Source organism: Roseofilum reptotaenium CS-1145 (assembly GCF_028330985.1).
Classification (GTDB): domain Bacteria; phylum Cyanobacteriota; class Cyanobacteriia; order Cyanobacteriales; family Desertifilaceae; genus Roseofilum; species Roseofilum reptotaenium.
The window spans coordinates 1-57,671 of the sequence record NZ_JAQMUE010000086.1 but is presented as its reverse complement, the minus strand read 5'-3'; the positions used below and the strand labels follow the sequence as shown (position 1 = coordinate 57,671).

At 46.4% G+C, this 57,671-nt stretch carries 46 protein-coding genes (1 of these 46 running past the window's edge); 26 read left to right on the top strand and 20 right to left on the bottom strand.

Going from position 1 to position 57,671, the window contains the following annotated elements; translation table 11 throughout:
• Positions 1-198, bottom strand: the 5' portion of a protein-coding gene (locus PN466_RS19340; RefSeq protein WP_271942616.1) for a peptidoglycan-binding protein. Its footprint begins 378 nt before the window's first position; the window shows 198 of its 576 coding nt (coding positions 1-198); the start codon lies at positions 196-198; its stop codon lies beyond the left edge, outside the window.
• A gap of 133 nt (positions 199-331) precedes the next feature.
• Positions 332-1,765 carry a circularly permuted type 2 ATP-grasp protein gene (locus PN466_RS19335; RefSeq protein ID WP_271942612.1) on the bottom strand — a complete coding sequence of 478 codons (1,434 nt, stop codon included), beginning with the start codon at positions 1,763-1,765 and terminating at the stop codon, positions 332-334.
• Positions 1,766-1,963: 198 nt separating this feature from the next.
• On the opposite strand from PN466_RS19335, the gene PN466_RS19330 reads away from it, so the two are divergent.
• The 3 genes from PN466_RS19330 (at position 1,964) to PN466_RS19320 (ending at position 5,531) form a co-directional block, all read left to right on the top strand.
• Complete coding sequence (locus tag PN466_RS19330; protein WP_271942609.1) at positions 1,964-2,839, top strand: ABC transporter permease; 876 nt, start codon at positions 1,964-1,966, stop codon at positions 2,837-2,839.
• Positions 2,840-2,917: 78 nt separating this feature from the next.
• A complete protein-coding gene (locus PN466_RS19325; protein WP_271942606.1) occupies positions 2,918-4,330 on the top strand; it encodes an ABC transporter ATP-binding protein in 1,413 nt (470 codons plus the stop codon).
• Between the two features lie 136 nt (positions 4,331-4,466).
• Entirely contained in the window at positions 4,467-5,531 is a 1,065-nt protein-coding gene (locus tag PN466_RS19320) for an acyltransferase family protein (protein WP_390890038.1), read from the top strand.
• Here the strand turns inward: PN466_RS19320 and PN466_RS19315 are convergent.
• On the bottom strand, positions 5,525-5,704 hold the full coding sequence (locus PN466_RS19315) for a hypothetical protein (RefSeq protein WP_271942645.1): 180 nt from the start codon (positions 5,702-5,704) through the stop codon (positions 5,525-5,527). The two genes, PN466_RS19320 and PN466_RS19315, sit on opposite strands and share 7 nt — an antisense overlap.
• 36 nt (positions 5,705-5,740) lie before the next feature.
• Positions 5,741-7,090 (bottom strand): NB-ARC domain-containing protein, encoded by a 1,350-nt coding sequence (locus PN466_RS19310; protein WP_271942601.1) that lies wholly within the window; start codon positions 7,088-7,090, stop codon positions 5,741-5,743.
• Between the two features lie 263 nt (positions 7,091-7,353).
• Between PN466_RS19310 and PN466_RS19305 the strand changes: the two genes are divergently transcribed.
• From PN466_RS19305 to PN466_RS19285, 5 genes are all read left to right on the top strand, one after another.
• Entirely contained in the window at positions 7,354-7,671 is a 318-nt protein-coding gene (locus PN466_RS19305; protein WP_271942599.1) for a hypothetical protein, read from the top strand.
• A gap of 89 nt (positions 7,672-7,760) precedes the next feature.
• Positions 7,761-9,128: a YcjF family protein gene (locus tag PN466_RS19300; protein WP_271942596.1), complete on the top strand. Its 1,368-nt coding sequence runs from the start codon at positions 7,761-7,763 to the stop codon at positions 9,126-9,128.
• A gap of 134 nt (positions 9,129-9,262) precedes the next feature.
• Entirely contained in the window at positions 9,263-9,586 is a 324-nt protein-coding gene (locus PN466_RS26045; RefSeq protein ID WP_271942593.1) for a hypothetical protein, read from the top strand.
• A gap of 127 nt (positions 9,587-9,713) precedes the next feature.
• Entirely contained in the window at positions 9,714-12,212 is a 2,499-nt protein-coding gene (locus PN466_RS19290; protein ID WP_271942590.1) for a methyltransferase domain-containing protein, read from the top strand.
• 66 nt (positions 12,213-12,278) lie between these two features.
• The gene (locus PN466_RS19285) at positions 12,279-13,394 is read left to right on the top strand and encodes a tetratricopeptide repeat protein (RefSeq protein WP_271942588.1); all 1,116 of its coding nucleotides are present in this window, start codon (positions 12,279-12,281) and stop codon (positions 13,392-13,394) included.
• Positions 13,395-13,507: 113 nt separating this feature from the next.
• Here the strand turns inward: PN466_RS19285 and PN466_RS19280 are convergent, their stop codons facing one another.
• The 3 genes from PN466_RS19280 to infC all read right to left on the bottom strand — a co-directional run bounded on the left by PN466_RS19280 (position 13,508) and on the right by infC (position 17,644).
• A complete protein-coding gene (locus PN466_RS19280) occupies positions 13,508-13,975 on the bottom strand; it encodes a Crp/Fnr family transcriptional regulator (RefSeq protein ID WP_271942585.1) in 468 nt (155 codons plus the stop codon).
• An 18-nt stretch (positions 13,976-13,993) separates the two neighbouring features.
• Complete coding sequence (locus PN466_RS19275; RefSeq protein ID WP_271942582.1) at positions 13,994-17,002, bottom strand: HEAT repeat domain-containing protein; 3,009 nt, start codon at positions 17,000-17,002, stop codon at positions 13,994-13,996.
• Between the two features lie 75 nt (positions 17,003-17,077).
• The gene (gene infC / locus PN466_RS19270) at positions 17,078-17,644 is read right to left on the bottom strand and encodes a translation initiation factor IF-3 (RefSeq protein ID WP_271942642.1); all 567 of its coding nucleotides are present in this window, start codon (positions 17,642-17,644) and stop codon (positions 17,078-17,080) included.
• 393 nt (positions 17,645-18,037) lie between these two features.
• Between infC and ilvN the strand changes: the two genes are divergently transcribed.
• The 3 genes from ilvN to PN466_RS19255 all read left to right on the top strand — a co-directional run bounded on the left by ilvN (position 18,038) and on the right by PN466_RS19255 (position 19,459).
• Positions 18,038-18,559, top strand: coding sequence for an acetolactate synthase small subunit (ilvN, locus tag PN466_RS19265; protein ID WP_271942579.1), 522 nt, complete (start codon positions 18,038-18,040; stop codon positions 18,557-18,559).
• Positions 18,560-18,650: 91 nt separating this feature from the next.
• Positions 18,651-18,956 (top strand): carbon dioxide-concentrating mechanism protein CcmK, encoded by a 306-nt coding sequence (locus tag PN466_RS19260; RefSeq protein WP_271942577.1) that lies wholly within the window; start codon positions 18,651-18,653, stop codon positions 18,954-18,956.
• A gap of 146 nt (positions 18,957-19,102) precedes the next feature.
• Positions 19,103-19,459 carry a carbon dioxide-concentrating mechanism protein CcmK gene (locus PN466_RS19255; protein WP_271942574.1) on the top strand — a complete coding sequence of 119 codons (357 nt, stop codon included), beginning with the start codon at positions 19,103-19,105 and terminating at the stop codon, positions 19,457-19,459.
• 186 nt (positions 19,460-19,645) lie between these two features.
• On the opposite strand, the gene PN466_RS19250 is transcribed toward PN466_RS19255, so the two are convergent.
• Complete coding sequence (locus PN466_RS19250; protein WP_271942572.1) at positions 19,646-21,040, bottom strand: TldD/PmbA family protein; 1,395 nt, start codon at positions 21,038-21,040, stop codon at positions 19,646-19,648.
• Positions 21,041-21,577: 537 nt separating this feature from the next.
• On the opposite strand from PN466_RS19250, the gene PN466_RS19245 reads away from it, so the two are divergent.
• The 8 genes from PN466_RS19245 (at position 21,578) to PN466_RS19210 (ending at position 30,856) form a co-directional block, all read left to right on the top strand.
• A complete protein-coding gene (locus PN466_RS19245) occupies positions 21,578-21,862 on the top strand; it encodes a hypothetical protein (protein WP_271942569.1) in 285 nt (94 codons plus the stop codon).
• A 63-nt stretch (positions 21,863-21,925) separates the two neighbouring features.
• Complete coding sequence (locus PN466_RS19240; protein WP_271942567.1) at positions 21,926-22,315, top strand: hypothetical protein; 390 nt, start codon at positions 21,926-21,928, stop codon at positions 22,313-22,315.
• Entirely contained in the window at positions 22,316-25,405 is a 3,090-nt protein-coding gene (locus PN466_RS19235; protein WP_313898663.1) for a HEAT repeat domain-containing protein, read from the top strand.
• Positions 25,406-25,534: 129 nt separating this feature from the next.
• On the top strand, positions 25,535-26,056 hold the full coding sequence (locus PN466_RS19230) for a photosystem I assembly protein Ycf3 (RefSeq protein ID WP_271942564.1): 522 nt from the start codon (positions 25,535-25,537) through the stop codon (positions 26,054-26,056).
• A 33-nt stretch (positions 26,057-26,089) separates the two neighbouring features.
• Complete coding sequence (gene gatC, locus PN466_RS19225; protein WP_271942561.1) at positions 26,090-26,377, top strand: Asp-tRNA(Asn)/Glu-tRNA(Gln) amidotransferase subunit GatC; 288 nt, start codon at positions 26,090-26,092, stop codon at positions 26,375-26,377.
• A 170-nt stretch (positions 26,378-26,547) separates the two neighbouring features.
• Positions 26,548-28,515, top strand: coding sequence for a bifunctional aldolase/short-chain dehydrogenase (locus tag PN466_RS19220; protein ID WP_271942558.1), 1,968 nt, complete (start codon positions 26,548-26,550; stop codon positions 28,513-28,515).
• A 339-nt stretch (positions 28,516-28,854) separates the two neighbouring features.
• On the top strand, positions 28,855-29,697 hold the full coding sequence (locus tag PN466_RS19215; RefSeq protein WP_271942554.1) for a lysophospholipid acyltransferase family protein: 843 nt from the start codon (positions 28,855-28,857) through the stop codon (positions 29,695-29,697).
• A gap of 142 nt (positions 29,698-29,839) precedes the next feature.
• Positions 29,840-30,856 carry a ribose-phosphate pyrophosphokinase gene (locus PN466_RS19210; protein WP_278003152.1) on the top strand — a complete coding sequence of 339 codons (1,017 nt, stop codon included), beginning with the start codon at positions 29,840-29,842 and terminating at the stop codon, positions 30,854-30,856.
• 161 nt (positions 30,857-31,017) lie between these two features.
• Here PN466_RS19210 and PN466_RS19205 read toward each other — a convergent pair whose 3' ends face one another.
• Positions 31,018-31,449: an NUDIX hydrolase gene (locus PN466_RS19205; RefSeq protein ID WP_271942552.1), complete on the bottom strand. Its 432-nt coding sequence runs from the start codon at positions 31,447-31,449 to the stop codon at positions 31,018-31,020.
• Positions 31,450-31,471: 22 nt separating this feature from the next.
• Positions 31,472-31,915: a DUF3531 family protein gene (locus PN466_RS19200; RefSeq protein ID WP_271942549.1), complete on the bottom strand. Its 444-nt coding sequence runs from the start codon at positions 31,913-31,915 to the stop codon at positions 31,472-31,474.
• 360 nt (positions 31,916-32,275) lie between these two features.
• Here PN466_RS19200 and PN466_RS19195 point away from each other — a divergent pair, with 360 nt between their 5' ends.
• Both PN466_RS19195 and PN466_RS19190 read left to right on the top strand, forming a co-directional pair.
• Complete coding sequence (locus PN466_RS19195; RefSeq protein ID WP_278003155.1) at positions 32,276-34,249, top strand: heavy metal translocating P-type ATPase; 1,974 nt, start codon at positions 32,276-32,278, stop codon at positions 34,247-34,249.
• 158 nt (positions 34,250-34,407) lie between these two features.
• Positions 34,408-40,215: a Calx-beta domain-containing protein gene (locus PN466_RS19190; RefSeq protein ID WP_271942545.1), complete on the top strand. Its 5,808-nt coding sequence runs from the start codon at positions 34,408-34,410 to the stop codon at positions 40,213-40,215.
• Positions 40,216-40,297: 82 nt separating this feature from the next.
• On the opposite strand, the gene PN466_RS19185 is transcribed toward PN466_RS19190, so the two are convergent.
• The 7 genes from PN466_RS19185 to PN466_RS19155 all read right to left on the bottom strand — a co-directional run bounded on the left by PN466_RS19185 (position 40,298) and on the right by PN466_RS19155 (position 49,969).
• The gene (locus PN466_RS19185) at positions 40,298-41,047 is read right to left on the bottom strand and encodes an ABC transporter permease (RefSeq protein ID WP_271942633.1); all 750 of its coding nucleotides are present in this window, start codon (positions 41,045-41,047) and stop codon (positions 40,298-40,300) included.
• 152 nt (positions 41,048-41,199) lie between these two features.
• The gene (locus PN466_RS19180; protein WP_271942542.1) at positions 41,200-42,531 is read right to left on the bottom strand and encodes a calcium-binding protein; all 1,332 of its coding nucleotides are present in this window, start codon (positions 42,529-42,531) and stop codon (positions 41,200-41,202) included.
• 128 nt (positions 42,532-42,659) lie between these two features.
• Complete coding sequence (locus PN466_RS19175) at positions 42,660-44,159, bottom strand: hypothetical protein (protein WP_271942539.1); 1,500 nt, start codon at positions 44,157-44,159, stop codon at positions 42,660-42,662.
• Positions 44,160-44,189: 30 nt separating this feature from the next.
• Positions 44,190-44,537 carry a hypothetical protein gene (locus tag PN466_RS19170; RefSeq protein WP_271942537.1) on the bottom strand — a complete coding sequence of 116 codons (348 nt, stop codon included), beginning with the start codon at positions 44,535-44,537 and terminating at the stop codon, positions 44,190-44,192.
• A gap of 167 nt (positions 44,538-44,704) precedes the next feature.
• Positions 44,705-48,025: a CHAT domain-containing protein gene (locus PN466_RS19165; RefSeq protein ID WP_271942534.1), complete on the bottom strand. Its 3,321-nt coding sequence runs from the start codon at positions 48,023-48,025 to the stop codon at positions 44,705-44,707.
• A gap of 8 nt (positions 48,026-48,033) precedes the next feature.
• Positions 48,034-48,600, bottom strand: coding sequence for an REP-associated tyrosine transposase (locus PN466_RS19160; RefSeq protein WP_271942531.1), 567 nt, complete (start codon positions 48,598-48,600; stop codon positions 48,034-48,036).
• Positions 48,601-48,709: 109 nt separating this feature from the next.
• Positions 48,710-49,969 carry a tetratricopeptide repeat protein gene (locus tag PN466_RS19155; protein WP_271942528.1) on the bottom strand — a complete coding sequence of 420 codons (1,260 nt, stop codon included), beginning with the start codon at positions 49,967-49,969 and terminating at the stop codon, positions 48,710-48,712.
• 264 nt (positions 49,970-50,233) lie between these two features.
• Between PN466_RS19155 and PN466_RS19150 the strand changes: the two genes are divergently transcribed.
• Together PN466_RS19150 and PN466_RS26480 are read left to right on the top strand one after the other, a co-directional pair.
• On the top strand, positions 50,234-50,485 hold the full coding sequence (locus PN466_RS19150; protein ID WP_271942526.1) for a nucleotidyltransferase family protein: 252 nt from the start codon (positions 50,234-50,236) through the stop codon (positions 50,483-50,485).
• A gap of 159 nt (positions 50,486-50,644) precedes the next feature.
• Complete coding sequence (locus PN466_RS26480) at positions 50,645-50,779, top strand: HepT-like ribonuclease domain-containing protein (RefSeq protein ID WP_390890039.1); 135 nt, start codon at positions 50,645-50,647, stop codon at positions 50,777-50,779.
• 34 nt (positions 50,780-50,813) lie between these two features.
• Here the strand turns inward: PN466_RS26480 and PN466_RS19145 are convergent, their stop codons facing one another.
• Positions 50,814-51,644 (bottom strand): carbohydrate ABC transporter permease, encoded by an 831-nt coding sequence (locus tag PN466_RS19145; RefSeq protein ID WP_271942524.1) that lies wholly within the window; start codon positions 51,642-51,644, stop codon positions 50,814-50,816.
• A gap of 33 nt (positions 51,645-51,677) precedes the next feature.
• On the opposite strand from PN466_RS19145, the gene trmB reads away from it, so the two are divergent.
• Together trmB and uvrC are read left to right on the top strand one after the other, a co-directional pair.
• Entirely contained in the window at positions 51,678-52,307 is a 630-nt protein-coding gene (gene trmB, locus PN466_RS19140) for a tRNA (guanosine(46)-N7)-methyltransferase TrmB (protein ID WP_271942521.1), read from the top strand.
• A gap of 47 nt (positions 52,308-52,354) precedes the next feature.
• Positions 52,355-54,229 carry an excinuclease ABC subunit UvrC gene (gene uvrC / locus PN466_RS19135; protein ID WP_271942518.1) on the top strand — a complete coding sequence of 625 codons (1,875 nt, stop codon included), beginning with the start codon at positions 52,355-52,357 and terminating at the stop codon, positions 54,227-54,229.
• A gap of 85 nt (positions 54,230-54,314) precedes the next feature.
• Here uvrC and PN466_RS19130 read toward each other — a convergent pair whose 3' ends face one another.
• Both PN466_RS19130 and PN466_RS19125 read right to left on the bottom strand, forming a co-directional pair.
• The gene (locus tag PN466_RS19130; RefSeq protein WP_271942516.1) at positions 54,315-55,613 is read right to left on the bottom strand and encodes a homoserine dehydrogenase; all 1,299 of its coding nucleotides are present in this window, start codon (positions 55,611-55,613) and stop codon (positions 54,315-54,317) included.
• A 44-nt stretch (positions 55,614-55,657) separates the two neighbouring features.
• A complete protein-coding gene (locus PN466_RS19125) occupies positions 55,658-56,170 on the bottom strand; it encodes a hypothetical protein (protein WP_271942513.1) in 513 nt (170 codons plus the stop codon).
• A 117-nt stretch (positions 56,171-56,287) separates the two neighbouring features.
• On the opposite strand from PN466_RS19125, the gene PN466_RS19120 reads away from it, so the two are divergent.
• On the top strand, positions 56,288-57,286 hold the full coding sequence (locus PN466_RS19120; protein WP_271942510.1) for an aspartate carbamoyltransferase catalytic subunit: 999 nt from the start codon (positions 56,288-56,290) through the stop codon (positions 57,284-57,286).
• The last annotated feature ends 385 nt before the right edge of the window (positions 57,287-57,671 follow it).

Here is a 57,671-nt window from a genome sequence, read left to right as displayed (position 1 = left end):
ACCTCTAGACCCATAACTTAGGTAGGCCATCGCGTTTTCTGCGACACTGATAATCGAGAGCGCTACACTTAGAGCTAAAACTCCTACAGCACTTTTTGCCAGAGATACATTAATTCCTTCAAAAGACCGTAATTGGGGAGCTGGGTTAGTATCTTCGTAGGCCAGTGAAGCATGAGTAAATGCAAGTGATTCAATCATAGGTTTTTTGCCATGAAAAACTCGTTACTGGAAGGATAAAGGATAACCCTGAGTTTGAGCAACTCATTTTTATCAATAATTCACGAAACTTAATGTATCGTTATTTTCATAACATCCCCCCTAGCCTAGCCCTCTAATCTCGTAAAACCCAGGTATCTTTACTGCCACCACCTTGAGAAGAATTGACCACTAGAGACCCCCGCTTGAGGGCCACTCTAGTTAAACCTCCAGGCATTACGGAAATATCTTTACCATAGAGAATATAGGGGCGCAAATCTACATGGCAGCCTTCGATACTCCCCTCTAATAGGGTAGGAACCCTAGATAAACAGAGGGTGGGTTGGGCAATATATTTACGGGGATTGGCCTTAATCCGTTGAGCAAACTCTTCCCGTTGGGCTGAAGTTGAATTCGGGCCGATCAACATGCCATAGCCGCCTGACTCATCGGCGGCTTTAACCACTAATTGTGGCAAATGGTTGAGCACATAGTCTTGTTGCTTTGGCTCCCAACATAGATAGGTGGGGACATTGGCTAAAATTGGCTCTTCGTCCAAATAATAGCGAATCATTTGGGGAACATAGGCATAAATTACCTTATCATCTGCGACTCCAGTTCCCAGGGCGTTGGCTAAAGCGACTCGTCCAGACTGATAAACTTCCATTAAACCGGGAACGCCTAACAAGGAATCGGGATTAAAGACCGTCGGATCGATAAAGCTATCATCAATGCGACGATAGACCACATCTACCCGTTGCAATCCCTTCGTGGTTCGCATTTGTAAGTAGCCATCAACAACGACTAAATCTCGGCCTTCGACTAACTCAACTCCCATTTGCTGGGCTAAAAATGAATGTTCAAAATAGGCTGAGTTATATATTCCTGGAGTTAAGAGGACTACGGTGGGGTTGGGAAGATGGCCAGGAGCTAGATGGAGTAAGGTATCGAGCAAACGGCTAGGATATCGATCGACCGGTTCAATATCCATCAAGGTAAAGATTTGAGGAAAGGTACTTTTCATCACTCGGCGATTTTCCAAGACATAGGAAACGCCAGAGGGACAACGCAAATTGTCTTCTAAAACGTACCATTGTCCTTCTTTGTCGCGCACCAAGTCGGTTCCAGTAATATGACACCAAACATCTTGGGGAGGTTTGAGACCCATACAGGGTTTGAGAAAACCGGTCGCTGAGTGAATTAATTCTTCGGGAATGACTTTATCCTTAACGATCTTTTGCTGGTCATAAATATCAGCAATAAATAAATTGAGGGCTTGAATTCGTTGTTTGAGTCCTTGCTCTAGGGTTTTCCACTCCTGAGATAAGACGACACGGGGAATGAGATCGAAGGGCAAAATCCGTTCAGTTCCTTCTTCTGCACCATAGACATTAAAGGTGACTCCCAGCTTAAACAGTCCAATCTGGGCCGCTTGTTGGCGTTGATGAAGGTGTTCGCGAGAAAGATGATTGAAATGGTCTATAAGGGGTTGACATTCGGGGCGGGGATTGCCATCGGGCCCGAAGAGTTCATCGTAGAAGTCCCCTGAATCGTAGGAATCAAAGTTCACACTAATGGGTAAAATGCGAGTGGGTTGAATACTTTTATGATATAGAGATGGAGTAGACTGGATTACTGTAACTCAGACTACAATTTTACAAAACTTTGAGTCAATCTACAGTTGCACTTGATCGGGGAGAATGTCAAAATTTGAGGGCCCTACTCTGTAGAGTCTGGGGTTGTGCAGTGGTGAGAGAGGATGTGAATTTTGTTGAAGGCCAATAAGGGAGGAATGGGAGTAGAAGCGATCGCGCGAGCGATAAGTCGCATTATCGCCAAATTTCTGGGAAACCGTCAATGGTTGCTACAAGCGAACTTACTTAAAAGTTTAGTTCACCGGGATTTAGCGGCTCGTTATCAGGGTTCAGTACTGGGGAATTTGTGGCCGTTGCTCAATCAGCTCTCGCAGTTGCTGATTTACACCTATGTGTTTTCAATTGTGCTGAAGGTGAAGCTCAATCTCCAGGGCATGGCGGCCAATAATCTCACGTTTGGGTTATGGTTATTTGCGGGACTGCTTCCCTGGACTGCGTTTATGACCGGTTTGCTTCAGTCCTCAAATGCGGTGATTGGTCAACCGAATTTAGTGAAAAAGGTGGTTTTTCCCCTAGGGCTATTGCCTCTTGTGCCTGTTCTGAGCGCCTTCATTGAAAGTTCTATGGGGTTAATTGCCCTGATTGTATTGAGCGGGTTGATTACGCAGACGCTACATCCGACGCTGTTATTGTTGCCTTTAGCATGGTTACCCCAATTGTTGCTTACGGCAGGTTTGGGCTATTTAGTCTCGGCATTAACCGTGTTTTTGCGCGATATTCCCCAAAGTTTAGCGGTGATTACCAATTTGTGGTTTTACATGACTCCAATTGTCTATCCGGTTACCATTATTCCCGAACCTTGGCGACAGTGGGTGTTTTGGCTCAATCCTTTGGCAGCGATTTCGGAAACCTACCGCGATTTGATTTTAGTGGGCCACATGCAACATTGGGGAGAATGGATGAGTGCTTTGGGCATTTCTCTGGTACTGTTGTCAGGGGGTTTGTGGGTCTATCGACGACTGCGCCCCGCGTTTGCCGATGTGATCTAGGGAAGGGATACCCATCTATTCCTGGGAGAGTGTCGGGTTGGTTGACGATCGCACTGAACTAAAGATATTGTAATTTTCATGAGTGAAATGGCGATTTCACTAAAAGGTGTTTCTAAGTCGTTTAAGCGATATGCCCATCCGGGCGATCGCCTCAAAGAGCTGTTGCTACCTGGAAAAACCAGGGGGCAAGAATTCTGGGCGCTGCATGATATTGATTTAGAAATTCCTCAAGGGCAAACCCTAGGCATTGTGGGGCGCAATGGTTCAGGGAAAAGTACCTTGCTACAAATTATTGCCGCTACCCTTACACCAAGCACAGGCGAGGTAGAGGTGAAGGGTCGGCTATCGGCTCTGTTGGAATTGGGCAGTGGATTTAATCCGGAATTTACCGGGCGGCAGAATGTCTTTTTTAATGGTCAGTTATTGGGGTTAACGAAGGACGAAATTAAAACTAAATTTGACTCGATTGTGTCCTTTGCAGATATCGGTGAATTCATTGAGCAACCGGTAAAAACATACTCTAGCGGAATGTTCGTGCGCTTGGCATTTGCGGTGGCAACCAGTGTCGAACCCGATATTTTGGTGGTCGATGAAGCTCTATCTGTGGGAGATGAAGCGTTCCAGCGCAAATGTTTTGCTCGGATTCAGGATATTCGCGATCGCGGCGGGACAGTGTTATTTGTATCTCATGCTGCTTCTTCGGTGGTCGAATTGTGCGATCGGGCTATCCTCATGGATAAAGGCGAAATCATCCTCAGCAATAAGCCGAAATTCGTCGTCTCCAAATATCAAGAACTGATTTATGCGCCCTCAGACAAAAGCCATATATTACGCGAAGAACTGAAAAAATCTCATCAACAGCAAACCCTTCCCACACCAGAAAAATCAGAAACCAATGGGCAATCTGCTCCCTCTAAAGACTTCCCTCATTCCCCATCCATACCCACATTAGGAGACTACTACGACCCCAATCTTAACCCCGAACATACCCTTTCCTACACCACCAGAGGCGCGGAAATTATTGACCCTCACATTGAGACCTTATCCGGTAGAATGGTCAATCATCTGATTCGCAGACAACCCTACATCTATACATTCAAAGTCCGCTTTTCCAAAATGGCTCAAAATGTGCGCTTTGGCATGTTAATTAAAACCATTAGCGGCTTAGAATTAGGTGGAGCCTCTGTCAGCCCTTCTTTTCATAAAATTTCTCACTTTGAACCTCATCAAGTGATTACCGTTCAGTTTTCCTTTGAATGCTTTCTTCATCCAGGAGTTTATTTCCTCAATGCCGGAGTTTCCGGAATGGTAGATGAAGAATTTATTTATCTCGCCCGTTGTATTGATGCGGCCATGTTTCGGGTTAATCCAGATGAAGCCGTTTGTGGCAATGGCACAGTCGATTTCAAGATTGACCCCAAGTTAACTTTTCAAAGCCAATGGACAGAACCTCCAGCCCATACACTGGAAGTTCTAGAGGATAATAGCTAGTTTTAAAAATCCCTACAACTCTGAGATCCCCCAACCCCCTGAAAAAGGTGGGAACTAGCGAAAATTGCCCTTTTTAAGGGAGATGTCGGGGGATTAGCAGTGCGCAATATAGTTCAACCTCATCAACCCTAGAACTATGAACAGAATAGTTGATCGCTCATCCCGATTCGATTTCATGAGATCCGTAGGAATTTCCATGATCTTACTGTACAATCTTCCTGATTATTGTTTCAAATCCTATCATTTCCACCTTTTCGGCACAACGGTTGATTTATCGCCGTTACACCATCTCAGTCTTCAATGTAGCTTAGGGTTATTAGTCTTTCTTGCTGGAAGTTTAATTAACCGACATCAATTAACCTTTCCGAATATCCAGACAGCCGGGAAATTTTTATTCAAAAAGCTGGCTAAACTCTTCCCACTTTATTACCTCTCCCTTGCCCTATTTTGTTATCTCTATAGCATGTTAGATTGGGGACAAATCTTGATTCACGTTTTGGGGTTACAATTAATCTTTTCTTCTGACAGGTATCCGCCTTTACCGACGTTATGGTATGTGGGATTAATTTTAGTTTATTATAGTCTCTTCTCACTGCTCAATATTGAGAAAATTCCAACTCTCTACAAAGCGACAATTCTGGGGGTAGTTCTCTTAACGCTCTTCCTCAGTGCCACTTATTTGAACATTACTGATATGCGGCTGATTTGCTATAGCTTACCCTTTATAGGGGGGATTTTAGTCGCCAAAAAGAATTGGTTTGAGAGTCGCATTTGGCGAAAAGTATTATCCTTAAATAAGGGACTATTTTTAGCTTTCTTGCCCCTGTGCTGGTTGTGGGAAAAGAAATATAGCCTAGGAATTGAACACAACACGATTTTACTCAATCTGTTGATGTTTTCCTTTGTGCTATTGATCTATCGCATTTCTGATGTCGTTTGTCAAAATTCGCGACTTAACCGATTATTCCACACCATAGCCTATTGCGCCTATGGGATGTTCCTCTTTCACCGTCCGATTTGGTTTGTTCTGGAGCAGATGATGCGATCGCTCTTTCTGGTGGAAAATGTCCATATCATTACTGCCGGTTTAGTCTTTCTCGGTATTCCCCTGATTATCGGAGTATCCTACGTTTTGCTCACTCTGTATGACCGCTATGGTATCACTGCTTGGTATCATCCTAAAACATTAATCAGTCAGTAATGAAACGCTATCTGTCTTTGATAGAAGTATAGCAAGCGATCGCCAAACAAAATCCCTGCGATCGCAAACACTTCGCCATTAAAATATTCGTAGCGTAGTGGTTGTTGGACTTCCCATTCCAAATATTCCTGTGGTGTTAAGCGGGGGACAACTCTGGCAGTACCTTGCGTCATGGCATATTATCCAAAAAATATGTTTATACATAAGTCCTATAAGAAATTAACATAAGATGCAATCGTCGGTTGTAGTATAAATTGGGCGACTTTATCATGGGTGTGTTTCTCAATAATTCCCCGTTTGATTAAAGAGTGTATCGCTTGCAAAAATTCAGCATCAGATAAGGCTAAGTCTGTAGGTTTGTGGAAAATATCAAGGGTTTCGTGACTGGCTAACCACTGGACTACTGTCATTTCCGAGGGGGATAACCGTTGATAATAGTCTTGCAGGATGGGTTCTAAGTCGCCCAGGAAGGGGTTAGGATAGGATAGGAAGCGATCGCAGCTACCGTTAAAGAAGTCCTGGATAGTAGAGGCAATAATATTGAGCCAGGAAGGATTACCTCCGTAACGTTGAATCAATTCTTCCCATCGTTCCTCATCCCTGAGTTGGTGGTTGCTCAAGATTTCCCGTGCTGCTGCTCCTAAACTTCCCAGTTGTAAGCTGAGACAATGGCTGTTTTCCCGCTCTAAGGTAGCGATTTCTGTGGGTTTTTCCCAGGAGAGGAGGAGGAAGCAACTGCGGTGGTGCGATCGGCTCATTTCTTTTAAGAGCTTACCATAACTTTCCTGTCCGGGTAAATAAGTCCCAGACAACTCACCCGGAGTGAACAGTTCTTGGAAGTCATCGAGAATAATCAGGGAACGAGAGGAACGCAAATAGTCGATCGGCTTTGCCGATTTCTGGGTTTCATCTTTGCCGATAAATTCTATGAGATCGGTTTCCAGAGATTGGCTCTCTAGGCTATTCATGCAGTTTTGCCAGATAACATAGTCAAATCGATCTTTAACTGCTTCTACCAATGCTCTCGCGAGAGTGGTTTTACCGATGCGAGGTAATCCCAAAATAGTGACAATCTTTATTTTTTCATCCAATACCCACTCTTTCAGAGTCGTTAGTTCAGTGCTGCGATTCTTTAGAGGATAGTATTCTGGTGCTTCTGTAAGATCGTGGCGCTGTTGTTGATTGATAGAGGAAGAAGGTGAGCGTTCTTTGGTCAGTTCTCCAGATGGCCAATTCTTTTCACAGATATTAATGTGATTTTGGTTAAAACTTTTCTCAAAATTATTGATTCTAGAATGAGCAATAGAATAGCGTTCCCATGTTGCGCGAAAGTTTTTCTTATTAACCTTTTCCCCCAACTCTTCCGAAATCAACTTCCATAAACTTCCCGCCACTATTTTCACATTCGCTTCGCCACAGTGAGAAGATTCCGCAATCTCTTTATATTTCTGATGCTTCCAAACCCCAGCTAATATCGCTCGTTGCAGACTACTTAACCTTGTGCCTGTTTGAGCCAACATCAACTCATCGGCCCATGCCAGGATTGCTTCCACATCCATTACTTATACCGATACGACTCCGTCGCTATCCTATCACTTTTTTAACCTTTTACGACTTTTTTCAACTTTAATTAACTTTTTTAGACTCACGGATAGAGAAAGAGTTGCTCAAACTATAGACTAAATTCACCTTTTTTTCAGTAGGCAAATCGGAAACAGTCTCCTATACTGTAAAGAATAATTCCCTAACTCAAGGGAGTTAACAGTTGGAGAACTTGTTCTTCAATGACAGTGGAGCCTAGTGTTTTTCAGTAAATGAGCTAATGAGTGAAAGGCTGGCCATAGATTCATCCATCAATTATGAAGCAAAATGGGTGGGAAAGAAAGGGGATGATGATTTCTCCTACAATGCCAAGAAAATATCGAGAATCGAGTTCAACAAAAGTGTGAGTGCAATCCCTCTAGCTGAACTTGGAGATGTTTCTCTACCCTTGATTGCTAAGACTAAAGCATCTATTCCCGGTAGTGGTCACGGAGATGCTAAAGTTGCTGAAACCACTTCATCTAATGTTAGAGTCCACTACTGGCTCGATCCCGGAACAAAGTTGACTTATAGCTTGAAAGTCTGGGTGATCGATTAAGCTAATATATCACAAACTATTCACTCAACTGACTCAGTATGTAAAAAAATACTGATTTATTTGACGATTCATAAAAGTAGGATTGAATTATGACAAAAGAGTGTGACTTTGAAAAATTTGACTTTGAAAAATTAGTTAGAGAGTCTTTAGACAAAGCGGTAAAAGAGCGTGGTCATGTCAACATCGTGATCGCTGGCGCTACTGGAGTTGGTAAAAGCACACTCATTAATGCAGTATTCCAGGGCAACTTTGCAGCTACTGGGTCAGGAGAGGCTAAAACTAAACACATAAGAGAAATTAAAAAAGAATGGATTCCGATTTCTATTTTTGATACTCGTGGACTTGAAATGAAGGCTTTTTCCGAGACTATAGAGAATTTATATTCATTGGTTAAGGAACGCAAGAAAAAAACCGATAGTAACCAACATATTCATGTTGCCTGGCTTTGCATTTCTGAAGATTCTCGTCGTGTTCAGGAAGCGGAAGAGGAACTGGTCAATATGTTGGCTAAAGATATGCCTGTCATTGCAGTAATTACAAAAGCAAGACAGGATAAAGCTCCTAATAATAAGGGACAAATTGAATCATTTCGTGCAAAAGTTCAGGAGAAACTTCCACTTACAAAAAACGTTATTCGTGTGCGCTCAATTCCAGAAGAACTAGATGATGGCAGTGTCCTTGAAGCTAAGGGACTGGATGAACTTGTAAGCTTGACGATGGAAGTTATTCCAGAAGGACATAAAAGAGCATTCGCGGCTGCTCAAAAAGCAGATATTGAGCTAAAAAAACGCGCATGTCATCTAATAGTGGCGGCAGCAGCACTAACAGCAGCAGGAATAGGTGCAATTCCTATCCCACTCTCGGATGCAGTGGGTATCGTACCCATTCAAATTGGCATGATTACTGGTATATCAGTAAATTTTGGTTTGTCTTTCAATGAAGGCTTTTATAGCTCAATTTTTAGCAGTCTTGTTACTGGAGTAGGTGGAACACTTACGGGACGAGCTATTGTAGGAGGACTGCTTAAGTTAGTTCCTGGCGGTCAGATTGCTGGAGGTCTAATAGCTGGAGGAACAGCAGCAACCCTTACTACATTAGTTGGAGAAACTTACATTGCTATTTTGGAAAGATTGTTTATCGAAAATAATGGTAATCCTCCGAATCCAGACGATGTTGTAAAAGCTGTTCGTGAGGAATCAAAGAATTTGATGCAGAAGAAAACGAATGAAGATCTGCAACCCAAATTTGACAATAAAATGGATGAAGACCTGCAACCTGAAGTTCATAATCCTTCCCAGTTAGCCGGGAAAGTTGAAGGTAAAGATGGCGAACAGGAGCAAGCTGTCAATAATCTGGTTCGGCTTGAGCCTGATGTGGCTAAGGTATTTCCCAATGAAAAATCCGTAAATAAAGCCTTACGGTCATTGATGAAAATCGCACAACGCCTGACCGACTAATCATTGATGGCAAAATGACCCCTCATGCTTAAATGGGGGGTATTTCTGAAGGGATCGGGATCGCGCAACAAATCGCCATAAACCCAGACATCTTCGTTACAATAACTGCAAAGCAGTCGATCCCAATAGTGAATATGACTCAATTACTCGAAGAGGCGATCGCCCAACTCAAACAATTACCAGAAGATCAGCAAGACGCGATCGCCGCTCGTCTGCTGGCTGAGATCCAAGACGAACTGAACTGGACAACTCGGTTTGAGGCTACCACAGATGAGCAGTGGGAGGCGATCGCCCAGAGCGTGAGGGAAGAAATCGCAGCAGGTGATACGACACCAATCTCTGGAACACCAGGATACAAACTGCTCCGTTTTGCTGGTTCAATTCCAGCCGAAGATCTACAAATCATGGCAGAAGCGATTCAGGAAGACTGTAATCGGATAGATATCGAGGAATGGTAGATATTTGCTCGATACCAATATTGTCAAGGAACCGTTCAACACCCCACAGATAGTCCAATTACTCATGGCCAGCCCATGGCGCTATACAATATACAGTTAGCGCCTATAGATGTAGAGGGGAGTGTGAATGACCGTGAGTAGGATTGAAAATCAACAGCTTGAGGAAGGAAGGAGCGATCGCATCTTAGCATCGTTTTTACAAGCCATGGTTCCCTCCTTCAACTCCTTCAATACCACCATCTCTGACAATGACGAGATGTTTCTCATGGCTCTAGAGAACACAGCAGGTGACCCGACTCAAGCCGCTATCCGCTATCATGGCAATGGACTCCGCATCTTCCAAGCCATCCAACAAATTATCACCCATCATTTTGGCAGTTGGGATAAGCTCTCCACATTCCTCGACTTTGCCGGAGGATATGGACGCTTTACCCGCTTCCTTACCCAAGTTCTCCCTCCCGAACACATTTGGATTTCGGACATCTATCCAGAAGCTGTACAATTTCAAATTGAACAATTCCAAGTTCAGGGGATTCCCTCTACCCTCACCCCTACTGAGTACAAAATTGACCAAAATTTTGACTGTATTCTCGCCAGTTCCTTTTTTAGTCATATCCCCGAAAGTACCTTTGCGCCTTGGCTGAAAACCCTCTACCATAATTTGAGTGAGGGGGGACTCCTAATTTTTAGCACCCATGATGTTACTCTAGCACCGAATCCCTTCGCGCTGTCAGCATCGGGAATTCACTTTATTCCCCAAAGCGAAAGTCGTACCCTAGATCCTTCCGTGTATGGCACCACGTATGTCAGCGAAGAATTTATCCAACATTCCCTCAATCAAATTTTAGGGCCAAGTGCCGCCTATCACCGGATTCCCAAGGGACTCGCTGACCATCAAGATCTATATATTGTTAGCAAAAATACGAGTCCAGACTGGTCAACGTTTACCTTTACCTATCCTCCCCAAGGGAGTCTGGAAAGTACGGAACTCAACTCCTCTGGAGATTGGGAATTTAAGGGTAAAGTCTGGAGTTTAAACGCACAAACGGCCGCCAAATCGATTGAATTGTGGGTGAATGATACCATTATCCATCGCTGTGTCCCCCGTGTTGAAGGATCTTGGGTGTGTCATCTGAATCATAGTCAAGTGCAGCGCGACGATGTAGTGATGATTAAAGCGATAGGGGAGACGGGAAATTTAGAACGGATGCTCGTGTGCCAAACTTTGGAACAACTCGCCAGTTTAGAATCGGGACATTCATCGGGTAAAGGGTTGGCTGAAGGCATTTTTATTCTGGGGGGAATGCATCGCTCTGGTACTTCTCTGAGTGCCTCCTTGCTCAATAGTGTGGGGGTTCATTTGGGCGATCGCCTCGTCGCCACTACAATAGGTAACGATCGCGGTCATTTTGAAGATTTAGACTTCGTAGAATTCCACCAAAATGTTCTCCGCTCCCAAGGCTTAGAAATCGACGGACTCACCCTAGAATCAGAACTTATCCTCGCTCCTCGCTATCAGCAAAGCGCCAAACTTCTGCTCAAAGAGAAAACCCAACGCCCTCTGTGGGGATGGAAAGACCCCCGTACCACCCTATTTCTCAAGTTTTGGGCTGAGTTAGTCCCCTCAGCTTATTTTATATTGGTCTATCGCTCTCCCTGGGAAGTAGTCGATTCCCTCTATCGTCGCAGTTCCGATGAAGTGGTCGCGGCTTATCCCGAAAAAGCAGTAGAATTATGGATGCACTACAATCAGCAGATGCTGGAATTTGTCCGAGCCTATCCAGAACGGTGCTTCCTAGCGAATCTAGATGCTATTGTCCGCGATCCGCAAGGGTGGATACAAGGACTAGAGGCAAAATGGCAACTTTCTTTAGGCGCTGTAGAACCCTCGGTAATTGAACCGGGATTACTCCAACGGGATGTTTCCCAAACCCGTAAACCAGCACTCATTCAGGCATTTTTCCCAGAAGCCATTACGCTCTATCAAGAGTTGGAAACCTTAGCGGGTTCTTGGGGAAGTGCAGACTCGATTATGCCTGCGGAACTGGATGTGGATGCAGAATTGGAAAAGATTGAAGCCTTGAGTCCCCAAGATTGGGCGTTTAGCAGTTGGCAGGAAGTGGGCAATGCAACAAAATATCAGAAACTGCTGAACCTTAAACAGAAAGAATGCGATCGACACGCTCAAGAGTTACAACGGATGCGATCGCAGTATGAAGAATCAGAATACCAAAAATCCCTGGTTCAGAAAAACATACGGGCTAATAAAGCGCTCTTAGCTCAGACTCAGTCCGAATGCGAACATTACAAACATATGGCGAATCAACTGCGATCGCAACTTGAACAAGCCAATTATGACCTGGAACAAACCCAAAAAGTACTGAATCAATCCCACGCGGAAGCCGTCAACATTAACCAACAATTGGTGAACACCAGTGCCCAACTGCAAAATACCCATACCCTCTCGGCTGACATTCAAGCTCAACTGAATGCCCAATTGCAAGATCTCAATAGTCAACTGCATCACCGTAACCTGGAATTAGCGGCGATTAAAGCCAATAAAGCTTGGCGCTTGCGGATGAAATGGGTAAAACTGAAGCAAAAGTTAGGTTTGATTAAGGAGTAGGGGCGAACGGCCGTTCGCCCCTACAGAATTTCTGTTTATCATTTGAAAACGCTATATAACAAGCTTATGACTTTAACTCCCCAGCGTGTAGCGCAATATCTGGCTCCTTGGATAATTTGCCTGGGGGGGTTATGGACTTTGCCCGTTGCGGCCGAGCCTGTACTCTCCGATCGCGTTGTAGAATCTTCAGATGTGGAAACCCTTCATGAAGAAGCCCTAGAGTTACTACAACAGGGAAATCAACCTGAAGCGTTTCAACTCTGGCAGCAGGAATTAGAGTTACGCCAAGGATTAGGAATCATTCCAGAAATCCAAGCACTCTCACGAGTTGGAGCTATTGCTTGGTCGGAGGGGGAGTTAGTGATGCTTCGGCAAATTATGGCTCGGTTAGATCAAATTCAGGGAGACGTGGAAGGCACAGACCAGGAAACGTTGCAGGAATTGGGCGTTGCCTATCAACAATTGCGATCGCCCCAATCTGCTGTAGGAGTCTATCAGAAACTCTTACATCTGGCAATTGAAGACTCTAATGAGGAGCAACAAAATACACTTCTAGGGCAAATTGCCCAAACCCACCTCAATTGGTTTGATTATCCCCAAGCCGTTGCCGGATATGAAGGGGTTTTGAGTTTTGCCCAAGAACAGGAGGATGTTCTGACTCAAATTCAGGCTTATCAACAGTTAGCCTATAGTTACGAGCAGATGGAGGAGTGGGAAGGAGCGATCGCCACGCGACTGAATCTCATTAACCTGTACGATCGATTAGGGCAAGTTAATTCAATTCCCAAGGAACAAATAGCGATCGCCAAACACTACGAAACCCTAGGTAACCTTAAAACCAGTGCCCAACTCTACGAACAAGCCTACCTGATTGCCTTTGAACAGCAACACCTTGCCTATGCTGCCGAAGCTCTACAATCCTTGGGAATACTCTATAACAACCAACAGAAATTCCCCGAAGCTTTAGCCGTTTATCGCTCGCTTCTAGGGACTCAAGCTCAAGCCTATGATGCTTATGGCATGATGAACACCTATGAACGCATTGCCGAGATCCATAGTGCTCTCGATCAACGAGAACAAGCCCTAGCTGCCCTTGAACGAGGGCTGAAATTCGCCCAACACCTTAATGTAAGAACGGAGTATTATACCGAGCTGATTCAAGGATTGATGAATGATGAATAATTATAGTCAATTCAAATAACACTGAGACATTTATGTAGGGACGAAAATTTTTTGCCCCTACATAAGGATTAGACCCCATTCCCTATTCCCCATTCCCTATTCCCTACCACTTCCTAATGCTTGCTAGATAATTGTAATTCTTGAATCTTACTTTCTTGGGCATTAATTTTCTGGTTTAATTCGCGAATACGTCGAGAAAGCAAGCGAATAATATTAACCGCAATGCCTGGAGTTTCATCAATGGCATCATAGAGTTGTTGTTGAGTTAAAACCAAACAATCACAGGTTTCGATCGCCGTTACAGAAGCCGATCTCGGTTCTGCATCAAACAGGGACATTTCTCCAAAGGTCGTTCCCTTATCCAAATAAGCCAAATCGCGATCGCCAATATGCACCCTTACCCGTCCGGAGACCACAATATACAGAGAGCGTCCTTCTTGTCCTTGCGTAAAAATCGTTTGCCCAGCGGGAAACGATAACTCATCCATAATCGAGGCCAATCGCACTAAAAAATCATCCCGTAACTCTTTAAAGATGGGAACACCTCGCACAAACAGCAAGCGGTCAACGCTACTTAACATAACTTCTCCGGGTCGGGATTAGGGGGATGGGGGATAGGGAAATGGGGGGATGGGGAAATCTGAGGCATCTTCACTCAAGATTGAGGGTGAGGAGTCCTGAATATGGGAGAGTCCACACTCTTCAATTAAGGCTTGAACTTGGCCAGCCACTAGGCGATCGGGATCGTTTTTGAGCATAGGCAACAATTGACTCAAGGTTGAAGGGCTTGCTACTTTAAGATAATTCAAGACGGCTTCCCGTACAAACCCCCTCGGATGCCGTAGTCCAGCCAGAATATGTTCAGTAGTGGTACTCCAGCGGAAGGCTTGAGCGACATGGAAACAGCAAGCTAAGGGCCAATCTGAGAGAAAATGACGAAGGTCGAGAAGATGGCGCAGGCGATCGCTGGGACTGAGCGGTTCATATAAGAATAAATCTTCCAGATAAGAGAGTTTTTCGGCGATCGCATATTGATCGAGTACCGTTAACAGTGCTTTCTTATGGGGAATATCTACAATATTGTCTAAAATTTCTAACCCTTTCGCTTGACTGCTCATGGAATTGGACTGAAGGTTAAAGGCAGCCGCTTGTACGCTCTGGATGGGATACAAGAACTTCATCAATAAGAAGCAGCGATCAATAGAATCTGTTTCGAGATCGGCGAGCGATCGCTGTAACAATTGAGCTTCTCGACCTGAAACTCGATCCTCAGCTAGATCTAAACGTCCTGCATAGAGCTGCCCGATAAACATGAGTTCTTGATCGATTAATAATTCAATCCCCGATCGCCCTAAGACGGCTTGTACCTGTTCAATCCCTGTATCATCGGGTAATTTAATCAGGATTTTGAGGATATTGCGCCGAGTGGTTCCCCAGGAAGCCATTAAATTTTGGGTTAAGACATGCAAGGACTCTGGCGTTCTAATATCACCAATGGTCATCCAAGCGTACATGCGCACTAGATCGGGCTTATAGATATCACGGGCTAAATCTAATAATAGGGGAATGGCTTCATGGCGTAAGCGCACTAAAGCTTTACACGCTGCTTCACGGGTGGATTGATAGTAAAGACCGCGCAGCAAAGAGGGATAATATTCTTCTAGACGGGTAGCGGCGATCGCCTCTAGAAGGGCACAGCGCACCCGCAGGGAATCATCCTGAAGTAAATTGGGCACATAGAGCCGTAGCGCTTGCATATACACCGCTTCCCCCAAAGCACGACATCCCATCACCCGCTCCCGTTCCTGTTCGCTGGTAACCATCCGTCGCAGGGTATTCGTTGCTTCCGCTTTAGCTTTCGCATTCCCTCGTCGTAACATTAAAGCAGCCGCCGTTGACCGCACCACCGGATCGACCGCCGGTTGCAGATAGCTGCGTAACTGACGGATATCGGGTTCCGGTTCCGTGAGCCAAATGTAGCGTAGGGCAAGAGCCAACACATCGGGTAGTAAGGAGGTTTGGGTGAGAGCGCGAATGGATTCTACATCCTTGGGTTGGGGATGTTCCAGTAGCACCTCTAAGCTTTGGCGTTGTAGAGCAGGAGAGAGGGAAGGGAGCAGGGGAACCAGTACCTCGTTAATATTTTGGGAGTCAAACCGGTTGAGCAGTTCAATGCAAGAGCGCTTATCTTCTTCTGCTCCTGGTTGTTTGAGGGTTTCGGCCACATTGCGTTGTAGCGATCGCAAATCCACATCCGAGACCCCTAAGCGGCCACTTTTGGCACTCGACACCAACAGTTGCACATACCCAGAGCGGAGGAAGAAAATGGCTAATAACCATCCCAAGGCGATGAGAATGGTTTGGAACAGGAAGATATCTGACTGACGGTCTTGAAATTGGGGCAGAATTTGATTGCAAAACCAAATCGTTCCCAAGAGCAACAAACCCGTTACCCCAGTTGAGATCGGTTCGGCGATCGCCCGCCAAGTCTGGATACCATTACGAATACTCTCTGGAAGCGGCTGAAACAGAGCCGGCCCCAACCCCAAGACCACCGTATAGCGCAACAAATCATCAAAAAACTTCAGCGTAATCAGACACCAAAATAAATCTGCCACCTTGCCCAACGACACCAAACTGATAATCCCCATCATTCCGGGCAGTAAGGACGCAGCCACAAATACGCCCAAGCGTTCAATCAACCGAGAAGAAACAAACCATTGCAGAACCAGTTCAAAGATTCCCAAAACACCATTGAAAAACCCGAGAAAACTGGCAACTTCTCCCGAATTAAGTTTTTTTTCAAGCTGGTCAAAAAACTGGAATTCAACCAACTGCAAAGACCCTTGGGCAACGAAAAAGAACAGAATTAAGGGAATGACATACCGCCATACCGGACGACCTAACCGGCGCTGGGTAAAGTCTGATGCTTCTTCTTGAGAGACACGATTGGGAGTATCGGGAAAAAATTGCTGATAATTTTGAGTCAGATAAAATGCAACGCCTCCCCCCACAAACATCAAGACACTGGCACAAATGAGGATATTCTCGACTCGCAGAAACGTTAACAGCACCGGCAATGAAAATCCACTGACCACATCGGCCATCAGAATCCCACTAGAAATCAGTGGATAAGTGCGCTTGATTTCTCGAATATTAAACAGTTGATTAGCGCAAATACTGGTATTGAGTTCATTGAGAATAAAGATCGCTTCACACCACAGGCGCAGCAAAAAAATCAAGATGGGGGCGATAATAACTAGATCTAACCCTAGGTGTAATAGAAATAAGGGGATCGCCATCAGTACGGCTGTAATCACAATCACCTTACGCAAAGGGAGCAGGGTCTGCAACCAGTCATACAAAAACCCTAATCCTGAACCCATTACAGCACTAGCAATATAAATCCAGGGTAAAGATTCGGCTCCAAATCGTTGCAAGAACAAATCAGCGGTACTCGCTTCTGTCCAACTGAGTCCCACACAACTTGCGGTATAAAACGCCAGCATTAATACTGTACGCTCACTTTCGTCTGGCCGAAGGTTAAACCATTGGAAGAATCGTTGTCCCCACCGGTTTAAGCTGCGTCCCTGATAGTTGAGTTCCATATTTTGGTCGTTTACATCGGTCTAGCTCTACCTAGGCTCTCAAGAGAGTCTCTGTTCACCTAAGTAGAGTATGACTTATGACTGTTTTTTCGGCGAGAGAAGCATCATCATATTGCGCCCTTCCCGCTTCGGTTCTTGCTGTATTTCGGCTTCTTCTTCTAGATCTTTGGCCAAGCGTTTGAGCAACCCTTCTGCCAAATCGCTATGCTGGGCTTCCCGCCCTTTAAAGTTAATTGTTGCTTTAACTTTATCTCCTTTCTGGAGAAACTTCCTGGCGTTCTTGAGGCGCACATTGTAATCATGTTCCTCAATTTTATAACGCATTTTCACTTCTTTAACATCAGAGGTGTGCTGTTTTTTCTTAGCTTCGCGGGCTTTCTTTTCTTGCTCAAACTTAAATTTTCCGTAGTCCTGAATTCGGCATACCGGGGGATCGGCTTTATCGCTGACTAGAACCAGGTCTTGTTCTTCTTGTTGTGCAAGCTTTAGGGCCTCTTTGAGCGATAGAATGCCAAGTTGTTTGTTCTCACCATCAATGACTCGAACCTTGGGATATTGAATCCGTTCGTTAATTTGGGGTAGATCGCGATTTCTTTTCTTGTCAACCACAGGCGTTTTTCGTTTTTCTAGGGATAGAACAATGGTAGGCTATTGAATCTAAGGGTTCAGGAGAACCCGATATCAGGTTTACACACAACCTCCCCATTCCTTAATTGGTGGGAGAGGTGGGCAAAATGGATGATTTTCTGTCATTGTAACTGACAGATTTTGAATTGCCCTACATTTTTAACTTCTTTCTTGCTCTAGACCAGGATTGTGACCCTTTTGAGTGCTTCTGAGCGGGACTGAAGGGTCTTAAGGTTGGTACAGTACTGATTCATTGAGTGATTAACCCAGATTAATCTTAAGAAAGGATTATAGGGTCGGCGATCGCCGAGTCAAGCCTCCTATCATAGTTGGGTCTATGGCGTATACTGTAAGATTAAACCTAAAATCAGAACCTGATTGTATCACCTGTAAGCGGATGAAGCAACTATGAAACATACCCTTTCTGTACTGGTAGAAGATGAAGCTGGAGTCTTAAGTCGCATTTCTGGTTTGTTTGCTCGTCGCGGCTTTAACATCGAAAGTCTAGCCGTCGGGCCAGCCGAACAGCTTGGAGTCTCTCGGATTACTATGGTTGTACCTGGAGATAACAAAATTATCGAACAAATAACCAAACAACTCTACAAACAAATTAATGTCCTCAAAGTACAAGACTTAACGGACAGCCCCTGTGTAGAACGGGAATTAATGTTGCTCAAAGTTAATGCTCCGGCTCAAAGTCGCTCGGAAATTATTGAGTTAGCCAATATTTTCCGCTCCCGTGTCGTGGATGTAGCGGAAGATTCTCTAACCTTGGAAGTTGTCGGAGACCCGGGAAAAATGGTCGCCATTGTCCAAGTGCTGCAAAAATTTGGCATTCGGGAAATTGCCCGCACCGGTAAAATTGCCCTCACCCGTGAATCTGGGGTGAATACAGAATTGCTCAAATCTCTAGAAGCTAAATTAGCTTAAAGCCAAAGCAGCGCGATCGCCTTTCTCCCCTACAATAATAGTGAAATCACCTTTGTGAACTCACCTCAATGCCCCTAAAAGGAGAAAAACTGTGCCTGAAGCTGTTGGTGTCATCCAAACCCTAGGATTTCCTTCCATTCTCGCTGCTGCTGATTCCATGGTTAAAGCAGCACGAGTAACCCTAGTCTATTTCGACCGTGCCGAAAGTGGCAACTTTGTCATAGCGATTCGTGGGGGGACATCTGAAGTTGTGCCAGCAATGGAAGTGGGCATTCAGGAAGCGGAAAAAGTCTACGGAGGCAAAGTGATGATGCACTACATTGTCCCCAATCCCCCCGAAAATGTCCAAGCCGTACTTCCCATCGACTACACGGAAGTCAGTGAACCCTTTCGCTAGGCAGTAGGGAATAGGGAATAGGGAATAGGCAAACCGGGTTTTACCCATTACCCATTACCCATTTTGTTGACTCAAGTGACCCCCTAAACCCCTACAATAAAATCTTGCATAAAAATGGTTATTGATTAACATTAGGAGCAACAATTATGGGACAGCAAGCTGTTGGAGCGATTGAAACTAAAGGGTTCCCAGGTATTTTGGCTGCTGCTGACGCAATGGTAAAAGCGGGACGGATTACCTTAGTCGGCTATATTCGCGTTGGGAGCGCTCGATTTACCGTAAATATCCGGGGAGATGTTTCTGAGGTCAAAACGGCGATGGATGCAGGAATAGACGCTGTAGAGAAGGCTTACGGCGCGACCCTAGAATCCTGGGTGATCATCCCCCGTCCCCACGAGAACGTAGTTGCTGTCCTCCCGATTGATTACAACGATAATGTAGAGTCCTATCGCAGAGCTGTTGAAGGGGATACACCACGACCTTCATTAACGGTGGGTGGATAATCCGTCAGGAGTAATGGGTAATGGGTACGGCACTCATTACTCATACAGCGCTTTGCGCTGGGGAATAGGTAATAGGGAATAGGGAATAGGGAACAGGGAATAGGCAATGTTCTCCCGAAACAATCTAGGAGTGGAAACGCACTATACATCGTTAAACTGATGACTCGGACTTGATCTCATTACAGTTTACTCATTCTCTGCTTCTCCCCCCACCACTACATTCTGGATGCGTAAGGAGGGGCCGCCACAGCCGACAGCCAACCCATTTTGTCCCCCTTTGCCACAACCGCCGGACTCATCCCAGTAAAAATCGTCACCGATCCCCTCAATATCGGCTAAGGTACTAAACACATTGCCGGAAAGGGTCACATCTCGTACTGGTTCAGCAATTTTCCCATTGCGAATCATCCAAGCTTCTCCTGCCCCAAAGGTAAACATTTCTCCATTGGTCATTCCCCCTCGCCAGTTTTTAGCGTAAACCCCTTCTTGAATACCGCTAAACAAATCGCTGACAGGAGTTTCCCCCCGCTCAATCCAGGTATTGGTCATTCGTACCAAGGGAGGATAATGATAATTGAGGCAACGAGCATTCCCTGTAGGTTCCTCTCCCAGTTTGCCGGCGGTTTCCCGCGAATGCAGACGGCCAGCTAATACCCCATCTTTGATCAGTTGGGTGGTTGTGGCTGGGGTTCCTTCATCATCATAGAAATAACTGCCTCGGTGACCTTGTGGTGCTCCACCATCCAGAATTTGCAGGTTGTCCGGGCCAAATTTGCGCCCTAGGGTCATCACTTCCAGGATATCGGGGTTTTCATAGGCCATATCGGCTTCTGAAAGGTGACCAAAGGCTTCATGGACAAATAATCCGGTTAAAATTGGATCGATGACGACGGTGTAGGTATTGCCTTTAATGGGAGGATGGGAGAGGGCATTAACGGCACGCTGGGCAGCCGATCGCACTTGGTTATCGAGTTGGGTTAAATCTTCGTACCCATTGCGCGATCCGGTGGTTTCCCGTCCGGTTTGTACAGTGGAACCCTGACGAGCGGTGGCGGCAAAGCGCATCTCTAAATCGACCCAGGATTGCTCAATGAGCGTTCCTTCAGAGGTGATCAAGATAATCCGCTGACAGCAGTCTCCGTAGCGTACAGAGGTTGTGGCTACTTGAGGATTGGTACTGTGGAGAATGTCGGCGTAGCGATCGCACAATTCCTTTTTCTCGATTAGGGGAATCTCCCTGGGATGGGTTCCCCCCAGGGGCAAGACCTGACTATCTTCGATAATGGGAATCGGCGCTAGAATGGTTTCTTCTTGTCCCACCAACCGCGCAGAGGCGATCGCTTCTTCTATCCGCTTCGACAATACCCCCAGTTGGTTAAAGCTACTCATTCCCCAACCGCCTTTGTAACAAGCACGTACTTGTCCCCCTAGGGAAATGCCTTCGCTGAGGGTTTCTACTTTATTCCCCCGCAGCAAGATATCGGTTGCTTCTGCTTCTTCCAGACGGATAGCAAGGAAATCAACTTGAGAGCGATAGCGTTTGATTAAATCCGAGAGCAGATTTTTAATATCCGTATTCATTGTAATTCAACCAGTTAAGATGATTGAGACTTGAGTGATTACATTGGGTCAGTGCTGTCTTCGCTCTCTCGATCAAAATAGTCCAAGAACGAATTCATCCCTAGTAACTGTATACCACGGATCTCTAGGGCTGTTCTCACGGCGATCGGAGTTACAATCATTAGGAGATCATCAGTAATTCATCAAATATGGCAGAAATTCCTACCGATCTTGAAGAAACTATCTGGAATTTAAAGTGGCAGTTATTGGAGATTATTCATAGAGCAACTTTGGCATAACTCACTTTATTTGAACAGTTTGGAGAAACCAACGATACGATCGCTCTGCTAGATGAGTTGAAAAATGTATCCGATCGTGCTTCACCTTGGTTTTCGATAGTAAGCCTAAATCATTTTAGAAAACAAACGAAGGAAAATGACAGGTCAAGCCCTTGCTGGGCAAGGGCTTGAATAAAAACACTAGTTGCACAACTCATTTAGGCTTACTATAGAATCATTTCAGAACAAATTGACTTAGAACCTGATGAAATTTTTGAAGATGTCCGAGATCGCTGTCCTACTCCTGAAAAACGGGATTGGTCATGACCATAAAATTCATCCTGGATACAAACATTATTTCAGAAAATATGAAATTACAACCGATCGAGGTTTTTCTAGCTCGTTTTCGACAAAATCTGGAAGCATCCGCGATCGCAGCACGAGCTTCCTTATAGGTTATATCGATCGCCAATACGAAAGAGGCGATCGCCATCACCAAGCTAAAGGAAGGCGTGGACACGGAGACACAAAGACGCGGGGATGGGGGACAATGGTGGGGAAGTGATTTAAAATTGCTTGAGTAGCCAGAATCCAAACCAGACAAAGGAGAGGTGAAGAAATGGAGCCTATGTTAGCAGTAGCTTTAACTATTTCTACCATTGTGGCAACTAAGGCGTTAGAGAAAGGGGGAGAAAAAATTGGGGAAGTCGTTGTAGACCGAACGACTCAACTGATGGCTTCACTGCGGAAACATTCGCCGGAAACTGCTACAGAGATCGAAGTCTCGCCCCAGGAGTTAGACTATCCGCAAGCGGTGGAAACCTTGAGAGATTTGGCAGAGCGAGAACCTCAAGTGGCTCAACTGTTGCAGGAGTTGGTAGTTGCAGCAAAGGCCGATCCGAATTCAAAACTATCCAATTTTGTCTCTGAGCAATCGACTGTTTACAATACTGGCAAGTTAGCGGAAAACATTAAGAATGTCTTCCAAGGGAATACGATTATTGGGGGGACATTTTGAATCGAGTCGCCTGCTGGGAATCGGGTCAAGTTTCTTCCCATTGAAGAATGGCGAAAAATCTGCGAGCAAAATCTGGAAACGCAGAAAGAATTAACCACTAACCCCTATCGCCATTACTATGATGTAGACACAAACTATGATGATGTTTATGTTAAGCTGGCAATTGTCGAGTGGAACAAGAAGCCAACCGAAGAACAAGAAACGCTAACACCGATTAAGGAAAATAAATTTCTTGAGCAAGTCTTACGACAGGAAAAAAGCAGAGCCAGTAAAGGTCGGAGAATCGCCATTATTGGTGAGCCGGGTTCAGGAAAAACCACCCGGTTACAGAAGATTGCGGATTGGATTTTAGAGCAAAATTTGGGGTTGCCGATTTGGATATCGTTCAAGGAGTTAACCCAACCCACGCTGGACCACCAGATTGAGGAAATTTGGCTGAAACAAACAGGCGAAAGTCTGACTGTGGAAGCTCTGCGCCAGCATGAAGGGCAGATTTGGGTTTTGTTGGATGGTTGGGATGAAATAACCTCTACAGTAGATACAAGTCATGTTTCCCAACTGTTGGGGGGATGGGTGGGGCAAACGCGAGTGGTGGTTACTTGTCGGGTAAATGTTGGGGAAGCGGATAAGAATGCGTTTTCTGGGTTTGATGTGTTTCGCAATTTGGAATTGGACTCAGAACAGGTTAATCAATATATTGGTAATTGGTTTGCCCAGATTGGCTATGCAACGAGGGGAGAACAGCTTCAGGAAGAATTGCAACGCTCTGATAATTCTCGTTTGCTGGAGTTGATTCGTAATCCTTTACGGTTGTGGATGCTCTGCCATATTTGGCAACCGGAGCAGGGATTACCAGAGACTCAAGCGGAGTTATATGCACAGTTTGTGGAGTGGGTATATAGCTGGAAGGCAGATGAGGAGAGTTTAGAACAACGGCAAGAAATCGATCGGGCGTTAGCAGCTTTGGCATTAGCAGCAATGGAGCAATCCGATGATTCCTCTCGGTTTCAGTTGCGGGAAAGTTGGATTTTAGAGGTTTTGCCCAGTCGCTCACTGTTAGAATCCATCAAACAGTTGGGATGGTTGAATTGCTTGCAAAGGGGAACGGATACGATTTATGGGTTTTATCATGCCACGTTTCAGGAATATTTTGCCGCTCTAGGGGTGGAGGATGGGGATTATTTTCTGCCCCAGTATCTTGTTCCAGGAAAAGAATATCGGATTTTTACCCCACAGTGGAAGCAGGTGATTTTATTGTGGTTGGGGCGTGGGGATGTGGAAGAGGAGAAGAAGGAGGCGTTTATTGGGCAGTTGGTTCATTTTGAGGATGGTTGTGGAGAGTGGAATTTTGAGCAAGCAGATCGAGGATTTTATTCCTATCGTGCCTATTTTTTAGCTGCGGCTGGTATCAGTGAGTTTAAGGGTTGTTCTCGTGCTGATGAAATTGTGCGGCAGCTTGTGAAGTGGGGGTTTGGGGATTTCAATGATGAACAAGAGAAATGGCGAACCTTTCTCCAGCCCATTCAAGAAGGGGCAAGGAATACTTTACCTGAAACTGACCGAAAACGTGCTATTGAGACGCTCTCTTACCTGCTAAACCATTGCCAATGTCCTGAAGGAACCTGTAGGCGGGCGGCGGAGAGTTTAGGGCACATCGACGCTGGAAATTCCCAAGCTATTGCTGCTGTAATACAACTGCTGGAGCGGACTAAGGATGAAGATGCTCGTCGGCAGTTAGTTGGTAATTTAGGGCAAATTGGACAAGGAAATGCCCAGGCGATCGCCACTCTAGTTCAACTTCTGGAGCAGACTGAAGATCAATTTACCCAATATGAGGCGGCTGATCGTTTAGAGCAAATTGGACAAGGAAATGCCCAGGCGATCGCCGCTCTAGTGCAACTTCTGGAGCAAACTGAAGATAAATCTACTTATAGGCGGGCAGCTTATCGTTTAGGGAAAATCGACCCAGGAAATGCCCAGGCGATCGCTGCTCTAGTACAACTACTGGAACAGATAGAGGATGAATTTAGCCGTTGTTCAGTGGCTTATCGTTTAGGGAAAATCGACCCTAGAAATCAGCAGGCGATCGCCACCCTGGTTCAAGTTTTGACCGATACTGAGGATGATAATCTGGATGAATATCTCTGTCAGATAGCAGCTTGTAGTTTAGGTCAAATCGACCCAGGCAATCAACAAGCGATCGCCGCTCTAGTACGACTGCTGGAGCAGACTGATGATGAACATATATGTTTGCTGGCGGCTGAGGGTTTGGGGCAAATCGATCCTGGCAATCAAGAAGCGATCGCTGCTCTGGTACGCCTAATAAAGCAGGCTGAGGATGAAGACATGCTGAAGTGGGCAGCTTATACTTTATGGGAAATCGCCCCGGCAAATCAAGAGAGAATCGCAGCTCTGGTGCAAGTTCTAGAGCAGACAAAGGATATAAATATCCGTTGGGAGGCGGTTGATAGTCTGAGCCTTGAACGGGGAAATCCACAAGCAATTGCTGCTCTAGTGCAAGTTCTGGAACAGAATGAGGATGAAACTCTCCATTGGACAGCGGTTGATAGTCTCGGGCAAATTGGACAGGGAAATCCCCAGGCGATCGCGGCTCTGGTGAAAGTTCTGGAACAAACTGAGGATGAAGATATCCGTAGTTGCGCAGTTCATCGTTTAGGGCAAATTGGACACGGCAATCCCCAGGAGATCGCAGCTCTGGTGAAAGTTCTGGAGCAGACTGAGGATGAATTAACCCGTTGGTGGGCAGCTAAGAGCTTAGGAAAAATTGACCCCGGAAATCAACAAGCGATCTCGGTTCTAGTGCAACTGTTGGTGCAGACTGACACCCGTTATTGGATGGCGGAGAGTTTAGGGGAAATCATCACCACTGAGGAACAGCAAAAAAGCGTTGTTTCTGCCCTCCAACCTCACCTCAATCCTGAAACCTACGAAAACAACTTTCGCCTGTTTTACAACTCCTACAAAGTCCTCTGGAAGATTGCCCAAACTCTCTCCTATCCTGACTTCTACGAAACTTGGCATGGTTCCCTCTCTGAAAATCTTCTACCCGGAACATCCGCACCTGATTGAGCAGATTTTGGACGGGTTGGATGAGGATCGGGGCATAGGGACAGGGTGAGCGATCGATTTAAAGTGGGTATCGTATCAGCATCTATCCTTGTTACAATGGCGAGTTGAAACCCCTTAATCTAAACCGTTATGCCGAGAACCCAGCGCAACGATAACTTTATTGATAAAAGCTTTACGGTGATGGCAGATATTATTTTGAAGATTCTGCCCACGAGCAATAAATCCAAAACTGCCTTTGCCTATTATCGCGATGGGATGTCAGCTCAGGCTGATGGTGAGTATGCGGAGGCTTTGGATAATTATTATGAGGCGTTGAAGCTAGAGGAAGATGCCAACGATCGCAGCTACATCCTCTACAATGTAGGCTTGATCCATGCCAGTAACGGGGAGCATGACCAGGCGATCGACTATTATGAGCAGGCTTTGGACTTGAATGATAATATGCCCCAAGCCCTGAATAATATCGCCGTCATTTATCACTATAAAGGCGAACAGATCAAAGCCGAGGGAGATAATGAGAAAGCCGAAGCATTATTTGATATCGCCGCAGATTATTGGAACCGGGCGATTAAAATGGCTCCTAATAACTATATCGAAGCCCAAAACTGGTTGAAAAATACCGGGCGATCGCAAGGCGAAGTCTTTTTCTAAGTCTATTTTTTTCTGTCATCTTTCACAACCCTTATGCTCGACCAAGAACAAGTTCATAAAGTTGCCCATCTTGCCCGTTTAGCCCTGACTTCGGAAGAGGAAGCCCAGTTTAGTGGTGAACTGAGCCAGATTCTCGACTATGTGGAACAGCTCAATGAGTTGGACACCGAAGGTGTTCCCCCCACCACGCGGGCGATCGAACTCAGTAATATCACTCGCGAAGATTTACTAACTCCGGATGAGTTTCGGGAAGCCCTTTTAGACAACGCCCCCGATCGCGATGGCGACTTCTTTAAGGTTCCTCAAATCCTCAGCGAGTAAACTGCTGCTCTCATCCCCCAAGCCCCTTCTCCCCTGAAAAATGGCAAGGTTGGGGATGGGGGGATAGGGGGGGGTTAATCAGAGGATTGAAAGTTGACTGTTAAGGGAAAAACGGTTTACCCATTACCAATTACCAATTACCCATTACCAGCGCGAAGCGCTATTTAATCATGGTAAAAAACTTATGGAATCAGAGCGAAGCCGCTCAATATACAACAGATTTAGAACAAAGAGTTTATACCTCGCGCTTATTAGGAAAAGACCCTTCCCTCGTCCTCCATGGAGGCGGTAATACCTCCGTAAAAGTCAAAGAAACGAACCTCTTTGGAGAAAAAGAAGACATTCTTTACGTCAAAGGGAGCGGATGGGATCTGGCCACCATTGAAGCCGAAGGGTTTGCCCCGGTACGGATTCCCCACTTGCTGAAATTGGCACAACTAGAACAGTTGTCCGACCCGCAAATGGTCAATGAACTCAAAACCCAGATGACCCGTGCCAGCGCCCCTTATCCGTCTGTAGAGACGATTTTGCACGCCATTTTGCCCTACAAATATGTCGATCATACTCATGCGGATGCCATTATTGCGGTTACAAATACAGCCAATGGCAGAAAACGGGTAGAAGAGATTTATGGCGATCGCCTGATCGTCATACCCTACGTCATGCCCGGATTTGATCTTGCACGAGTCTGTGCCAGGCAATTTGCTCTAGAAGCAGGAGAGCATGCTCTCGGCATGGTACTCATGAATCATGGTATCTTTTCCTTCGGAGCCACGGCTCAAGAATCCTATGAACGGATGATTGAGCTAGTCAGTCAAGCAGAAAGTTATCTACAAAAACAAGGGGCTATTACTTCTATTCCTGAACAGCCTGTACCAGAACCTGCGCCCCTCAGTCATACCCTCGCCCAACTGCGCCATACCCTTTCCAAAACCACCCAATTTCCCGTCATTCTTAGCACCCACCGCAACCCCAAAACCCTCAGCTTCGCCCAACGAGAGGATATTCAACACATCTCCCAACAAGGCCCTGCAACCCCAGATCACGTCATTCGCACCAAACGGCTACCCCTAGTTGGGCGAGACATTCAAAGCTATGTGGAAGCCTATCAAGCTTATTTCCGCGCCCACGCCACCCCAGATTTAACCATTCTCGACCCCATCCCCAGAGTCATTCTTGACCCAGAACTGGGTATGTGTACTGTGGGCAAAACTGTGAAACAAGCCCATATCGTTGCTGACATTTACGACCATACCATCGACATTATCAGTACTAGCACCCAGCTCGGCGGCTATCAGGCACTCTCTGCCAAAGACATCTTTGCTGTCGAATACTGGGACTTAGAACAAGCCAAACTTCGCAAAGGCGGTAAACCGCCCCTGTTCACGGGTGAAATTGCCCTCGTCACTGGCGCAGCATCCGGCATTGGCAAAGCCTGCGTAGACTCCCTGCTCAAGCGAGGAGCCGCCGTTATCGGTTTAGATATCGATACCAAAATTGAATCCCTCTATAACCGGGCCGACTTCTATGGCATCACCTGCGATGTCACCGACGAAACCGCTCTTATTGCTGCTCCAGAACAAGCCGTACAGCGGTTTGGCGGCTTAGACATGCTCATCCTCAACGCTGGTATTTTTCCCGGAGGATGCCCCATTGCCGACCTCGATACTAGCGAATGGCGCAAGGTGATGTCGGTCAATTTAGATGCTAACCTTGCCCTCTTACGCCATGCCTATCCCCTGCTCAAACTTGCCCCCCAAGGCGGTCGAGTTGTCGTTATCGGCTCTAAAAATGTCCCTGCCCCCGGCCCCGGAGCCGCTGCCTATTCTGCTTCTAAAGCGGCTTTAAATCAACTCATGCGTGTTGCCGCATTAGAGTGGGGCAAAGACAATATTCGCCTCAACAGCCTCCATCCCAATGCTGTATTCGATACCGGTTTATGGACAGAAGATGTCCTCAATGCTCGTGCCGCCCATTATGGTTTAATCGTGGAAGAATATAAAACCAATAATGTTTTAAAAGTTGAAGTCGATAGCCATTCCGTTGCTGAACTGGCCGCCGAAATGTGCGGCCCCTTATTTGCGAAAACCACGGCTGCTCAAGTTCCTGTTGATGGAGGCAATGACCGAGTGATTTAAGACCAAGACTGATTTTAGGTATATTGATAGGTATTGGCAAAAGATAATCTAATCTCAAATCCTTAAATGCTTGCTAAAAATGCGTACTGTAGAGACAAGGTATACCTTGTCTCTACTCGGATTGTGATGTGTATCATAAATAAATAGATTTGATATAAAGAGTTGGATATTTCAGTGTTGGTAACAGAACATAATCGGTTGGAAATTGCGTATCAGCGTAATACCAGCCGGGCAATTTGCAATTTGAAGCAGCCGTTGGTTGACACAGATCAAAAGAGCAGTTAAAAATCGAAATTTGACCTGTGTTTAAAGAAGGCGATCGCCAATCTTCAACTCCCCATGACAAACACTCTGCATCAAAAACCTGGAGATGGATGGTCTCTAGACGAACGAAAACCCCAAGTCATTGAATCCTGGATGTCAGTTTGGGGCTGGTTTTATCAGTACTATTTTCGCGTACAAACCGAGGGTTGGCATCATATTCCCAGGGATGAACAAGTCCTGATCGTTGGCTCCCATAACGGCGGCTTAGTCTCTCCAGATATGGTTATGATGATTTATGATTGGTTTCGCCATTTTGGAACACAGCGCCTGGTTTATGGCCTAATGCACCGCCATATTTGGGAACTCAATCCGGCTTTGGCCAAAGAAGCAGTAGCTGTTGGAGCAGTTCGAGCTAACCCGAAAATGGCGATCGCCGCCTTCCAAAAAGGGGCCAGTGTCCTCGTCTATCCCGGAGGAGCGCAAGACGTTTTTCGTCCCCATTCTCAACGAAATCAAATCCAATTCGCCGGCCGTAAAGGATTTATTAAACTGGCACTGCGCCAAAACATCCCCATCATCCCTGCCATTTCCTACGGGGCCCATGATACCCTCATGGTTCTAGGCGATATTTATCCCCTGATGAAACAACTCCATGAATGGGGAATGCCTTGGGTTTATGACATCGATCCTGAAGTCTTCCCCATTTATCTTGGACTTCCCTGGGGAATTGCCTTTGGCCCCTTACCCCATATTCCCCTACCCATTCAGATTCATACCCGCATTTGTCAACCCATCCGCTTCCCAAACTACGGACGCAAAGCTGCCAGCGATTTTGATTATGTTGAGTCCTGCTATCAGCAAGTTCTTAGTACCATGCAAACCGAACTCGATCAACTCATCACCCACATCATCCCTTAACCCAACCACAACCCAAAATCGTCCCTATTGTTAACCCCATCATCAGCTTTTTGAGCAATTTTTCCTTCCTTAAATCAGTCAATCATAAACTTTTCATAAAAAATACATAATAATAAGCCAATTTCTAGTGATAAGATTGCCAATGAGTGCGCTTCGAGGGTTTGTCGTGATCCGTTCTGCGACTTTGGCAATTCAGCCAACGCTACCATCTGTCAATGAAAATAACCGCCTTCGGTTGTTTGCTGGCTCTGCTAACTTATTCTTGGCTCAAGAAGTCGCCCGCTATCTAGGGGTGGATCTAGGGCCAATGGTTCGTAAACGATTCGCTGATGGCGAACTTTATGTTCAAATTCAAGAGTCAATTCGCGGTTGCGATGTTTATTTGATTCAACCATCTAGCTCTCCGGTCAACGACCATTTAATGGAACTGTTGATCATGATAGATGCTTGTCGTCGAGCATCTGCCCGCCAAATTACAGCCGTTATCCCCTACTATGGTTACGCTAGGGCCGACCGTAAAACGGCTGGGCGTGAATCGATTACCGCTAAATTAGTGGCTAACTTGATTACCGAAGCTGGAGCCAGTCGTGTCTTAGCCATGGATTTGCATTCTGCTCAAATTCAAGGCTATTTTGATATTCCCTGTGACCATGTTTATGGTTCTCCCGTTTTAATTGATTATCTTTTAAGTAAGCAATTACCCGATCTGGTCGTAGTTTCTCCTGATGTCGGTGGAGTGGCGAGAGCAAGAGCATTTGCCAAAAAACTCAATGATGCGCCTTTAGCCATTATTGATAAGCGCCGTCAAGCTCACAATGTGGCTGAAGTGCTCAATCTCATTGGAGACGTGGAAGGGAAAACCGCCGTATTAGTTGATGACATGGTTGATACCGCTGGAACCATTTCTGAAGGGGCGAGAATGCTGCGCGAAAAAGGCGCAAGACAAGTTTATGCTTGTGCTACCCATGCCGTTTTCTCCGATCCAGCCGTTGAGCGTCTTTCTAGTGGCGTATTTGAAGAGGTGATTGTTACCAATACGATTCAATTGCCTGAAGATAAGTACTTCCCTCAACTGCGGGTGTTATCTGTGGCTAATTTGGTTGGAGAAACCATTTGGCGTATCCATGAAGATAGTTCCGTTAGTAGCATGTTCAGATAAGTTATCGTGCTGGTAATCGGTAATTAGTAAGATTTTGTAGGAGCAAACGGCTGTTTGCTCCTACATTTTTTTGGATAAAATCTGCTCAGTAATACCTTTTCTTGATCATGATGTGCTTAACAAGGAGTCTCATCTCGGTAATCTTAACTGATTTGATCTGACTACAGATACCCTAAAAATTCTGGGGGAACCACTCGTACTTGTCCAGATTTACAGGCACTAATATTGACCCATAAGGCAGTTTTACTGCGCTTTTTTTCATGGAACGTAAAACGATTTTGCTGATAAAACCTGGGGTCTACAAATTGGGCGCGATAGAGTTGGAGAATTTCGTGTCTGGGTTGACTCTGATAAGTAAATAGGCTTTCTATACAGCCTAGATATTCAATTTGGGTTAATTCGGCGTTTAATTCTTCCCGAAATTCCCGTTGAAGTGTTTCACGGCAGGTTTCGCCAAACTCAACACCACCTCCTAAGGCACGATAGAAGGTGTGGTCTTTATCCTGATCATAGCCTTCAGAGAGGAATAGGCGATCGCCGTCTCTAATCAAACCTAGAGCAATAACCCGAATTGTCGGCTTCTTCTTAGACATGATTGCTGCTATGCTAATACCGCTAATATTGCACAAACGTATCTTGGGTTTCTGGAATCGGCCAATCCGCGTTAACGCCACCCATAATCAGAGTTTCAATCGCTACATACTCCTGGCTAAGTTGCTGCAAAGCGTTAATCAGGACATCCAAAGCCAAAGCATCACTGGTTCCCAGATCAAACCAACAGCGTCCCCAATTTCCCTGATATTCTAAGTCTCCCATGTTATGCATTAACGCCATCAAGGAGCGATCGCCTTGTTGATCATCATAGGTCATATAACTGAGATCCAACCCTTCCTCTTGCACTTGCAGATTTTCCGCATTAAATCCACCCAACTTGCCTAAATAATACCAAGCATCAAAGGCTTCTTGCAGATACAGCTTTTCCGCATCACTGGGAACCGTGCTAAATTCCAGCCAGATCCAAACATCAAAAGGATTAAATTCTCGAAATAAAACGTTCATAAATCAATTCAAAGTTAAAAATTGTTAACCGTAGAGGTGGGTTTAGTCCATGACTCATTAACGGGACTTTAATAAAGATCAACACCAAATCAAGCCTAAAATAGCAAGTTATTATAACCTTATTTCATTATTTTTCTTGTTTAAGTCCCGATAAATGCTTATTTTTGGGGAAGAGTTTAAAGTTTATATTCCTTACATAGCATACTTTCTACCCTCTTTTTCACCCCTTGAGTATGGCAGTTTGTCGAAAGGTGGTTACCCATCTTAAGGAAAAATTTTAGATTGGGATGAGGCCAATCGCGATAAAACATGAATAAACGTTCAGATATTCAGGTTATATTTTCACAAAGGCAGGACGCTATGACAGAAGCCCATTCTCACTGCGGTTGTTGCAGCCACGATCACGGTCATCACCACGAAGAAGCCGAGTTTGACCTAAAAAAAGAACTGAAACCGATCTTGATCGCCACCATCCTATTTCTGATTGGCTTGATTTTCAACAAACCTTTACAAAACACCCCTTTTTCTCTGGGGGAATATGTTGTACTGCTTCCCGCCTACCTGATTAGTGGTTGGAGTGTGTTGACGACAGCAGGGCGCAATATTCTCAAGGGACATATCTTTGATGAAAACTTCTTAATGACCATTGCCACCCTAGGCGCAGTTGCCATCCACGAAATCCCCGAAGCCGTTGGCGTAATGCTATTCTTTCAGGTAGGCGAACTCTTGCAGGGATATTCCATTGGCCGTTCCCGCCGTTCCATCAAAGCCTTACTAGAAGTTAGACCCGACAGCGCCAATCTAAAAGTCAACGGTCAAATTCACCCAGTCTCACCAGAATCCGTCAACATTGGGGATATCATTCTGGTGCGTCCTGGCGAAAAAGTGCCCCTTGACGGTGAAATTCTCACCGGCAAATCCCTAGTTGATACTTCTGCCCTCATTGGCGAATCTGTCCCCCGCAGCGTTCGAGAAGGAGACACCGTTCTTGCTGGCATGATTAATCAGTCCGGAGTGTTGACTCTTCGGGTGACCAAGCGCTTCAATGAATCATCGATTGCTAAAATTCTAGAACTAGTAGAAAACGCCAGTAGCAAAAAAGCCGACACCGAAAAATTCATGACCCGCTTTGCCCGCTACTATACCCCGGTAGTGGTCTTTCTCTCCTTAGCAGTTGCCATCATTCCTCCCTTGCTCATTACTGGTGCAAGTCAGGCAGAATGGACGTATCGTGCCCTAGTGCTACTGGTCATTTCCTGTCCCTGCGGTTTAGTGATTAGTATTCCCTTGGGCTACTTTGGTGGTGTAGGAGGTGCAGCCAAGCGGGGGATTTTAGTCAAAGGTTCAACCTTTTTAGACGCACTCACCCAAGTGAAAACCGTTGTTTTTGATAAGACCGGAACTTTAACGAAAGGGACATTCAACGTCACCGATGTGATTTCTGACAACGGACTCACCCCCACTCAATTGTTGGAACTGGCCGCAACCGTCGAGTCTCATTCCAATCATCCTGTCGCCCAATCTATCCGTACTGCCTACGGAAAGCCCATTGATGAGACCAGGGTGCAGGACTATGAGGAAATTTCCGGACATGGCATTCGTGCTAAAGTCGGCAATCAGATGGTACTGGCTGGAAACGATCGCCTATTGCATCGAGAAAATATTCCCCATCAGGTTTGTACGGTCGAAGGTACGGTGGCTCATTTAGCTGTCGATGGTCAGTATACCGGACGCATTATCATTGCCGATGAGTTAAAAGAGGATGCAGCCGAAGCCATTCATACTTTACAGGCTCAAGGCATTCAAACCGCTATGCTCACTGGGGACTCCCAATCGGTTGCCGATCGCGCTGCCCAGAAATTAGGACTCAATCAATATAGGGCTGACCTCTTGCCAGAAGATAAAGTCAGCGCCTTAGAAGACTTTTTACATCAAGCCCATCGCACGAAAAGCAAAGTCGTCTTTGTTGGCGATGGTATTAATGATGCCCCTGTGATTGCGAGAGCAGATGTGGGCATAGCCATGGGGGGACTCGGTTCTGATGCTGCTATTGAAACAGCAGATGTGGTTATTATGACGGATGCTCCTTCTAAGGTAGTAGAGGCGATCCAAGTGGCTCATAAAACCCGCCGCATCGTGTGGCAGAATATCGTTTTTGCCTTGGCAGTCAAAGGCTTTTTCATTACTCTGGGAGCGATCGGAATGGCGAATCTTTGGGTAGCCGTCTTTGCAGATGTGGGGGTTGCCTTAGTTGCAATTGTTAATGCCAGTAAGTTATCGAGAGAGGAAGTTCTGCCGGGTTTTGTGCTGAATCTGCGGCGAGTTTGGGGTTAAGCTTTGAACTATAGTTGCAGATGTAATTACTACTAAGAATCTATTTTTAACCCCATATCTCCATCCCAGTCTGGAAAACTAGTAAACTGGGATGGAGTCTTATTCTAGTTTTTCCCATGTGTCATTCTGCCGTGCCTTCTACTCCAACCTAACCAACCATGAGTTTAATTGATAACATCACCGCTCAATGGACTGCCACTACCCCTTTTGGCAATAATAACCACTATCTCAACAACAACTTTTCAGCCGCAGGCAACCCTCTAGCTGGAGCCATTGATGGCGGGCCAGTTGAGTATAATGCATCCAATGGTACGGTAGTTGATCGTTATAATACTTTTGGTGATGGAGCGAAAAGCGCCCTAGAATTGGGCAGCTATATCTTCTTCACTGGAGATGATGCCCAAGGAATTCGGCGTATCGATAATGACTGGACTCTTCCTCTCACAAGTTATCAAGCCACAACAGAGCAAACTGAATCCATTACCACCGATGGCACGTATATTTATGGGAATGATGATGTTAACCGCGATCGCATCATCAAATGGTCGGTAACCAGTAATCCCACTGACTTTAGCCTAACTCAGCAATGGGCGCAAGATGTGGGCACTGGGGGACGGTTTCGCGGCATTAGCTACTTCGATCATAGTGCTGCGGCGGGGGATGAATACATCTACGCCAGCGATGGTGGCGGAGACGGGGGGTTTGCCGAGCGAATTTGGGCGTTTAATGCGGATAGCGGAACGCATACTGCCGTCAACTTTGGTGGGACTGACATTACTGTGCCGGGAACCTCGCCAGGGACGAGTTCTCCAGATCGAGTTTATCAGGCGATCGTCCACGAATATGATGGTCGGAAAACCTTAATCGCCGTCACCCTTAATGCAGTGCATGTTTGGGACATGGATAGTCCAACCACAGTCACCGCAGCGACTCCAACAGAAACCTACACCCTAGGTACAGGGAGCAACCAACTCCTCAATAATAGTTCTACTGCATTAGGTGGCGATTTTTATGGTGCAGGAGCAAGAAATGACCAGCTCTTTCTCCTACATGGAACCCAAGTCTCTGCTTATCAACTCGCACAAATTCCTGATATTGCCCTATCTTCGCCTACATTTGCTGCCAGCAACGTCCTCCCAGGCACAACCAACCATCCGCTGTATCAGTTAGACCTAGCCGTTACCACCGCCAACACCCAGCTAACCGGTGCAACCTTCACCACAGGCGGCAGTTATGTTGCCGCCGATATCGTGCCCAATAGCTTTGAACTCTTCTACTCCACCGACACCACCTTCGATGCAGGAGATACGTCCCTGGGAACCCAAGCCGTTGTCACCTCCGGCAATACCCTGGCTTTTACCGGACTCTCACAAACCATCAATAGCGGCAACACCGGGACATTATTCCTAGTCGCCGATATCGCCACGGGAGCCACTACTGGTAATACCATCAATATTGCTGCATCCACCCTGAGTGATATCACCTTTACAAGTGGGAATAAAACCGGTACACCTACGGCTGGGGGAATCCAAACGATTACATCCCCTCTGGTTATCTCTGAGATTATGTACGACCCTGCCAGCAGTGAAGATAACTGGGAATGGATAGAAGTTTACAACTCCGGCAGCAGCACCGTCGATTTATCTGGCTACGTCCTCGACGATAATAATAGTATCGCTCAGGGTTCCGCTAACATCGCCAGTGGTTCCATAGCTGCTGGCACGAGCGCCATCCTTTTCAACGACGATGACCTTGATGCCTCTGACTTTGAAGCCGCCTGGGGAACCGGCATCACCTTCATTGGCGTTACCGGTTGGAGTAACATCGAACTCAACAACACTGGCGAGACAGTCAGTTTATGGGATAGCTTTACCAGCTATAGCAGCGACCATATAGCTCATGCTAATGCCATTGAAACTGTTGACTATAGTAGCGCAGGCTTTCCCGATCCAACGGGAGCGTCCATTTATCTCACTAACCTAACCGCAGATAATACGGTTGGCTCGAATTGGGGAACCAGTACCGTTGGCGGCTCCACTCCCCTCGGTACAGGCTATCTCAGTGCTGATGCTGGCGGAAACAGTGGTAACGATATTGGCTCCCCTGGTGGCACGCTTTCTGCCGTAACCCTCTCCTCCGGCACTATTTCCGCCGCCAACGTCGCGCAAGGCACAACCAACCATCCCCTCTATCAACTCGACTTAGCCGTTACCACTGCCAACGCACAGTTAACCAGCGCTACTTTCACCACCGCAGGCACTTATGCTGCTGCTGATATTGTTGCTAACAGCTTTGAACTCTTTTACTCCACTGATACCATCTTCGGCAATGCTGACGATGCTTCCCTGGGAACTCAAGCGGTTGTTACCTCTGGCAACACCCTTGCCTTCACGGGACTTTCGCAAACCATTAATAGCGGCAGCACTGGTACACTCTTCCTCGTCGCCGATATCGCCTCTGGAGCGACTGCTGGCAATACCATCAATATTGCTGCACCTAACCTGAGCGATATTATCTTCACCTCCGCCAGCAAAACGGGAACCCTCAGCGCTTCCGGAGATCAAGCCTTCGACGCACTTCCCACCATCACTTCCATCACCTCTACCACCACCGATGGCACATTCGGAGTCGGAGGCACTGTCAACGTCACCGTCAACTTCTCGGAAAACGTCACCCTTGCGGGTGGCAACCTTACCTTAAATTTAGATAGTGGTGGAACAGTTATCCTCTCTCCCTTTAGCAGCTCCAACAGCGCATCAGGAAGCTACACCGTAGGCACAGGAGAAAACAGCACTGACTTAAACTCAACTGGACTAACCTTAGCGGGTGGCGCAACTCTGCAAGATACCACCGCAAATAACGTTACCCTCACCATTCCGGGGGGACAGTCTCTGGCGGATAATAAAGCTCTTGTCATCGACACCACCGCACCCACGGTAACGGTCGAACAGGCAGTCAGTCAAGGAGATCCTACCACCAATTCCCCCATCAACTACACGGTCACATTCAGCGAACCGGTAACCGGTTTTGCTACGGGAGATGTAACCCTGGGTGGCACTGCGGGAGCAACGATAGCCACGGTGACGGGTAGCGGCACGACTTACAATGTGGCGGTAAGCGGCATGACGGGTAATGGTACGGTTATAGGCAGTTTAGCCGCAGGAGTAGCAACCGACATAGCCGGTAATGCCAATACTGCCAGCACGAGTACGGATAATATGGTCACGTTTATCGCTAATAGTGCGCCGGTTGTGGACTTGAATGGGGGAGCCTCTGGTATAGACTATAGCGCAACCTTTACGAGCGGTGGGGGTCAAGTGGCGATCGTCGATAGTACTAACCTGACAGTGACCGATGATGGTGCTAACCTCACCAATGCTACGGTGAGCATTACTAACCTGCTAGATGGTGCGGATGAAGTCTTGAGTGTCGATACTTCTGGCACGAGCATCAGCTTTAGCTACAATACAGCCACGGGAGTGCTAAATCTCTCCGGTAGCGATACGGTAGCGAATTACCAACAGGTTCTCCGCAAAATAGTATACAACAACACGGCTGCCTCTCCCAATACAACCGCGCGAACCATTGAGTTTGTAGCCAATGACGGCAGCCTGAATAGCACCACAGCCACAACGACTCTTAACATTGCCCTGCCTCCCACCATAGAATTTTCAGCCGCCAGTTACACCAGCGCTGAAAATGTGGGAACCAGCAGTGCGATCGCCCTTACTCGCACAGGCAACACCACAAGTACATCGACAGTACAAGTTAGCCTGACGGGAGGAACAGCAACGGGTGGTGGAACTGACTATACGAGCAGTAGTTTCCCGCTAACCGTGACGTTTAATGCTGGAGAAACCAGCAAGACGATCGATATTCCGGTTAATGATGATAGCATCGATGAACCGGGTGCAGATGAAACGGTGACGTTTAGTGTGGCGAGTTTAACCAATACCACCATTGGCAGTCAAAATACAACAACACTGAATATCACTGACAATGACAATACTCCCAACCTATCGATAGCCGACGTAAGCGTCAACGAAAATGCCGGCACAGCCACCTTTACCGTTTCCCTTGATGCAGCCAGCGCCCAGACTATAACCGTAGATTATGCTAGTAGCGATGGGACGGCAGTAGCCGGAAGTGACTACACCAGCGCTAGTGGCACATTAACCTTTGCAGCAGGAGAAACGAGTAAAGATATTACCGTTAACATCTCCGACGACAGCTTAGACGAAAGTAATGAAACCTTCAGTGTTGACTTATCCAATGCTAGTAATGCCACTATCAGCGACGCTCAAGGTGTGGGGACGATAACTGATAATGATGGACAACCTAACTTATCCATCAGCGACGTAACCGTAAATGAAAATGCGGGTACAGCAACATTCACCGTTTCCCTTGATGCAGCCAGCGCTCAATCTATTACCGTAGATTACGCCAGTAGCGATGGGACGGCAATAGCCGGAAGTGACTACACCAGCGCTAGTGGTAGCTTAACCTTCGCAGCGGGAGAAACGAGTAAAGCAATTACCGTTAACATCTCCGACGACAGCTTAGACGAAATCAATGAAACGTTTACGGTTAATTTAACGAATGCGAGTAATGCAAGTATCGCTGATGCTCAAGGAAAGGGAACAATAACTGATAATGATGGACAACCGAGTTTATCCATCAATGATGTAACCGTAAATGAAAGGGCCGGAACGCTCACTTTTGCCATCTCCCTTGATGCAGCCAGTGCCCAAGATATTACTGTAGACTATGCCAGTGCCGATGGTACAGCCACAGCCGGAAATGATTACACGAGTACCACAGGTAGTTTAACGTTTTCAGCCGGAGAAACCCGTCAAGAAATTACGGTTAATCTGACTGAGGATAGTGCGGATGAAACGGATGAAACATTTACGATTAATTTAACGAATGCGACTAACGCTACTATCAGTGATGCTGAAGGTTTGGGAACCATTATGGATAATGATGTGGCGGTAGTAGCATCTCCATTTCCATCTCCATCCCCGTCTCTAGTAACTCCTCCTTCTTCACCTAATCCTCAAGTTCCGGCTTCTCCACCGTCGAATTCTCCCGTATCCTTAAGTTGCCCACCCTCTAATTCTCCTGTGGTTTTTCCAGCGCTGAATCTGACAGAAATTACACGGGAAGGAACTGTTTTTGCTGATATTTTGTTTGGCAATAATCAGAATGAAACATTTTTAGGGAGTGCGGATAATGATTGGGTCATTGCTCTGCAAGGCAATGATAACATTAATGGTGAAAATGGGGATGATTGGTTAATTGCTAATCAAGGAACAGATGTGATTGATGGGGGGTTGGGGAATGATTGGATTCATGGTGGACAGGGAAATGATGGGGTGCGCGGGGGGGAAGGAAATGATGTGATATTTGGAGAGAGGGGGAATGATATTGTAGAAGGTAATGATGGCAATGATTTTCTGTCTGGGAATACGGGAAATGACTTTCTCGATGGTGGTTTAGGGGATGATGTTGTCCATGCTGGACAGGATAACGATCGCCTGGCTGGGGGTGAAGGCAATGATACCTTGTTCGGTGATTTGGGCGATGATTGCATTCATGGTAATTTAGGAAACGATTGGCTGCTCGGAAATCAAGGAGATGATGATTTACGAGGACAGGGGGGACATGATAGCCTTTGGGGAGGTGAAGGCAATGATATCTTGTTGGGAGGAGTTGGGGATGATGTATTATTTGGGGATAGAGGCAACGATCTCTTTGTGCTGGCAATAGGAGAAGGAAGGGATCGCATCATAGACTTTTCCGCTGGCGATCGCCTCAGATTATCGACAGGCTTAACTTATACTCAGCTCACCCTAGCCCAAAATGGCGACAATACAATTATTTCTAGCAATAACCAGGTTTTAGCCATCCTAGAAAATGTAATGGTTAACACTCTAAACGAGAACCGCTTTTTCAATGTTGTTTAGGGGTAGAGCGACTTTCTTTCCTAGGGTTACCCTGTACTCTACAACAGTGCTGTATTCCCTATTCCCTAGCGCAAAGCGCATATTAGTCTTGTTGGGTGGTAAACTGACCAGCGCCAACTAGGGAAAGAGCGATCGCCATAACCAGCAGTGCTGGAATAGAATACCAGGGAAACTGACCGATATCATAGGCAGCCGATCGCAAGCCTAACGTAGTATAAGTTAGAGGCAGTAAATAAACAATTCCTTTCAGAACCGTGGGCAGGGTAGATGGATCGAAAAATGTCCCCCCTAAAAACGACATGGGGATAATCAGAAAATTATTATAAAGCCCTACCGTTTCTAACGATTTCACCTGTAACCCGACTAATACCCCTAAGCCAGCAAAAACGGCACAATTAAGGATAATCAGGACTAAAAATAAGGGATTTAGAAAACTCCAAAACTTGCCCGTAAATAGAACCGCGACTAAAATCACAGAACCCGAAGTCATTAACCCGCGTACCACTCCTGCCAACATTTTACCCAAATATAACGCCAACGGATGAACGGGCATTAACAACATTTCCTCAAAGTTTTTCGTATAGAGACGTTCCCCACAAATAGAAAATACCGTTCCGGCAAAACTAATGGTCATTGAAGAAAGGGCGACCATCCCCGGTAAAATAAACTCTAGATAGCTATTCCCTATGGGGGGAGTCATCGCTCGGTCGAGGGTAGAACCGAGTCCCAGACCAAAAGCAAGAATATAGATTAAGGGAGAGACTAAGCCAGATGCCGCCACGGGTGCCAGTCTAACCCGCAAATCTAGCCATTCTCCCCATAAAATAGTCATGCTATCAGCCCAGAGGGTGGGAAGTTCGGAGAGTGAGGGATAACGACGCAATAGGGGATTAAGCAAAGCCACGGCTAGTTATGCGGTAAGGGGAAAAAGTTTACAATTCTTAATATATCAAAGAATCCCTCAAACTCTAAGAGGATTTCAGGCTAGGAAACCATTCCCATATCAATAGGGATAAGACTATTGGCCTCTAAACTATTGGGCGGCACATTACCGATGATACCGAGAATCGGGCCAGAGGCACTCAGACGAATGACTGTATTGCCAGCAATATCGTCTAAGATGAGATTCTGGGGATTAGTTCCTGGGGTTAAGGCGATGCGATCGATCCCCACTTGAAAATCGGTAATGAAATCAGCTTGTAGAATATCATTGACGGCGGCACTGGTGCGTAGCATAAAGACATCTGCTCCGAGTCCTCCCGTGAGGATATCTGCCCCTAGATCGCCGCTTAGGGTATCGTTGCCATTATCGCCGCTTAAAGTATCATTTCCTTGCCCCCCATAGAGCCAATCGTTCCCTTGTCCCCCATGGATAAGGTCATTACTGGCATTGCCCAGAAGGGTGTCGTTGTCGGGATTACCATAGATTTCATCATTGCCAAATCCACCGAAGAGGAGATCGTTGCCTTGTAGACCGAAAATGCGATCGCCAATGGGTGTGCCTTCAATTACATCATTCCCTGGAGTACCTGGGGGAATAGGAGTCAGAAGACTATTCAACCCATTAATCAGGGCATTTAAAGTGGGATTAGTGGCGCTCGCTCCCATCAAAGTATTGAGGAGTTGATTGGGGTCAATTGAGGATAAATCAGTTAAGTAAATACGATTATCTGTAGGGTTGCTATCGATATCTTGAACATCAATCAGAACAGTTCCACTCAGGTTAGAGGAGTTATTTTGAGGAATGAATTGCACTGAACCCAAGGGAGAGGTCAGACTAACATTGAGAACTCCCCCATTGACTTGCAGGGTTAGTTCATTGGGTGGTGAAGTATCGACATAAAATCCGCGATCGCCTTCCCATCCGAAATTAGCCTGTAATTGTGCATCGAAGACTAAGGAAGCAGAGCTATTCACATTAATACCCAAGTTGGGTAAACCGAGACTGTTGGCAATTTCAGGAGTCAGGGTTAAAGGAGGAATCGGAGGTTTAAGTTGGGCTTGAAAGGCAATATTATTATTTTGCGCTGAGGTGATGGTGATATCTTGGCTATTGACCGTATTATCACCGTTGATATCCTGTAACCAACCTAGACCATTGGGCCCCAAAGCTTGCCCTAATCCTTGTTGTACAAACAGTGGATTCGTACTGCTTTGAACTAAGGGCAGTAATCCGATTAATTGATTAATTTGAGTTTGAACGGTTTGGAGATTGAGATTAGAATTGGGAGAGAGTAAGTTTAAATACTCTTGAGCGACGGTGAAGACTGGCTCAAGACTTTGGGCAATGTTCGAGGGGTTAATTGGATTGTTCATGAGTCATATCAAGTCTATTCAATCAATTATAATATGTCATCGCGAATCGAACGTTTTGCTTCGCGACATGAATATATCGGCGACAGCCGAAAGGCGATCGCTCTCCTCCGGTGGCAATGACCACTGATTTAATGTTTGGATTCATCAGAGGATTCGTTTTGAGAAAATATTCGCAATATGGGGGGTAAAACCCATTTTGCCAGTGCCCAAAATCCGACAGCAAAGGTGAAACTGAGCAAGACAGCAATGACAAAGGGATGGGGAGATGTTCCCGGATTTTTGCTCAAAATGGGGAATGTCATCCGTTGTTGTTCAAAGATTAACGTGGAACTAGAAGCGGCGATCGCCCCCGCACCGATACCCACCCCGATCGCCTGGATATGGTCTTGCAAAGCTTGGTTTTGCTGCTGTAGCTTGCGATCGCTTTCCGCTTGTTGAATTTCAACTAAACCGCGAATTGTGGCGATCGCGCGATCGACTAAATCCGTACCGTCGGCAAAATACCTGAAATTTGTGGCAATTTGCTGCTCGAAATAGGGGGCAATATCTTCCGCAAACTCGTGCAAGAGTCCCATGTTTTTCGGTTCGATCTCTAAAGTCTCGCTAATCTCTTTTAAGGTATGCCGATAGTTATGCAAATTGGTTTTAATCGTATTGCCAAAATCTTCCATGAGGCGCAAAGTACGGGTATAGGGTAACGATTCCCCAGTGAGAAAAATTAGCTTCTGTTTAAAGTCTTCTAGTTCCTTGGGTTCTAACCGATCGGGTTTTCGATTTTGTAAGGTTTCGTCTAGGTTGTCTAAGGTTTCTCCCAGAGTCTCATAGCCGTTATTCAGAACTTGATAAATAAGGCGGCTATCGGCAAAGCCTTTCGCGATTTTTGTGCGATAGAACAATAGATCGGAAATACTATCCAAGCAGTCATTCACTGAGGTTTGCGCTTGTTCGTCGCGGAAGAGCCAAATCAGGAGATAGCGATCGCCTTTTTCTTTGCTGCGGTTTTCGTAAGCGAATATTGGGTTGCCAAATAACTCGCCGCGATCGCATAATGTCAAATCCTCGCCAGCAAACAATCCGGTAAAACACTGATCCGCTAAGTCGTTCAAGTAATCGCGATCGTGCTGTTTGTTAACCGTGGGAACATAAGCAGTCAAGAGTACCGTATTTCCGAGAAAAATAGATGGATTTTTGGACTGGAAATGATGTAAAATAGAATTGGGTCTTAATTTATCTTTTATCTCGGATAAGCTTACCTTTGGGAGTGGCTCTTGTTCGTCGTCATAACCGTAATTGAATAGCAAGCCATAGCTATCTTTGATTTTCCAGGGTTGGACGGAACCCGAAAGTAATGTTGCTGGCGTTTCGGTCTGGAGATTTGGGTCTGGGAATGCGATCGCCCGTCGATACTTATCCGCTAAAACTGCGCGATCGCGACGACTCAATGGCTTCTTTAATTTATCCGCATCCAGCTTATCGGTTATCTTAACGTCAAACGGCTTTAGCAGACCGTTGCACTCTTGCCAAAACTCATCATCTTGTCCCAAAAACTCGCCATTCTTCTTTTTCTGACACAACTGATAGGCAAACAGGTAAATATTGGGAGCGAGCAGATAGGGTTCCGAGGACATGGGAGCAACATGGATAGGGTAAATTGGAGATTAGGATTTCGGCAGGCGATCGCGAAGACTTCTTGGAATTTTCGGATAAAGGTTATCTAGAGTTTTGTCCGGTTTTTTCGGCGCGGTTTCCGGTTCGGGAATATTATTCTTCAGTTTAAACTTGCGTTGGTTTTCCGCTTCGGCAAATATCTCATCGGTTAACTTCGGATACTGCGCGCACCATTTACCTAGCTTATCCACAAATACGGTATTAGAGTCGGTTGCCGATGCGATCGCCATATCGTTGAGTTCTTCTAAACCGGCGATCGCGCCAGACGTGGTAAAAATGTCATTAGGATTAGTTTCCCAAACATTGAGAAAGGCTTGAATAATCTCTTCTGGATTCATGGGTCAACGCAAAATACCAAATTAACAACAATTATAATCCCCGCGACAGGCGAGAAACGGGGTGCCTCAGAAACCGGGTTTGCTATCCCCTCCGCATCAAAGCGACAGATGAGGCACAAACCCGGTTTCTTGTTCTTGGGTTTCTCAACCCCCCCGAGGCCCCCCGCTCATTGTCCCGTGACGCAGAACGCCGCCCAATGATAGGGATGGGTGTAGGGTTCGTAGTCGGCGGTATATCCCCAGGCAAACCGACCGACGATCCTAGCTTTTCCGGTTTCCGAGAGCAGAGAACAACCCCGGGCCCAGTCTTGCAACCGAGCAACCGTGACCTCGCGCATCCAGTCTTGCGTCTGTTTCAGCGCCAACGTAACCGGAGGAGACGGTTTCGCGAACAAGGTTTCGTAGAAGCGCACCATAAACACCGCCGTCGAGATATCGTTCACGGCCCAGAGGGTTCCCAGGACGTGGCGGGAACCCGCGAAGAAAAAGGCGGCCAGGATACTGATATATTCGTCCGTGGTGGTGCTGATATCGGTAATAGCGGTTTCGCAAGCGGAAAGCACCACTAAGCGACATTGGGGCAAGCGCAGGTTAAAGATTTCCGGGAGAATGAGGCATTTATCCGCATCGAACGTGCCGCGACGGGAGCGGATGGCTGGGGAGAGGTCGGCACTGCCCTCTTTTGCCGTTTCCGGGTCTTCCGTATCCGAGAGTTGGGAACCGGCGAGAATTAAGCCCGAGCTGCGCGGGTTATTAAAGTTAAAATAGCCGTGGCAGGCGAAATGGGCGATATTGGTGGTGGCGAGCTGGGGTTGGCGGTTGTCGAACTCGGTTTTCGTGGCCTTATCTTGTTTCAGGATAGTGGGAGCGGTGAAGACAGTTTGAATGGCTTCCACTTCTAGGTCGGTATACTCCAGGTCTGCGGTGGGGTTTTGCAGGGCGAAAAATACCTCATGGTTCTCATTGTCCCGGCTATTGGCAACGGGAGCATTGTCCTGCAAAGAGAGTTGTAAAATTTGGCTGCTGGGTGCGTAGCGGATGCCTTCGGGGAAATGGTCGCTGAGAATACAGTCGCCCAGGGGTAAGGCGTGCAGGGGAAACAGGTGCAAGGCGCGATAGGGAACCAGAATGAGTTGCTCGCAGGACTTGGGAATAGCGGCCAGCAGGGTAGGAACCTCCAGCAAGTCGGATAATTCTTGCAGATAGTGGGGTAACTGGGTTTGCCAGTCTTCCGCACGCCGTAGATAGTGTTCCAGATAGTCCTCTTGCAGTGCATCCAAGCGCTCGGGTGCGTCCGGGTTTGTGGTCAGGACTTGGGGGTGGGTTCCTTGATGAGTGACGATGAAACTGTGGATACCTTTGTAAGTGATGTACCACTCGACGAGGACGGTTTTCGGGTTAACCAGGCCTTGGATATCCCTATAGGTAATGGGAGTAATCTGTTGACTGTAGCGGAACTTGGGGTCGTGGGGCGTTATTTCTTCGTCAATTAAGCGATCCAGTTGCTGGCGCAGGGTGCGGAGTTTGGCCGTAGGGGTTTCCGTGATGCTATCCGGTGCGGCGCTGCTGCGGGAGTCCTCCATTTGTTGCAGTTTCCACCATTGCTGATAGAGGTCGCGGTAGCGGTGCCAGAGGTCTTCCGGAATGTTTTCCGGTTGCAACTTAGTGGCGGCCAGCAGCTCCACCAGGTTGCGGGCCTTGCTGCGCTCGGCATATTCTAGAGCACCAGTCCAGTCTTCGCGCTCCAAGCAAACTTCGATAGTATTGCGATAGAGACTTTGCCATTCTTCGGCGAGTTTTTGTTTATCCCCATCGCCACCAACGATAATTCCCTGGCGTATTTCTTCCACGGTATCGATAGCTTGGGTAAAGACAGAGTAGGCATCCGCAAGCTGTCCCAGGTCTCGATAGGCCAGACCCAGAGTAAACAAGGTATCTGCATGTTTTTGGGGAAAGGCAGCGCGGGTTGTCACTTCTAGAGCTTCACGATAACAGCCGATCGCAAGTTCGAGATTCTCCACCCGCTCTCCCAGGATGCGGGCGTAGTAAACCGATCCCAGATTATGGTGGGTTCCTGCCCACTCTTGGGGAAACTGTTTCTGGGTATATACTTCCAGTACCAGTTGGTAAGCGGCGATCGCTTTTTCTATATTCTCCGCTCGCCCCCCCCGGATGCGGTCTGAGTAAGCTACTGCCAGATTATTTTGGGTCATTGCCCATCGTTCAGGAAAAACCTGGCGATCATATACCTGAAGGACTTCTTGATACAAAGAGATTGCTTGCTCCAAGTTCTCACTGGGTTCTTCCCGGATGCGTTTAGAGTAAGCAGCTCCTAAACAAATTTGGGTATTTGCCCACTCTTGAGGAAAGGCTTCACGAGTTCTTACTTGTAGGGCCAGTTGACAAGCGGCGATCGCATTTTTGATATTCTCGGCCCGCTCCCCCCGGATGCGCTCACAGTAGGCAATAGCCAGATAATGTTGGGTTCTTGCCCAGTCTTGAGGAAAGGCTTCACGGGTTCTTACTTGTAGGGCCAGTTGGAAAGCAGCGATCGCATTTTCGATATTCTCCGCACGCTCCCCCCGGATGCGGTTTCTGTAGGCATCTCCCAGATTATTTTGAGTCCCTGCCCACTCTTGAGGAAACTGTTGTGGGGTATAAATTTCCAAGGCCAGTTGGTAAGCGACAATAGCATGTTCGATATTCTCGGCCGGCTCTCCTCGGATGCTCTCACAGTAGGCATTTGCCAGATTATTTTGGATTCCTGCCCACTCTTGAGGAAACTGTTGCGGAGTATAAATTTCCAAGGCTAGTTGGTAAGCGACAATGGCATGTTCGATATTCTCCGCACGACTGCCTAATGGACAATCTTTGATTAAATTACCGAAATTTCCAAGACCTGCAGCAATACTCTGGGCTTGTTCTAGTTCCATGTACTCCAGAGTTTGACTCACCCAAGCTCGCAAGCTCTCAGCTAATGTTAAATCGAATCTATCTAAGTTCTGTTGCAAGAGCGGATAAACCACGTTTGGATCTCCGCTACTATCTAAAGTCGCTAATACTTCCAATAAGAACTGGAAATAATCTTCTGGCGTTGCTCCTTCCCGGTTCCTCCCCTGTCCCAGCACCCGCACCAACTCCTGCAAAAACCGCGCCTCATTCTCCCTTCCTTCTTCTGCCATCTGCTCGCCGATGGTTGCGCAGACCTGGAGAAACTCGGCATCCACCAGTTCCCGGTTCTCCTGCAAGATCCGTCCTTCCTCACCGTTGGGACACTTCAGCAGTTCTCGAATCAAGTTCAGGTAAGCCTCTAGCCGTTCTTCATCCATGACGATACTGGTGGGTTGCTCTGTTTCGAGTCTATCGTGGGGCCTCACGGGGGCCTCAGAAACCGGGTTTGCTATCCCCTTCGCATCAAAGCGACAGGTTAGGCACAAACCCGGTTTCTCGCCTCGCCACCCGGTTTCTTGCCTCGCTCGCCTCGCCACGCGGTTTCTTAGTCAAAGAGGAGATGGTCGATCGCATTTTCCCGTTCTCCTTCTTCGACAAACTCCCGATAGGCACTCGGGGACTCGAACAGGGAGCCGACGATTTCACATTGCGGTAAGGTGCCACGGCGCAGTTGTAGATATTCGGGATAACTGGAAAACTCCCAATCTGCGGCGGACTCGACTAAGTTGGCGCGCACGGGATTCAGGTGAATATAGCGAGTTAGATTGGCTAAATAGCGATCGCTATCCACTAATATCGCCTGAAACCGTCCTTGAAATAAGGAACCAACGCGCTTATAGCGATTATTCATGGTTTTCGTATAGGATAAGGCAAACCGCTGCATCCGTTTCGAGAAGTTGGCTTGATGCAAGTAAACCAAGAAGTGATAGTGGTTCGGCATCAGGCAATAGGCAACCAGATCTAGCGCGCGGGGTTGAATGAAGTAACGGCGAAACTGGCGCAAAAAGTAGAGATAGTTGTCCCGGTTGTAGAAAATAGGTTGTCGGTCGTTGCCGCGATTATATACGTGGTAGTAGCAACCTTCCTGAAACCGAATTTGACGATAGGGCATTCTTCCATACTACCAGTAATGAGGGCCTCAGAAACCGGGTTTGCTATCCCCTCCACATCAAAGCGACAGACTAGATACAAACCCGGTTTCTTGTCCTCAGGCGATCGCTTTACTTCTGCCCTAAATCTGTAATCACTTTCTCCAGATACCACTCTTGTGCCATTCCAGGATAATCTTGCTTCGCTTGATCGATCAGCCGTTGGGCAATTTCCCAATGTCCTCCTACTAAACGCAATAACCGTTGACGTAGCAAAGATTCGAGTTGAATAGTGTTGGTTTGAGGGACGGCTTTTTGCAGTTTCTTCAATTGGGATAGGGACCGATCATACTCTGACCATTTTTCTTGTTCGCAAAACTTACTCGCTGCCCGTTGATAGTCGGCAATGGCTTCACCCATTTCTTCTAAGCAAGCATGGGCAAGTCCTCGACTATAATAGGCTGTGCCATTATTAGGATCGAGATTGAGGGCGGCGCTATAGTCTTGGATAGCTTGAGCGTAATGACTGGTTAAGCGATATGCATCTCCTCTGGCAATGTAAATCAGGGGATCGTTACTCTCAGTATTCAACGCTTGATTAAAGTCTTCAATCGCGCCTAAATGATCGCCAATCTGGGCGCGAGCTTTGCCTCGGTTGCGATAAATAATCGGGTCTTTAAAGTTAAGAGAAAGGGCGCGGTTAAAGTCAGAAATAGCGCTTTGATAGTTCCCCTGTTGACAATAAATAATTCCCCGACAACCGTAGGCACGAGCGTCATTGGGATCGGTTTTTAAAATCCAATTCAATTCTTCTCTAGCTTCTTGGGGTTTTCCCTGTTGCGCTTTGTCAATGAGGTTTTGATAAAAGTCAGATTGGGTGACTAAAGGTAGGGATGGAGAGGTTAGTTGGGGGGCATCTTCTTTGGGTTTAATTTGTTGAATCAGGGCTAAACAACGACTGGCGTTATCTTTGTCTTTTTGGTCTAAATAAAGGTGGGCAGCTTGTTTAAAGTTGGCGATCGCACTTTGAAGGTTGCCCCGTTTGCGCTCAACCGTCCCTCGCAGTTGATACGCAGCAGCAAACCCAGGTTTGAGCTGAATCACCCAATTGATGTCTTCCAGGGTTCCAGGAAGGTTTTTGAGGCTAATGCGGGCAAGGGCGCGGGCATAGTAAGCTTGACTATGGTAGCGATCGCGCTCAATCGCTTGGCTATAATCAGAGATAGCTGGATAGATTTGACCCAAGTCAAAGTAGGCTAAACCCCTTTGATAGTAAGGATCTCCCCAATCTGGATTGAGGGTAATTGCTTCATTGAAAATGGCGATCGCTCCCTCAAAATCCTTTTGATTTGCCTTTTTGATCCCGTCTTGATATAACTGCTGTTCAATCACGATTCTTCTATCGACAGATTGCAAAGTTTGACAATGACAAAAAATAAAACTAACTAATGGGACTTAGACCCAATTATATGTGAATATTCTAACTATTAAATCGTAAAACTGCAAAATCTAAACTTAGAAATCATGACCTTGTCACAGGAAAGTCAAACTCAGACCCAAACCCAGTTATCTCTCGACCAGATTTATCAGCGTCTTCATACCACACCTGAAGATATAGCAGCATTCTGTCAAAAGTGACAGCTTGTCGAATTTGCTTTGTTTGGCTCAATTTTGCGAGAGGATTTCCGGGAAACTGGCAGGGATCCGAGCGATGTTGATGTATTATTTACTTATGGGGAGAAAGCGCGTAGGAATTTACTGCTTTTGGTGCAGATAAAATATGAATTAGAAGACTTACTGAACCGAGAGGTTGATGTGGTGAGTAAAACAGCTCTCTTAGAAGATCACTACACTATTCGCCAAGAAAACATTTTAGGTTCAGCAAGGACAATTTATGAGACGAGATAAAGAAGCACTTTTGGATATTAGAACATTATACCAACAATGTCACCTGGGATGAATTGTTCCAGAATGAAGAAAAGCAAGATGCAGTGATTCGGCGAATTTTAATCAGTTGGCGAAGCAACCAAACGGTTATCGGCTGACTTTAGAAACAATCATCCAGAGATTGCTTGGCGTAAAATTGCTGGAATGCGCGATATTATTGTGCATGACTACAATAAAATTGATGTTGAGACCGTTTGGCAACTTGTCTTGCACGACTTGCCAACTTTAAAGTATTTTTTGACTGTTCTAGAGTAGTAATATCCCTCTTGTATCATTGTATTAGCAAATCCTAACCTTTCAAGCCACTCCCCGCATCCGTAGACATAATATATCGTTGCACAAACATAAACAGTACTAAAATCGGTAAAATCGAAATCATCGATCCGGCCGCAATTAAACGCCAATCTAAAGAAAATGTTCCTGCTAACCGTTGAACCCCTAACGGAAGCGTAAACATTTCCGGTTGATCTAAAATAATCAGCGGCCATAAAAAATCACTCCACGATCCAATAAACACAAAAATCGCTAGAGTCACCAATGCTGGGCGAATGGCAGGCAACATGACGCACCACCAAATTTCCCATTCGGAACAGCCATCCATACGTGCTGCTTCTTCTAATTCTTTCGGTATACCTTGAAACGCTTGCCGTAATAAGAAAATCCCGAATGCAGAAGCTAATGACGGCAACATTACGCCTAAATATGTGTTTCTCAATCCCAATTGTACCATTAAAATATAGAGGGGAATCATTACAATTTGAAAGGGAATTAAAATCGTGGCCACAATCAGGCTAAAAATCAGTTGCCGTCCCTGAAAATTGAGTCTTGCTAAGGGATAAGCCGCCAGAGAACAAAAGAGTAAATTTAATCCCACGGTCAGGGCAGAAATCCAGAAGCTATTGAATAAGTAGCGGTCAAAGGGATTAGTTTGCCAAACCTCAATAAAGTTACTCAGTGTAGGCTGTTCTGGAATCAGTTGGGGCGGGAATTGAAAAATATTTTCACCCGCTGATTTTAGGGAGGTGCTAGCTAACCACAGTAGCGGCAAGAGCATTATAAATGCTAGAATAACCAATACTGTATAGGTTCCTAGGGTGGGCCAGAATTTGGTCTTATGCATAGGAGTTAGGAGACAATAAAAGGGGGTTAAAATTTGGCACGAGTGCGTGTGCGTCAGCATGTTAATCCATTAAGCCGCAAATTTCAAGAGCCGGTAGGGATTCCCAATTGGTCAGAAATTTATCCTCACTTACAGCATCCTCTCCATCTCGATATTGGTTGTGGACGGGGGCGCTTTTTGTGGGAAATAGCGCAACAAAGAGGGGACTGGAACTTCCTAGGGCTAGAAATTCGGGAACCTCTAGTGACAGAAGCGAATGAATGGCGCGATCGCCAGAATTTAACGAATCTCCATTATCTTTTTTGTAATGTTAATATATCCCTAAAAGATATCCTCACGTCTCTACCCGAAAATACTCTACATTATGTGAGCATCCAATTCCCCGATCCTTGGTTTAAACATCGACATCAAAAACGGCGCGTGGTTCAGGATGAAGTGGTCGATATTCTGTCTCAGTTTATGAGTTCTGGGGGTCAGGTTCTCCTGCAATCTGATGTGGAAGATGTGGCATTACAGATGCGAAGTTTATTCGATAGGCACGCTGACTTTAGCTGTTCCCATGACTGGTTAGAGGAGAATCCTTTACCCGTACAAACGGAGCGAGAAATTGCAACCTATGCCAAAGGTGAGCGGGTTTATCGGGTGATGTTTGAACGGTTGTGAGGAGTAAGAAACCGGGTTTCTGGCTCCCAGCATTTCCTAAGTTTATTATGACCAATCAGAACAACTCAGAGTTCCTCTGTGAAAATCCAGAGCGCTTACAGCAGTATTTACAAGAAATCCCCAAACTACCTGGGGTTTACTTAATGAAAGATGCGGGGAACTCGATTTTATATATCGGTAAATCGAAACAATTAAGAACCCGTGTTCGCTCCTACTTTCGCGATTTTACCGGCCATAATGCTCGCATTGCCTTAATGGTACGGAAAGTCAGTGATATTGAATGGATTATTACGGATACAGAAGCGGAAGCGCTGGCTCTAGAATCGACGCTGATTAAGCGTCATCAACCGCGATTTAATGTCCTACTTAAGGATGATAAAAAGTATCCCTATGTCTGTATTACTTGGTCGGATAACTATCCCCATATTTTTATTACCCGCAAGCGCAAACCCAGAAACCCGAAAGATAAATACTATGGCCCCTATGTGGACGGGGGACAATTGCGGCAAACATTGGATTTGATTAAGCGAATTTTTCCCCAACGCCAGCGACCGAAACCCTTGTATAAAGACCGCACTTGTTTGAATTATGATATTGGGCGCTGTCCGGGAGTTTGTCAACAGTTGGTTGAGGTGGAGGATTATCGGCAAATGATGCAAAAAATTGCCATGATCTTTCAAGGGAGAACGGCTGAGTTGGTGGAGGAATTGAGGCAGCAAATGCAGGAAGCGTCAGAGGCTCTCAATTTTGAATTGGCGGCTCAATTGCGAGATCAAATTCAAGGGTTGCAAGCATTAAATGCGAGTCAAAAGGTCGATTTATCGGACGATCGCGTTTCACGGGATGCGATCGCCCTGGAACAGGACGCAGAACGCTGCTGCATTCAGTTATTCCAAATTCGTGCAGGTAAATTGGTGGGTCGGTTGGGGTTCTTTGCCCAATCTGGGGAACCAGGGTCAATTTTACAACGGGTTTTAGAGGAGCATTATCAAAGTGCTGAACCCCTGGAAATTCCGACGGAAATTTTAGTGCAACACCCTTTACAAGATGCCGAGTTTCTGCTAGAATTTCTGCACAATCACAAAGGCAAGAAAGTTACGATTCATGTTCCGCAACGGCAAAGTAAGGCAGAACTGATTGATTTAGTTTATCGCAATGCCCAAGCCGAGCTAAAACGGATGCAAAAATTTGGCGATCGCGCCCAACAAAGTCTCACTGATTTAGCCACCATCCTCAACTTACCCGAACTTCCCCGACGCATCGAAGGTTACGATATTTCCCATCTGCAAGGGTCAAATGCGGTGGGGTCTCAGGTGGTCTTTATTAATGGAATGCCAGCGAAACAATATTATCGCCATTATAAGATCAAAAATCCAGCAGTCCAACCCGGTCATTCTGATGATTTTGCCTCCCTTGCAGAAGTCATTAACCGTCGATTTCGCCCCTTTCTGGATAATGCCCAACTTCCCCGTCAAGGAAACCCAGATTTTCCCGACTTACTGCTCATTGATGGAGGAAAAGGTCAGTTATCTGCGGTGGTTGCTGTCCTCTCTAAGTTAGAACTATTACAAGATTTGCGAGTGATTAGTTTAGCCAAACAGGAGGAAGAACTGTTTCAACCGGGCGATTCTGCTCCTCTTCCTACCGATCGCGATCAACCCGGTGTGCAGTTACTGCGTCGGGTTCGAGATGAATCCCATCGCTTTGCCGTAAGCTTCCATCGTCAACAACGGGGCGATCGCCTCCTCAGTTCCCGCTTAGATGGAATTCCTGGATTAGGGTATGAGCGACAGAAGCAATTATACAAACATTTTCCGTCTTTAGATGCGATCGCCCAAGCCAGCACCAAAAAACTCCAACAAGTCCCCGGAATCGGCCCTAATTTAGCACAGAATATTTACGATTATTTTCACAAACAATAGAGGCAATATCGCACTTCGCGCTGTAGTAGGAGAATGGAGGGAGTACACAACAGACTCAATCTAGCTATTCCCTATTCCCTAGCACTTATAACACCCGAATAACACTCGGCACAGTGTCGATCTCCTCCAAATCTTCGACTTCTGCTAAGGCTTCTCTAAAATTGCCTTCACGGGTTTCATGAGTCACAATCACAATTTCCGCTAAATCTTCCCTGAATCCAATTTGTACCACAGACTCTAAACTCACCCCATGCTCGCCGAAAATCATGCCCAGATGACCAATAACTTTGGGACGATCTTTGGCAATTAAGCGGATATAAAAGCGACTCTCTAATTCCTCAACTCGAGTGAGGGTGCAATAGTGCTGATGGGTGCAACTGAGGAGGGGATGGGGGATGGGTTCGGTTTCCGTTTTCAGGATAGCCGCAATATTAATGATATCGGATGTAACCGCGCTAGCCGTTGGCCCTGCTCCTGCCCCTTGGCCGTAGAACATCACCGGCCCGATGGGGTCTCCTTCAACTAAAATGGCGTTAAATACGCCATTGATACTGGCAAGGGGATGGCTCAAGGGCACGAGGGTGGGATGGACACGAATTTGGAGATGATCGATCGCATCTGGGGACGGATCTCGACGAGCGATCGCCAAAAGTTTAATCCGAAATCCCAGTTTTTGAGCATAACTAATATCGGCTGCACTAATAGAACGAATGCCTTCACAATGCACTTCCTCCCGTTTCACTCGCCCGCCAAAGGCTAGAGCCGCTAAAATGGCAATCTTATCCGCCGCATCCCAACCATCCACATCCGCCGTGGGATCGGCTTCCGCATAGCCTAAACTCTGGGCATCCACCAGAACCTCTCCAAAGTCCGAGCCTTCCTGCTGCATCCGGGACAAAATATAATTAGTCGTGCCATTAATGATACCAATTACGGATTGAATTCGGTTCACGCCCAAGGCTTGCTTCAGGGGATTAATCACCGGAATCCCCCCGCCCACAGCCGCTTCCAGCATCACGTAAACGCCCGCAGCATTCGCTGCATCATAAATTTCATCACCATATCGGGAAATCACGGCTTTATTAGCGGTCACCACATGCTTTCCATGGGCGATCGCCTGAAGAATGAGCGATCGCGCCGGTTCTAAACCGCCGATTAATTCCACCACAATATCCACCGCTTCATCAGAGACAATGGCTTCGAGATCGGTGGTGAGCAACTCATCTGGCAGTTTCACCGCTCTAGGTTTATTCAGATCTCGAACACCAACCCGATACAGGTTTAGGTCACCTAAGAGGGGATGCCGTCCTTCCGGGTTCAGTAAAATATCAACCGTTCCTGCTCCTACGGTTCCTAAGCCTAGCAAGCCAATGTTATATGCCACAGTACCAATCTTGAAAACAATGGATTATTTTTTAAAGCTTATCATCAAAACCCAATGGGTACACCGCGATCTGTGAATTTTACCTCCTCGATATTCCATCTAGAAGATTGGGTTAAAGTTTCCTTTAAACTGCCCAATAGAGCCATTCTTTCGCAAGTGGAGAGGGAGACAAACAAACGCCCAGATTGGGGAGAGAGACGAAAATCAATAGTAAGACTATTGTCTGTTGGGTTGGGTTGCAAGCGATAACCGGCGATCGTAAAATCGGCTGTTGTTCCCTCTTCGATCGCGTTATGGATGGTTGCTTGCAGAGCATTTTGCTCAGGGACTTGGATCGACTTCTCTACAAACGATTCACAGAAGGGATCGAGCTGGTATACCGTCATCTCGATCATCTCCACCGCAGGAGTCGGTTCAAGCCTTTGGGCAATTTTGGGGACTGGTGCAGGGGTAGGTGTGAGTTCCGTGGAATGGCTGGAGGTGCATCCAGTCACAATGAGAGCGATCGCCAGACTCAGGGGAGCGATCGATCCTTGACGGTTCAAGAGAAGGAGCATAATACGTAAGAAGTCATGAATAAGTTCGAGTACCTCTTCATCTCATTCATAGAAACCTGCATTTGATCCGCCGAATTTCCTGTAGAGTAGCTATGGCCATTTACCTATTACCTAATCATGACCTTTAACCACCCTCATATCCTCTCGCTAGCTGACTTCACCCCAGACGATTACAATGCCGTTTTACAAACAGCCGCCAGTTTTTCTGATGTCCTTTCTCGACCAACGAAAAAAGCCAAAAAACTCCCCACCCTCCAGGGACGAGTGGTAACCAACCTCTTCTTTGAACCATCCACCCGCACCCGCAGCAGTTTTGAGCTAGCCGCCAAACGCTTATCGGCTGATACCCTCAATTTTGCTCCTGGTTCCTCTTCCCTCTCCAAAGGAGAAACCATTCTCGATACAGCTAAAACCTATTTAGCCATGGGAACGGATATTATGGTCATTCGCCATAAAGAAGCAGGGGTTCCCCAGGCGATCGCCGCTGAACTCGATCGCCTCAATACCCATGTTGGCGTTCTCAATGCCGGAGATGGTCAACACGAACATCCCTCCCAAGCCTTACTCGATCTCTTTACCCTTTGCTTCTTACTCGATCCCCAATCTCCCCGTTTAGAGTTACTCTCCGGTAAAAAAATTGCCATTGTTGGAGATATTGTTCACTCTCGGGTCGCTCGTTCCAATCTCTGGAGTTTAACCGCCACTGACTGTGAAGTTCACTTAGCCGCTCCGCCAACGTTATTACCCCAATTCTTTGCCCAATATACTTCTGGCCAGTTCCAAGAGCGCCCGGGAAAAGTCTTTGTCCATTGGTCAGTCGAACCCGCCCTCCAGGATGCTGATTTTGTTATGACCTTGCGCCTGCAAAAAGAGCGCATGACTCAACATTTACTGCCCAGTGCCCGGGAATACCATCATCGCTTTGGCATTACCCGCGATCGGCTCGAACTTTGTAAACCAGGTGTAAAAGTTCTCCATCCGGGCCCTGTGAATCGAGGAGTTGAAATCAGCTCCGATCTCATGGACGATCCCCAATTTAGTCTGATTTCCCAACAGGTTAGCAGTGGAGTATCCGTGAGAATGGCCCTACTTTATTTAATGGGAGGGGGGAAGTAGCGATCAACCGGTTATGGTAGATCAATATTGTGATAGTTATAAGGATGTTTTTCGTTAGTATGAATTTGGGTAGATTCTAGGTAGCCCCCCTGATAAGCGAGATACCACAGACAAAAAGCCTTGAAACCAAAGAATATTGATGAATCGGGATGACAGGATTTGAACCAACACCACTGAAGTAAGCTAGCCCTATTCTAACAGCTAGAAGCCTTGCTCTGCATACGTTCAACACGCTGAACCTTGGAAATGTGTTGAAAGTGTGTTGAATATGGACACCTACATAAAACAAGCATGGAGCCTGGTGAATGAGTACTTCTACTCTAACTCCATTGACATCTCCAAGCAGGTAGACCATGAGCTAGTGAGGGCATACCTCAAAGCTTGC

Coding starts and splice junctions, on each gene's coding strand:
- PN466_RS19300 (WP_271942596.1), top strand. CDS start 7,761: ATGACAAAAGAGTGTGACTTTGAAAAATTTGACTTTGAAAAATTAGTT.
- PN466_RS19215 (WP_271942554.1), top strand. CDS start 28,855: ATGACAAACACTCTGCATCAAAAACCTGGAGATGGATGGTCTCTAGAC.
- PN466_RS19125 (WP_271942513.1), bottom strand. CDS start 56,170: ATGCTCCTTCTCTTGAACCGTCAAGGATCGATCGCTCCCCTGAGTCTG.
- PN466_RS19325 (WP_271942606.1), top strand. CDS start 2,918: ATGAGTGAAATGGCGATTTCACTAAAAGGTGTTTCTAAGTCGTTTAAG.
- PN466_RS19190 (WP_271942545.1), top strand. CDS start 34,408: ATGAGTTTAATTGATAACATCACCGCTCAATGGACTGCCACTACCCCT.
- PN466_RS19220 (WP_271942558.1), top strand. CDS start 26,548: ATGGTAAAAAACTTATGGAATCAGAGCGAAGCCGCTCAATATACAACA.
- PN466_RS19230 (WP_271942564.1), top strand. CDS start 25,535: ATGCCGAGAACCCAGCGCAACGATAACTTTATTGATAAAAGCTTTACG.
- PN466_RS19120 (WP_271942510.1), top strand. CDS start 56,288: ATGACCTTTAACCACCCTCATATCCTCTCGCTAGCTGACTTCACCCCA.
- PN466_RS19175 (WP_271942539.1), bottom strand. CDS start 44,159: ATGTCCTCGGAACCCTATCTGCTCGCTCCCAATATTTACCTGTTTGCC.
- PN466_RS19160 (WP_271942531.1), bottom strand. CDS start 48,600: ATGCCCTATCGTCAAATTCGGTTTCAGGAAGGTTGCTACTACCACGTA.
- PN466_RS19210 (WP_278003152.1), top strand. CDS start 29,840: ATGAGTGCGCTTCGAGGGTTTGTCGTGATCCGTTCTGCGACTTTGGCA.
- PN466_RS19205 (WP_271942552.1), bottom strand. CDS start 31,449: ATGTCTAAGAAGAAGCCGACAATTCGGGTTATTGCTCTAGGTTTGATT.
- PN466_RS19275 (WP_271942582.1), bottom strand. CDS start 17,002: ATGGAACTCAACTATCAGGGACGCAGCTTAAACCGGTGGGGACAACGA.
- gatC (WP_271942561.1), top strand. CDS start 26,090: ATGCTCGACCAAGAACAAGTTCATAAAGTTGCCCATCTTGCCCGTTTA.
- PN466_RS26045 (WP_271942593.1), top strand. CDS start 9,263: ATGACTCAATTACTCGAAGAGGCGATCGCCCAACTCAAACAATTACCA.
- PN466_RS19185 (WP_271942633.1), bottom strand. CDS start 41,047: ATGACTATTTTATGGGGAGAATGGCTAGATTTGCGGGTTAGACTGGCA.
- PN466_RS19250 (WP_271942572.1), bottom strand. CDS start 21,040: ATGAATACGGATATTAAAAATCTGCTCTCGGATTTAATCAAACGCTAT.
- PN466_RS19315 (WP_271942645.1), bottom strand. CDS start 5,704: ATGACGCAAGGTACTGCCAGAGTTGTCCCCCGCTTAACACCACAGGAA.
- PN466_RS19245 (WP_271942569.1), top strand. CDS start 21,578: ATGTCCGAGATCGCTGTCCTACTCCTGAAAAACGGGATTGGTCATGAC.
- PN466_RS19280 (WP_271942585.1), bottom strand. CDS start 13,975: ATGTTAAGTAGCGTTGACCGCTTGCTGTTTGTGCGAGGTGTTCCCATC.
- PN466_RS19180 (WP_271942542.1), bottom strand. CDS start 42,531: ATGAACAATCCAATTAACCCCTCGAACATTGCCCAAAGTCTTGAGCCA.
- PN466_RS19255 (WP_271942574.1), top strand. CDS start 19,103: ATGGGACAGCAAGCTGTTGGAGCGATTGAAACTAAAGGGTTCCCAGGT.
- PN466_RS19170 (WP_271942537.1), bottom strand. CDS start 44,537: ATGAATCCAGAAGAGATTATTCAAGCCTTTCTCAATGTTTGGGAAACT.
- PN466_RS19290 (WP_271942590.1), top strand. CDS start 9,714: ATGACCGTGAGTAGGATTGAAAATCAACAGCTTGAGGAAGGAAGGAGC.
- PN466_RS19285 (WP_271942588.1), top strand. CDS start 12,279: ATGACTTTAACTCCCCAGCGTGTAGCGCAATATCTGGCTCCTTGGATA.
- PN466_RS19195 (WP_278003155.1), top strand. CDS start 32,276: ATGACAGAAGCCCATTCTCACTGCGGTTGTTGCAGCCACGATCACGGT.
- PN466_RS19305 (WP_271942599.1), top strand. CDS start 7,354: ATGAGTGAAAGGCTGGCCATAGATTCATCCATCAATTATGAAGCAAAA.
- uvrC (WP_271942518.1), top strand. CDS start 52,355: ATGACCAATCAGAACAACTCAGAGTTCCTCTGTGAAAATCCAGAGCGC.
- ilvN (WP_271942579.1), top strand. CDS start 18,038: ATGAAACATACCCTTTCTGTACTGGTAGAAGATGAAGCTGGAGTCTTA.
- PN466_RS19200 (WP_271942549.1), bottom strand. CDS start 31,915: ATGAACGTTTTATTTCGAGAATTTAATCCTTTTGATGTTTGGATCTGG.
- PN466_RS19310 (WP_271942601.1), bottom strand. CDS start 7,090: ATGGATGTGGAAGCAATCCTGGCATGGGCCGATGAGTTGATGTTGGCT.
- PN466_RS19145 (WP_271942524.1), bottom strand. CDS start 51,644: ATGCATAAGACCAAATTCTGGCCCACCCTAGGAACCTATACAGTATTG.
- PN466_RS19240 (WP_271942567.1), top strand. CDS start 21,926: ATGTTAGCAGTAGCTTTAACTATTTCTACCATTGTGGCAACTAAGGCG.
- PN466_RS19320 (WP_390890038.1), top strand. CDS start 4,467: ATGAACAGAATAGTTGATCGCTCATCCCGATTCGATTTCATGAGATCC.